This window comes from Cohnella sp. 56 (assembly GCF_037963805.1).
In the GTDB taxonomy this organism is placed as follows: domain Bacteria; phylum Bacillota; class Bacilli; order Paenibacillales; family Paenibacillaceae; genus Cohnella.
Genome location: NZ_JAZDQE010000020.1, coordinates 1 through 57,671, shown reverse-complemented (window position 1 = coordinate 57,671; position 57,671 = coordinate 1). Strand labels below are relative to the sequence as shown.

45 protein-coding genes, 2 tRNA genes, 1 rRNA gene and 1 pseudogene (1 of these 49 running past the window's edge) are annotated in these 57,671 nt (G+C 59.7%); 19 read left to right on the top strand and 30 right to left on the bottom strand.

All coding sequences use genetic code 11. From position 1 onward, the window contains the following. Positions 1-89 carry the end of a DUF5412 family protein gene (locus VQ071_RS25670; RefSeq protein ID WP_340517197.1) on the top strand. 289 nt of this gene lie to the left of the window's left edge, so the window shows 89 of its 378 coding nt (coding positions 290-378); its start codon lies off the left edge, out of view; the stop codon is at positions 87-89. Between the two features lie 103 nt (positions 90-192). Next, on the top strand, positions 193-531 hold the full coding sequence (locus tag VQ071_RS25665; RefSeq protein WP_340517196.1) for a pentapeptide repeat-containing protein: 339 nt from the start codon (positions 193-195) through the stop codon (positions 529-531). A gap of 104 nt (positions 532-635) precedes the next feature. Here the strand turns inward: VQ071_RS25665 and VQ071_RS25660 are convergent, their stop codons facing one another. Together VQ071_RS25660 and VQ071_RS25655 are read right to left on the bottom strand one after the other, a co-directional pair. After that, the gene (locus VQ071_RS25660; RefSeq protein WP_340517194.1) at positions 636-926 is read right to left on the bottom strand and encodes a hypothetical protein; all 291 of its coding nucleotides are present in this window, start codon (positions 924-926) and stop codon (positions 636-638) included. A 21-nt stretch (positions 927-947) separates the two neighbouring features. Beyond that, positions 948-2,228 (bottom strand): ArsB/NhaD family transporter, encoded by a 1,281-nt coding sequence (locus tag VQ071_RS25655; protein ID WP_340517192.1) that lies wholly within the window; start codon positions 2,226-2,228, stop codon positions 948-950. A gap of 314 nt (positions 2,229-2,542) precedes the next feature. Here VQ071_RS25655 and VQ071_RS25650 point away from each other — a divergent pair, with 314 nt between their 5' ends. The 10 genes from VQ071_RS25650 to VQ071_RS25605 all read left to right on the top strand — a co-directional run bounded on the left by VQ071_RS25650 (position 2,543) and on the right by VQ071_RS25605 (position 17,301). Further along, the gene (locus VQ071_RS25650) at positions 2,543-3,577 is read left to right on the top strand and encodes a peptidylprolyl isomerase (protein WP_340517190.1); all 1,035 of its coding nucleotides are present in this window, start codon (positions 2,543-2,545) and stop codon (positions 3,575-3,577) included. An 86-nt stretch (positions 3,578-3,663) separates the two neighbouring features. Continuing rightward, positions 3,664-6,162, top strand: a complete 2,499-nt coding sequence (locus VQ071_RS25645; RefSeq protein WP_340517188.1) for a hypothetical protein — start codon at positions 3,664-3,666, stop codon at positions 6,160-6,162. Positions 6,163-6,326: 164 nt separating this feature from the next. Further along, entirely contained in the window at positions 6,327-8,072 is a 1,746-nt protein-coding gene (locus VQ071_RS25640) for a sensor histidine kinase (protein ID WP_340517186.1), read from the top strand. Positions 8,073-8,074: 2 nt separating this feature from the next. Further along, positions 8,075-9,439 (top strand): response regulator transcription factor, encoded by a 1,365-nt coding sequence (locus VQ071_RS25635; RefSeq protein WP_340517184.1) that lies wholly within the window; start codon positions 8,075-8,077, stop codon positions 9,437-9,439. Between the two features lie 96 nt (positions 9,440-9,535). Then, positions 9,536-11,287: an extracellular solute-binding protein gene (locus VQ071_RS25630; RefSeq protein ID WP_340517182.1), complete on the top strand. Its 1,752-nt coding sequence runs from the start codon at positions 9,536-9,538 to the stop codon at positions 11,285-11,287. Positions 11,288-11,380: 93 nt separating this feature from the next. Next, the gene (locus VQ071_RS25625) at positions 11,381-12,271 is read left to right on the top strand and encodes an ABC transporter permease (RefSeq protein WP_340517180.1); all 891 of its coding nucleotides are present in this window, start codon (positions 11,381-11,383) and stop codon (positions 12,269-12,271) included. Between the two features lie 15 nt (positions 12,272-12,286). Next, entirely contained in the window at positions 12,287-13,177 is an 891-nt protein-coding gene (locus VQ071_RS25620) for a carbohydrate ABC transporter permease (protein WP_445293340.1), read from the top strand. Positions 13,178-13,331: 154 nt separating this feature from the next. After that, positions 13,332-14,588: a Gfo/Idh/MocA family protein gene (locus VQ071_RS25615; RefSeq protein ID WP_340517177.1), complete on the top strand. Its 1,257-nt coding sequence runs from the start codon at positions 13,332-13,334 to the stop codon at positions 14,586-14,588. A gap of 86 nt (positions 14,589-14,674) precedes the next feature. Next, positions 14,675-15,493, top strand: a complete 819-nt coding sequence (locus VQ071_RS25610) for an MBL fold metallo-hydrolase (RefSeq protein WP_340517176.1) — start codon at positions 14,675-14,677, stop codon at positions 15,491-15,493. Between the two features lie 44 nt (positions 15,494-15,537). Beyond that, positions 15,538-17,301 (top strand): glycoside hydrolase family 35 protein, encoded by a 1,764-nt coding sequence (locus VQ071_RS25605; RefSeq protein ID WP_340517174.1) that lies wholly within the window; start codon positions 15,538-15,540, stop codon positions 17,299-17,301. A 218-nt stretch (positions 17,302-17,519) separates the two neighbouring features. Here the strand turns inward: VQ071_RS25605 and VQ071_RS25600 are convergent, their stop codons facing one another. Beyond that, on the bottom strand, positions 17,520-20,192 hold the full coding sequence (locus VQ071_RS25600) for an NPCBM/NEW2 domain-containing protein (protein WP_340517173.1): 2,673 nt from the start codon (positions 20,190-20,192) through the stop codon (positions 17,520-17,522). 261 nt (positions 20,193-20,453) lie between these two features. Between VQ071_RS25600 and VQ071_RS25595 the strand changes: the two genes are divergently transcribed. The 4 genes from VQ071_RS25595 (at position 20,454) to VQ071_RS25580 (ending at position 24,572) form a co-directional block, all read left to right on the top strand. Then, positions 20,454-21,137 (top strand): hypothetical protein, encoded by a 684-nt coding sequence (locus VQ071_RS25595; RefSeq protein ID WP_340517171.1) that lies wholly within the window; start codon positions 20,454-20,456, stop codon positions 21,135-21,137. 228 nt (positions 21,138-21,365) lie between these two features. Beyond that, entirely contained in the window at positions 21,366-22,190 is an 825-nt protein-coding gene (locus tag VQ071_RS25590) for an inositol monophosphatase family protein (RefSeq protein ID WP_340517170.1), read from the top strand. 138 nt (positions 22,191-22,328) lie between these two features. Next, the gene (locus VQ071_RS25585) at positions 22,329-23,057 is read left to right on the top strand and encodes a cupin domain-containing protein (protein WP_340517168.1); all 729 of its coding nucleotides are present in this window, start codon (positions 22,329-22,331) and stop codon (positions 23,055-23,057) included. A 675-nt stretch (positions 23,058-23,732) separates the two neighbouring features. Further along, entirely contained in the window at positions 23,733-24,572 is an 840-nt protein-coding gene (locus tag VQ071_RS25580) for a L,D-transpeptidase family protein (RefSeq protein WP_340517166.1), read from the top strand. Between the two features lie 42 nt (positions 24,573-24,614). On the opposite strand, the gene VQ071_RS25575 is transcribed toward VQ071_RS25580, so the two are convergent. Both VQ071_RS25575 and VQ071_RS25570 read right to left on the bottom strand, forming a co-directional pair. Then, complete coding sequence (locus tag VQ071_RS25575; RefSeq protein WP_340517164.1) at positions 24,615-25,727, bottom strand: DUF1648 domain-containing protein; 1,113 nt, start codon at positions 25,725-25,727, stop codon at positions 24,615-24,617. Continuing rightward, on the bottom strand, positions 25,724-26,122 hold the full coding sequence (locus VQ071_RS25570) for a GntR family transcriptional regulator (RefSeq protein ID WP_340517162.1): 399 nt from the start codon (positions 26,120-26,122) through the stop codon (positions 25,724-25,726). The genes VQ071_RS25575 and VQ071_RS25570 overlap by 4 nt, the downstream gene beginning before the upstream one ends. A 153-nt stretch (positions 26,123-26,275) precedes the next feature. Here VQ071_RS25570 and VQ071_RS25565 point away from each other — a divergent pair. Further along, positions 26,276-26,352 (top strand) — tRNA-Pro (locus tag VQ071_RS25565). Between the two features lie 166 nt (positions 26,353-26,518). Here the strand turns inward: VQ071_RS25565 and VQ071_RS25560 are convergent. From VQ071_RS25560 to VQ071_RS25460, 22 genes and pseudogenes are all read right to left on the bottom strand, one after another. Then, positions 26,519-27,220 carry a response regulator gene (locus tag VQ071_RS25560; RefSeq protein ID WP_340517160.1) on the bottom strand — a complete coding sequence of 234 codons (702 nt, stop codon included), beginning with the start codon at positions 27,218-27,220 and terminating at the stop codon, positions 26,519-26,521. Beyond that, positions 27,210-28,880 carry an ATP-binding protein gene (locus tag VQ071_RS25555; protein WP_340517159.1) on the bottom strand — a complete coding sequence of 557 codons (1,671 nt, stop codon included), beginning with the start codon at positions 28,878-28,880 and terminating at the stop codon, positions 27,210-27,212. Before VQ071_RS25555 ends, VQ071_RS25560 begins: the two co-directional genes overlap by 11 nt. Before the next feature lie 8 nt (positions 28,881-28,888). Then, positions 28,889-31,216 (bottom strand): universal stress protein, encoded by a 2,328-nt coding sequence (locus VQ071_RS25550; protein ID WP_340517157.1) that lies wholly within the window; start codon positions 31,214-31,216, stop codon positions 28,889-28,891. A gap of 62 nt (positions 31,217-31,278) precedes the next feature. Continuing rightward, on the bottom strand, positions 31,279-31,854 hold the full coding sequence (gene kdpC / locus VQ071_RS25545; RefSeq protein WP_340517155.1) for a potassium-transporting ATPase subunit KdpC: 576 nt from the start codon (positions 31,852-31,854) through the stop codon (positions 31,279-31,281). Between the two features lie 31 nt (positions 31,855-31,885). Then, positions 31,886-33,928 (bottom strand): potassium-transporting ATPase subunit KdpB, encoded by a 2,043-nt coding sequence (kdpB, locus tag VQ071_RS25540; RefSeq protein ID WP_340517153.1) that lies wholly within the window; start codon positions 33,926-33,928, stop codon positions 31,886-31,888. A 48-nt stretch (positions 33,929-33,976) separates the two neighbouring features. Beyond that, on the bottom strand, positions 33,977-35,650 hold the full coding sequence (kdpA, locus tag VQ071_RS25535; RefSeq protein ID WP_340517283.1) for a potassium-transporting ATPase subunit KdpA: 1,674 nt from the start codon (positions 35,648-35,650) through the stop codon (positions 33,977-33,979). A gap of 45 nt (positions 35,651-35,695) precedes the next feature. After that, positions 35,696-35,773, bottom strand: a complete 78-nt coding sequence (kdpF, locus tag VQ071_RS29360; RefSeq protein ID WP_445293339.1) for a K(+)-transporting ATPase subunit F — start codon at positions 35,771-35,773, stop codon at positions 35,696-35,698. A 229-nt stretch (positions 35,774-36,002) separates the two neighbouring features. Next, positions 36,003-36,428 carry a hypothetical protein gene (locus VQ071_RS25530; protein WP_340517151.1) on the bottom strand — a complete coding sequence of 142 codons (426 nt, stop codon included), beginning with the start codon at positions 36,426-36,428 and terminating at the stop codon, positions 36,003-36,005. 207 nt (positions 36,429-36,635) lie between these two features. Further along, entirely contained in the window at positions 36,636-37,712 is a 1,077-nt protein-coding gene (locus VQ071_RS25525) for a hypothetical protein (protein ID WP_340517149.1), read from the bottom strand. A 136-nt stretch (positions 37,713-37,848) separates the two neighbouring features. After that, entirely contained in the window at positions 37,849-38,787 is a 939-nt protein-coding gene (locus tag VQ071_RS25520) for a YitT family protein (RefSeq protein ID WP_340517147.1), read from the bottom strand. Between the two features lie 242 nt (positions 38,788-39,029). Beyond that, positions 39,030-39,185, bottom strand: a complete 156-nt coding sequence (locus tag VQ071_RS25515; protein ID WP_340517145.1) for a small acid-soluble spore protein P — start codon at positions 39,183-39,185, stop codon at positions 39,030-39,032. A gap of 27 nt (positions 39,186-39,212) precedes the next feature. Further along, positions 39,213-39,395, bottom strand: a complete 183-nt coding sequence (locus VQ071_RS25510; protein WP_340517289.1) for a hypothetical protein — start codon at positions 39,393-39,395, stop codon at positions 39,213-39,215. 11 nt (positions 39,396-39,406) lie between these two features. After that, positions 39,407-39,754, bottom strand: a complete 348-nt coding sequence (locus tag VQ071_RS25505) for a hypothetical protein (protein WP_340517143.1) — start codon at positions 39,752-39,754, stop codon at positions 39,407-39,409. Between the two features lie 505 nt (positions 39,755-40,259). Next, positions 40,260-41,663, bottom strand: coding sequence for a Kelch repeat-containing protein (locus tag VQ071_RS25500; RefSeq protein ID WP_340517142.1), 1,404 nt, complete (start codon positions 41,661-41,663; stop codon positions 40,260-40,262). A gap of 639 nt (positions 41,664-42,302) precedes the next feature. Beyond that, positions 42,303-43,066 (bottom strand): annotated as a pseudogene (locus tag VQ071_RS25495) (IS5 family transposase). Between the two features lie 644 nt (positions 43,067-43,710). Next, positions 43,711-43,799: transfer RNA gene (locus tag VQ071_RS25490), tRNA-Ser, on the bottom strand. A gap of 79 nt (positions 43,800-43,878) precedes the next feature. Further along, positions 43,879-45,168: a serine--tRNA ligase gene (gene serS / locus VQ071_RS25485; protein ID WP_340517138.1), complete on the bottom strand. Its 1,290-nt coding sequence runs from the start codon at positions 45,166-45,168 to the stop codon at positions 43,879-43,881. Between the two features lie 52 nt (positions 45,169-45,220). Continuing rightward, positions 45,221-45,799, bottom strand: a complete 579-nt coding sequence (gene pdxT / locus VQ071_RS25480; RefSeq protein WP_340517136.1) for a pyridoxal 5'-phosphate synthase glutaminase subunit PdxT — start codon at positions 45,797-45,799, stop codon at positions 45,221-45,223. A gap of 116 nt (positions 45,800-45,915) precedes the next feature. Beyond that, positions 45,916-46,797, bottom strand: coding sequence for a pyridoxal 5'-phosphate synthase lyase subunit PdxS (gene pdxS, locus VQ071_RS25475; RefSeq protein ID WP_340517134.1), 882 nt, complete (start codon positions 46,795-46,797; stop codon positions 45,916-45,918). A gap of 87 nt (positions 46,798-46,884) precedes the next feature. Beyond that, the gene (locus VQ071_RS25470) at positions 46,885-48,225 is read right to left on the bottom strand and encodes a D-alanyl-D-alanine carboxypeptidase family protein (protein WP_445293337.1); all 1,341 of its coding nucleotides are present in this window, start codon (positions 48,223-48,225) and stop codon (positions 46,885-46,887) included. A 144-nt stretch (positions 48,226-48,369) separates the two neighbouring features. Beyond that, positions 48,370-49,827, bottom strand: a complete 1,458-nt coding sequence (gene guaB, locus VQ071_RS25465) for an IMP dehydrogenase (RefSeq protein WP_340517130.1) — start codon at positions 49,825-49,827, stop codon at positions 48,370-48,372. Positions 49,828-49,963: 136 nt separating this feature from the next. Further along, positions 49,964-50,704: a TetR/AcrR family transcriptional regulator C-terminal domain-containing protein gene (locus tag VQ071_RS25460; RefSeq protein WP_340517128.1), complete on the bottom strand. Its 741-nt coding sequence runs from the start codon at positions 50,702-50,704 to the stop codon at positions 49,964-49,966. Between the two features lie 101 nt (positions 50,705-50,805). Between VQ071_RS25460 and VQ071_RS25455 the strand changes: the two genes are divergently transcribed. Next, positions 50,806-51,486 (top strand): DUF6022 family protein, encoded by a 681-nt coding sequence (locus VQ071_RS25455; protein ID WP_340517126.1) that lies wholly within the window; start codon positions 50,806-50,808, stop codon positions 51,484-51,486. A gap of 33 nt (positions 51,487-51,519) precedes the next feature. On the opposite strand, the gene VQ071_RS25450 is transcribed toward VQ071_RS25455, so the two are convergent. Together VQ071_RS25450 and VQ071_RS25445 are read right to left on the bottom strand one after the other, a co-directional pair. Next, entirely contained in the window at positions 51,520-51,753 is a 234-nt protein-coding gene (locus VQ071_RS25450; protein WP_340517124.1) for a hypothetical protein, read from the bottom strand. A 275-nt stretch (positions 51,754-52,028) separates the two neighbouring features. Then, positions 52,029-56,270: an Ig-like domain-containing protein gene (locus VQ071_RS25445; RefSeq protein WP_340517122.1), complete on the bottom strand. Its 4,242-nt coding sequence runs from the start codon at positions 56,268-56,270 to the stop codon at positions 52,029-52,031. A gap of 20 nt (positions 56,271-56,290) precedes the next feature. On the opposite strand from VQ071_RS25445, the gene VQ071_RS25440 reads away from it, so the two are divergent. Beyond that, positions 56,291-56,809 carry a hypothetical protein gene (locus tag VQ071_RS25440; RefSeq protein WP_340517120.1) on the top strand — a complete coding sequence of 173 codons (519 nt, stop codon included), beginning with the start codon at positions 56,291-56,293 and terminating at the stop codon, positions 56,807-56,809. A 735-nt stretch (positions 56,810-57,544) separates the two neighbouring features. Here VQ071_RS25440 and rrf read toward each other — a convergent pair. Further along, a 5S ribosomal RNA gene (rrf, locus tag VQ071_RS25435) occupies positions 57,545-57,661 on the bottom strand. Between the last annotated feature and the right edge of the window lie 10 nt (positions 57,662-57,671).

Below are 57,671 nucleotides of genomic sequence, written 5' to 3'. Positions count from 1 at the left end.
TTCATTGGGAATCTAATAATATTGTAAATATAAATGGCGTTAAATTGAAGATTCCTGATGAAGTATACGATTATAGATTAGAAAAATAGTCTCTATTCTCCGGCCGTATCTGAAAAAAAGTGAATAATAAAAATAGAATACTTGTAGACGGTTATCATCGCTACGTGGCGGGGATAAATGAGGTGATCTAACTTGATTGTAATTCAAACCTTAGCGAGCGAGGCACCCATTATTATTAATGCGACCTCACTTGTTAATCTTTCTCTTGAAGGAATTGATTTTCATCGAGCAATTTTGAGCAATAGAGAAATGATGAATTGTATTTTAAGGAAGGCTAATTTAAGAAACGCAGACTTAATGGCGCTCAATTGCATGATGCTAATTTTGAAGGCGCATTGTTATTGGAAGCAACATTTGATAATACGACAGTATGGCCTAAAAATTTTCAGCCCTTGCAGCGCGGTGCGATTTGGGCAACTAACAATTAAATTTACGTGCGGCGTTACCGAACAGCTCGGCATGGTCGCTTGATACGGCATATGTATCATGACTCTTTCCTTGACCAGCAAGCCATCCCTTAATAATAAAAACGGATTCCCACAGCAGCCAAGCTGCGACAGGAATCCGCTCTTTGTTTATTGATCGCCCGCCCACGCTACGCTCTGCAGCAGCCGCTGCTTCATCAGCTCGAGGATGAAGTCCGTGTAGTAATCTTTGCGGACGATTACCTTGTATTCGCGATCGGGATATTGATAGAACAGCACGTCCGTGTAGACTTCGTTCTCGTCGAAAAACTGCCGGACCCGCTTCATGCCCTCTGCCAGAGCGGGGTCGCCGCTTAAGAGAACGATGCGGAACTCCACGTCTTGGTCGTTCGCAGTATCGCCTATTCGCAGTGCGGCTTCGTCGAAGCGATACTTCAGCATGTCGATTCCCCTCCCCCAACCTCACATCAAATAACGGACATACACATACACGCTCGACAGCGCGATGGACAGCAGCATGAGCGGGAAGCCGATCTTAAGATATTGGACAAACCGGATCGGGTATCCTTCCTTGGCGGCCATGCCGGCGACGATCAGGTTCGCGCTCGCGCCGATGAGCGAGCCGTTGCCGCCGAGGCAGGCGCCGAGCGCCAGGCTCCACCAGAGCGGCTCGAGGTTGCTGACGCCCATCGTGCCCATCTCCTGAATCATCGGGATCATCGTCGCGACGAACGGGATGTTGTCGAGGAAGGCGGAGGCGATCGCGCTCAGCCACAGGATGAGCAGTGAGGTCGCGACGAGGTCGCCGCCCGTCAGATCGATGGCTCGCTTCGCCAGCTCTGCGATGACGCCCGTCTCGATCAGGCCCGATACGAGTACGAACAGGCCGACGAAGAAGAAAATTGTCATCCACTCGACCTTCGTGAACGCCTGCTCCATCATATGCTCGCCGGTGAGCAGCAGCAGGATGAAGGCGCCGGCCAGCGCGACCGTGGCCGATTCGAGATGGAGCAACTGATGTGTGAAGAAACCCGCCAGCGTCAGCCCCAGCACGGCCAGACATTTGCGCAGCAGCTTCGGATCGGCGATGAGCGCCTTCTCGTCCATCTGCATGATGCTCTGCTTCAGTTCGTCCGTCGTCCGAATTTGTTTGCGGAACAGCCGCACGAACAACGGTACGTACACGGCCATGACGATGACGGCGATCGGGGTTAGATTGTTGATAAAGGCCATGAACGTCAGCTCCGGCACCGCGCTGCCGATCATAATATTGGGCGGGTCCCCGATCAGGGTCGCCGTCCCTCCGACGTTGGATGCAATGATCTGGGTCAACAAGTACGGTATCGGATTGACGCGAAGCTGACGCGTAATGCTGAAGGTAACCGGGACCATGAGGAGCACCGTCGTCACATTGTCCAGAAACGCCGAGCCGACCGCCGTTATGAGCGACAGCACGATCAGGATGCGGACGGGCTCTCCCTTGGCCTTCTTCGCAGCCAGCACGGCGATATACTTGAACACCCCCGTCTCCGCCGTCGTGCTCACGATAATCATCATCCCGATGAGCAGTCCCAGCGTATTGAAGTCGATATGGTGGACTGCAGTCTCCTGATCGACGATGCCGAGGACGACCATGAGCAGTCCCCCGATCATGGCGACGATCGTCCGGTGAATCTTCTCCGAGATAATAAGCGCATAGATGACGAGGAAAATGCCGATTGCCCAAATTGCCTGCTGTTCCATAACAACCTCCCTGATGGAATTGGAAATAGGATCGCCGGAAATGGCCGAAGTATCCCGCACCTCCATTCGGACAGGCAAAAAAGACAAAAGGAGCCCACCGAATGGCAGGCTCCTCCGTTATTCCCGATATGCATATTTGCTTCAGTATAGATTGTGCATGCGGGGTTGTAAAGCCAAGCGGAGAGCGCAACTCGTAAATAAATGAAAAGCGATGTAAAAAAGCAGAAATAGTAAGCGCTTTCCTGCCTACCGTACAATAGGTTCATGCAGGTCCGAACCAAGCAGCAACGTTGCAAAGGGGGAAATTGATATTCGTGAAATCGGTCCAAACGGTCGGGAAACGGAGCGCGCTGCGACGGCGGACGATCGGTGTCGTCATGATCCTGATTGTCCTGTCGGGCGCGCTGCTGGTCAGACGCTTCGTGCTCGGCAGCGGCGAGACGGACGACGCGATCGCACGAGTGGACGGCGTACCCATCCACACCGCCGAATTCGCCAGAGCCGCGAGTCTCTATCGGGACCGGGTCGCCTCAGGCGACATCACGGCGGAGACTGCCATGCGGGATGCGCTCGATGACAGCGTGAAGATCAAGCTTCGCCAACTGATCGCCCATGAACAGGGCGTATATCCGGACATCAGCTACACAGGCTTTTTGCAGCAGCTCGGACAGGAGAATCGGAAGCGGCAGCAAGCGATCGAGAGCGGCCAGGTCGTATTCGGGCCCGCCCGGTACAGCGAGGACGCCTACTTCGAATATGTGCTGGGCCAGGCTACGCTGTCTGCCAAGCGTCGGCTGCTGGAGCAGACGTGGCAGCCGGACGAGCAAGCTTTGCAGCAATTCTATGAAGCGAACAAAAGCCGACTGTACATGGTGCAAGGCTCGGTCAAGATCAACCAGCTGTCGATGTCGTTCCTGAATGCGAATCAGGAGGTCGACGAAGCGCTGAAAAAGCAGGCAAAGCTGAGGATGGACGAAGCGCTCTCCCAAGCGGCCGCCGGTGTTCCATTCGAGAAAATAGCGGGAGCTGGCGATTCGAACATGCTGCTGGAAGAGCGATCCGTCAGCCTCGGCAACGTCAGGATGAATCTCCGCAGCCCCGTCGCGCAAGCGGCCGAGAAGCTGGCGGTCGGCGAGATCAGCGGCGTGATCGAGGAGAACGGCCGCTTCTACTTGCTCGCATGCACCGACAATCAGGCGTACGGTTCAGCCGATCTGAAGTTCGAAGCGATCCGCGATCAAGTGCTGAGAGACTACACCGACTCCAGATATGAACAATATGTCCGAACACGCGTCGCAGAAGCGAAGATTGAGACGAACGAGACGAAGTACCGCGCGTATCGCTGGTAGGGAGAGGCTGCTGCACCTGGCGATGTAATGGCTTCAATTGGGCCCGATTGAGGCTTTACATAAATACGAGGAAAAGGATGATATATGTGGTCATACGGACAGTCAGGAGACTGGGCGCGATCGTGACGCTCACTTCCTTGCTCTGCGGCGTCGCCGCCGTAGCGCCGCCGGTCGCAGATGCGGCCGGAACCGTCTATTACATCGACGACACGGGGGGCAATGACGGCAACAGCGGCACAAGCTCGGGTTCGGCATGGAAGTCTCTCGACAAAGTCAATGCGACGACCTTCGCTCCGGGCGACAAGATTCTGTTCAAATCCGGCGGAAGCTGGAACGGCAGATTGTGGCCCAAGGGCTCGGGGGCGGACGGCAGTCCGATCGTCGTCGACCGCTACGGCACGGGCAGCAAGCCGCTGATCGCCGGCGTCACATCCGAGCTGGAAGCCGTGTACCTGAGAAATCAGCAGTATTGGGAGATCAATAACCTGGAAGTGACCAACCGCTCCTCCCTGCCGTTCGACCGCGATTGGCAGAACGCGCGCGGTCAGCGCCGCGGCGTCTATATTCTGAACGAAGAAGCCGGCATCCTGCATCATATCCAAGTTAAAAACTTGACGATCCACGACGTGGATGGCGCCTACACGACGCGTTCGGGCGGCATCATCTTCGACTCGGTCGGCTCCAACACGCCGAGCGCCTTCGACGGCATCCTGATCGACGGCAATACGCTGACGGATGTGGACGCCTACGGCATCTACATCAGCTCCAACTGCATCCTGCGCTACGGCATGGGCGATCTGTGGCCCTGGGTGCCGAAGCCGTACGGGCCATGGACGCCGTCCACCAACGTCAAGATATCCAACAACGCCGTCATCCGCGCGGCGACGGGCGGGATCGCCTGGAACGTCACCGACGGCGCCGTCGTCGAGCGCAACACCGTGCAGCAGGCGACCTATCTGGCGACCAACGCCGCGATCTGGTGGGCGTACGCCGACAACAATCTCGTGCAGTTCAACGAATCGTTCGAGAGCGTCAACGGCGCGGAGGACGGGCATGGCTTCGACGTCGACGCGGGCAACATCGGCTCCCTCGTCCAGTACAACTACAGCCACGACAATGCCGGCGGCTTCATGCTGTACGTGAACGACACGTACTATACCGACGATACGGTCGTCCGGTACAACATCAGCCAGAACGACCGCAAGAGCATCTTCCGGTACAGCGGCTCGATCCGAGGCGTGACGAATCACAACAACACCGTGTACGTCGGCGCCGCGTCCGGCAACCCGGTCATGAGCGATTATTTTACGAAGACTTCAGGCTCTCCGACGAATATTCAAAATTACAACAATGCCTACTACAGCGTCGGGGATAAAGGGTGGACACTGACCGGCCAGATGTTCGACTACAACGCATACTTCGGGGGCAAGACGCTGGTCAGCTCGGACCCGCACAAAGTCACGGCCAACCCGCAGTTCGCAAGTCCCGGCAGCGCGGGCACCGGCATGAACACGGTAGGCGGATATCAATTGCAGGCAAGCTCTCCCTTGATCGGCGCGGGCGTGCCCATCACGGACCGCGGCAGCCGCGACTACTTCGGCAACCCGCTGTACAACGGCGATCCCGACATCGGCGCATACGAGTACCCGGGCACGGTGCCTGCCGCATCGAACAAGGCATCCGTCCCGTATACGAAGCTCGGCAAGTCCCCCGCCGCCAACCTGGCGAAGGCTGCGAAGGCCAGCACGACCTTCACGACGCTCAACGCCACGACCGCCGCCGTCTCCAACATCAACGACGGCTATTACGACTACGCCTGGTCGAGCAACGGGTCGCCCACGTTCCCCAGCGACATCACGCTCGACTTCGGCGCCGTGCCGGTCACCGCGGATACGTTGAAGGTGGTGACGAGGTTCGGTCAGGGTCAAGGCATTACGAGCTTCGATCTCGAGTATTACAACGGCTCGTCCTGGCAGCCGCTTCAGAACAATGTCGCGCTGAGCTGGAATTCCAACACGGCTGAGGAGGAGATTCGGACGGTGAGCTTCGCGGCCACGACGATGTCCAAGCTGCGGCTCAAGGTAAAAAACGGCAACCGGCAATGGGGCAACATCGCGGTGAACGAGCTGGAGCTGTACCGTACGCCGATCGCCGCACCCGCCAACGTCGCCCCGGCCGCGACAGCCAGCACGACATTCCCTGCGGGCAGCGCCGGCGCGATCTCCACGGTCAACGACGATCGCAGCGCGACATCCTGGGCGAGCGCGACCTCCATTACGTTCCCGCAATACATCACGCTGGACTTCGGCAGCCAGCCGGTCACCACGGGCAAGCTCAGCCTCTACACCCACTTCGGGATCGGCCAGGGCATCACGAATGTCGATGTCGAATACTACAACGGCGCGAGCTGGGTGACGGCGCTGTCGAACGTGTCGCTGACCTGGTCGCTGAACAACAGCACGGTCGAGACGCGGGACATCCTGTTCAGTCCGGTCACTGCGGGCAAGCTCAGATTAAAGGTCAACAACGGCAACCGCCAATGGGGCAATATCGCGCTGAACGAACTGCGCGTATGGACGTCGTAGCAGCCGCTTAAGCAGCGCGGACAGGGAGCATTCCACCGGGAATGCTCCTTATCCGATTCGTCGGCTTTGACAATTTCTTTCTTGATTTTGAAAGTTGAATGCCCCATATTAGCGATAATACAAGGACGATCCGGAAATTACGGCACGGGCAACGGGGGAACGGCATGAAGCTGCATGCGCAGGGCAAGGCGTCTACATGGTTCGTCTATCAGAAAATGATCATCGTCTTCCTGGCGTTCCTCGTGCCCCTCGTGGCGACGAGCATCTGGCTGAACTTCAGGGGACTGTCCTTGACGAAGAACACGATTCTGGATTCCTCGTCGGCTGGCGCGTCGTTCTATTCCAAGCAGCTGGACAAGGAAATGTACTTCATCCGCAATCTGCAATTGCAGCTGCTCAGCGATACCGACCTGCAGAAGCTCGGCTTCCGGGGCAGCAAGCTGCTGGGGAGCTACGAGGAAGTCGAATTGATCGAGCAGGTGCGCAACCGTCTCGCCACCTTGACCGCCTCGAGCGACTATGTCGTCGCCGCCGGGGTGTACGTCGGGGCGGTGGGCAAGACGATCTCCACCGGGTCGGGCGTGACGAGCACCCCGAACGAAGAATACCTGCTGATCGCTTCCCTCGCCGCAGCCCAGCCCAAGCCTTCGTTCTATCGCGAAGGGAATCGCATCTTTTTTATCGAGACTGAAAATATCGCCGGCATCTGGTCCTATATCGAGATCTCCGAACCGAAGCTGCTGGAGGCGCTGGGCCAGATCGCCAGCTTGTACAACCAATCCGAAGTGCTGCTCAGCAACCGCGAGCGGGGCATCGTCCTCTCGACGGACGCGGACGCTCGGCGGGCGGCGGATGTCACCCGTCAATTCGGCGAAGGGGACGAGCGCGAGCCCGGCCTCTCCTACTCGCTCAAGGTCGGCGGCAAGAGCTATGTCGCCATCCGCCACGAGGTCAGTTCCCTGGGTCTGTCCTTGATCACTTATGTGAACCAATCCGAGCTCACGAGATCGCTCAGCCGGTTCAATACTTGGATCTATCTGCTGTTCGGGATCGCCGTCGCGTTCATCGCGATTTATTCGTTCTCGCTCCACTTCATGATCCATCGTCCGTTGTCCAAGCTGGTCAAAGCCTTCCATATGATCGAGACGGACAACCTGAATCTGTCGATCGTATCCAAGACCAAGGATGAATTCCATTATCTGTTCAACAGCTTCAACCGGATGGCCTACCGGCTCAAGCGCTCGATCGAGGACAACTACGAGCAGCGGATCGCGCTCCAGCATTCGCAGCTCAAGCAGCTGCAATCCCAGATCAACCCGCATTTTCTGTACAACAGCTTCTTCAACATTTACATGATGTGCAAGGTCGGCGATCCGGAAAATGCGGCGGAGCTGTCGCAGAAGCTGGGGAGCTACTACCAGTACATCACGAGAAGCGGGTCGGACGAGGTGCCGATCTTCAAGGAGTACCAGCACGCGCTCGATTATTGCGAGATCCAGTGCATCCGCTTCTCCAACCGCATCCGCTACGAGCATGAGGAGCTGCCCGCCGAAGCGAGCGCTGTATCCGTCCCGAGGCTGATCATCCAGCCGCTCGTCGAGAACGCATTCGAGCACGCTTTCGAGGACGAGCAGGCGTCAGGGACGGTCTATATCGGCGCCGACATTCAGGACGGGTCGGTCCGCATCACCGTCGAGGATACCGGCACGCGGCTGACGGACGAGCGGATCGAGCGGCTGCGGGAGACGCTGGCCAGAGATTCCAAGCAGATCGAGAAAACGGGCTTGATCAACGTCAACAACCGGCTCCAGCTCAAGTACGGGCCGGGCAGCGGCTTGTTCGTCTCCCGCAGCGCGCACGGGGGCTTGAAGGTGGAACTCATCATACGGCACGGGACCAAGGAGGCATGAGCATGTATCGTTTGCTGATCGTGGACGACGAGCCGGTCATCGTCAACGGCTTGTATCAATTGTTCCAGGAAAATCCGGCATTCGAGCTGGACATCCGCAAGGCATATTCTTCCGGCGAAGCGCTTGAGATCGCCAAAAAAACGAAATTGGATATTCTGGTCAGCGACATCCGCATGCCCCAGAAAAACGGCTTGCAGCTGGTGGACGAGATTGTCCATTACTGGCCGTCCTGCCGGGTCATCTTCCTGACGGGGTACAGCGAATTCGACTACGTATACGAAGCGATCAAGAAAAACGTCGAAAATTATATTCTGAAAACGGAAGGCATCCAGCCGGTGTTCGAAGCGGTGCAGAAGGCCGTCGGCAAGCTGGAGGAGGAAAACCAGAGCAAAATGCAGCAGGAAGCCGCGCGAAGGCATCTGGAAATGGCGGAGCCGTTCCTGAAAACCGAGCTGATCGAAGCGATGCTGAACGGGGAACCGCTCCCGGCGCTGCTGAACGGCGAGCGCTATGCGGAGGTGGATTTCCGGATCGCGGCAGACCGTCCCTGCTTCGTGCTGGCGGGCCTCGCGGACCGGCCGGAAGCCCGCCCGCTGTCGGCGCTGCAGTCCGTACAGCGGATCGCGGACGGACATCTGCCCGGCTCGTTCGCGGTCGAACGCGCGATCTGCGGCGGCGACACGCTCGTCTGGCTGCTGCAGCCGGACGAGCCGTGGCTCGCGAGATTCGAAGGCGGCGGGGCGGGCGCGCCGCGCGACGGGCACGCCGTCGCCTCCTACATGAAGGGCATACTGGAGCAGATTCAGAACGAGTGCGAACGCATGCTGGATATGTCCGTCTCGTTCGGGATTACCGGCGATCTGGCCGGGCATTGGGATACCGTCCGCGATCGGGTCGAGACTGTGCGCGCCTTGATCCGGGAGCGGATCCTGCTCGGCCAGAACATGGTCGTCGTGGATCTGGCACAGACGTCCGGCTATCATGCCGCGCTGTACGTCGGCGGGGGCATGAAGCAGGAGGAGTTCAAGGCGCTGCTCGTCGAGCAGATTCACCGCTACGTGCGCGACAACCTGACCGGAGATTTGTCCCTGACGGCGATTGCGGAAGCGATGCACTTCAATCCTTCCTATCTGTCCCGCTACTACAAGCAGCTCACGGGCCGCAATCTGATCGAGCATATCCAGTCGGAGAAGCTGAGCGCCGCCCTGGAATTGATGACGAGCACATCGCTCAAGCTAAGCGATATCGCCGTGCGGGCGGGCTTCGATTCCTACTCGTACTTCACGACTTTTTTCAAAAAAGTGACAGGGCAAACGCCGCAGGAATATCGGAATACGCAGGAAGTAAAAAAAGCAAAACCGATGTAAAAATTGCGAAATTGCAAGCGTTTTCCCCGCGCACTTACAATGAATACATGGAGCTCCTAATCCGAACACAGCATCTCAAGGGGGAAAACGTTCCGTATGAATATCGCAAAAATAGGCAAGTGGGCGCTGCCCCTCTCGCTCGCCGTCACGGCTGTCACGGCATGCGCAGGCAAAGACAACGACAGCGCGTCTTCATCGCCGGCCGCGTCTTCTCCGGCCGCTTCGTCCTCCTCGTCCTCTCCGGCAGCGAGCCCGAGCGCCGAGGCGCAGGACCCGTTCGGCAAATACCCCGAGACGGTCACCGTCTCGGAAGTCATCGGCTACAATCCGCCGGAAGATCCGCGGACGCCGAAGGGCTTGACCCCCGACAAGAACGCGTACTTGAAAGACCTCAAAGACATGATGAACATCGACGTGAAGTTCAAATGGATGGTGCCCTCCAGCCAATACGAGCAGAAGTTCTCGCTGGCACTGGCGTCCGGCGATCTGCCCGACATTCTGGAGCTGGACCAGAAAAACTACGAGAAGCTTAAAAACCAGAACATGCTGGCGGATCTGACCGAAGCGTATGCGCAGTATGCGTCGCCGGATCTGAAGAAGTACATGGAATCCGACGGCGGCTTCGCGATGAAGACATTCAGCTCGGACGGCAAGCAGCTCGCCATTCCCGCCTTCGAGGACCCGTTCCTCTCCACGCAAATCCTGTGGATTCGCAAGGATTGGCTCGACACCTTGCAGCTGCAGCCGCCGACCACGATGGAGGAGCTCGACAAGGTCGCGGATGCGTTCGTGAACCAGGATCCCGATCAGAACGGCCAGAAGGACACCTACGGTGTCGCGCTGCAAAAAACGCTGTTTTTCTGGGGCTTCGATCTGCGGGGCTTCTTCAACGGATTCGGCGCCTACCCTTCTGTCGGCGACGCGCAATCCGCCTGGATCAAGGGCGCCGACGGCAAGCTCGTCCCCGGCCTCATTCAGCCGGAGATGAAGGAAGGCCTGACGATGCTGCAATCCTGGTACAAGCGGGGCATCCTCAACAAGGAGTTCGCGCTGAAGGACGAGAACAAGGTCGTCGAGGATCTCGTAGCCGGCAAAGTCGGCATCTCCTACGGAGAATGGTGGTACCCGAACTGGCCGCTCAATTCGAGCGTAGACAAAGACCCCAAGGCCAACTGGATTGCCATCCAGATTCCGGGGCTGGACGGACCGGGCAAGTCGCTCGTGCCGAAGATTCGCAGCGGCAAGGTGTTCGCGGTGAGCAAAAACATGAAGCATCCCGAGGCTGCCATCAAGATGCTCAACTTCTACATCGAAAAAGGCTACAAGAAATACTACGACCCGAAATCTGCGGAAAAAGGTTATGTGTACAACTGGTTCAATCCGCGCATCTACAACCCGGCCGAGATCGAGACGATCTATACCGAGGTCAACAAGGCGCTTGAAGCCAATCAGACCGAGATCACGCTCGAAGACCAGAACTACTCGACCGTGCAGGGCCGCTTCGAGGCCACGAAGGATTACTTCGCGAAGGATACGTCCAAGGCGTCCAACGGCGTGAACTGGGGCCAATACTTCAGCCGTGTTGCCAAGGACGGCGGCTGGGGCGTGACCCGGCAGATCAAAGAAAAGCAGGCATTCGTCAACAATGAGTTCTACGGCCTGCCTACGGCAACCGTGGTCAGCAAGGGCAGCCAGCTCGACAAGCTGATGCAGGAATCCTTCACCAAGATCATCATGGGGGCACCGGTCGACGAATTCGATAAGTTCGTGGCCAGCTGGAAGTCGCTCGGCGGCGATCAGATCATCCAGGAAGTCAATGACTGGTACAGCAAAGAGGCCGTGAAGTAAGCTGCATGACGAGGAGGCGGGGGGTTGCGTCGAGGAGTCGACAACACCCCCCGCCTATTAAGTATCCGGGTTTTGGAGCGGGGAGGAACATCCTTGAGAACGTTAAAAAAAGATTGGCCGCTGCATGTGATGGTATGGCCGGGTGTCATTTTTACGCTGATCTACGCCTACGGCCCCATGGCGGGGCTCGTGATGGCTTTCCAGGAATTCGAGCCGCTGGCCGGCTTCTTCAAGTCCAAGTTCATCGGATGGGATAACTTCTCGTATGTGTTCCATCTGCCCGACTTCGGTCAGGTGCTGTGGAACACGATTATTATCGCCGTATTCAAGATGGTGCTGTTCCTGCTTGTCCCTCTCATTCTCGCGCTGATGCTGAACGAAGTGACGCGGAGATGGTTCTCGCGATTCGTGCAATCGGCGATCTTCCTGCCGTTCTTCCTGTCGTGGACGGTGCTGGGCGGCATCATTATCGAGATTTTCTCGCTCAACGGGCCCGTGAACGGGATTCTTTCTTCCCTGGGGCTGGAGCCGATCATGTTCATGCTGAACAACGGCTGGTTCCGGAGCATCATCATCGGGACGGACGTGTGGAAAGGGATGGGGTACAACATGATCATCATGCTGGCCGCCATCACCGGCATCCATGCCACGCTGTACGAGGCCGCCGAGGTGGACGGCGCAGGCAGGTGGAAGCAAATGCTGCACATCACGCTGCCGGGCATCGCACCGATCGTGATCCTGCTTAGCGTATTGGGCCTCGGAGGCATCCTCAACGCCGGGTTCGAGCAAATTCTGATCATGTATAATCCGACCGTCTATGAAGGGGCGGACGTCATCGATACTTTTGTCTACCGGCTGGGGATATTCAGCCAGCAATTCGGCCCTGCCGCCGCGATCGGCCTGTTCAAATCCGGGATCTCGCTGGCGCTCGTGTCGGTTACCTATTACGCGGCCTACAAGTACAACAACTATCGAATTTTCTAGACTGGAGGTGGACTGATCGTGCGTAAACTTACCCTGGGCAGAGGGCTGTTCGTCGGCATCAACACGATTGTGCTGACCGCCGTCACCTTGCTGTGCATCGTGCCGTTCATCCATTTGCTCTCCATTTCCCTCAGCTCCAATACGGCCGCCATGGCCGGGGAAGTGAAGCTGTGGCCGGTCGGATTCTCCCTGGACTCCTATCAATTTCTATCGGAGAAGGTCGAGTTCTTCCGTTCGCTGCGCGTCTCCGTCGAGCGGGTGCTGCTCGGCACCGCCGTGAATATGTTCCTGGTGTTCATCACCGCCTACCCGTTGTCCAAGGCGAACGATCAATTCAAGCACAGAACGATATACGTATGGTTTTTTGCCGTCACGATGTTTTTCTCGGGCGGGCTCATCCCGACGTACATCATCGTCAAGTCGACCGGGCTGATCGATTCGATCTGGTCGCTGATCCTGCCGGGGGCGCTGAGCGTATGGAACGTGATCCTGATGCTGAACTTCTTCCGGTCCATCCCGAGGGAGCTGGAGGAGGCCGCGAAGATCGACGGCGCAGGGCACTGGAAGATTCTATGGAGAATCTATCTGCCCGTCTCGCTGCCGTCCATCGCCACCATCGGCTTGTTCACGATCGTCGGCCACTGGAACGCGTGGTTCGACGGCATCCTGTACTTGAACTCGCCGGACAAGTACCCGCTGCAGACCTACTTGTCCACGCTCATTATGTCCATGAACTCCATGATGACGTCCGTCTCGAGCGAGCAGCTCGAGATGCTGGAGAATCTGAGCGAGAAGACGCTGCGCAACGCGCAGATCTTCATGGGCGCACTGCCGATCATGGTGGTGTACCCGTTCTTGCAGAAGTACTTTGTCAAAGGCATGACCGTAGGCAGCGTCAAGGAATAGAGAGTGTGCAGAGAGTGTCCAGAGAACGTGCAGAGAACGTGCAGAGAACGTGCAGAGAACGTGCAGAGAACGTGCAGAGAACGTGCAGAGAGCATGCAGAGAGCGTGCTGAGAGATCATAGAGAGATCGGATACACAAAGGAGAGCGGATCATCATGAAACCGGTAAAAGTCGCCTTGATCGGTGCAGGGCTGCGGGGCATCAACTATTTGGAGTACGCGATCCATCAACCGCATGAATTGCAGGTGGTCGCCGTCGCCGAGCCCGTCGCCGAGCGGCGGCGCGCCTTCCAAGTGCGGCACGGCATACCGGAGGATATGTGCTTCGAGAGCGCGGATGCGCTGCTGGCCTCCCCGAAGCTCGCGGATGCCGTGCTGATCTGCACGCAGGACAGGCAGCACTACGAACCGACGATGCAGGCGCTGGCAGCAGGCTACCATGTGCTCCTGGAGAAGCCGATGTCCCCCGATCCCGGAGAATGCATCCGGATGGCCGAGCAGGCGGAGCGTGCGAACCGGGTCCTGTCGATCTGCCATGTGCTGCGGTATACGCCCTTCTTCTCGACGATCAAGGAGCTGCTCGACCGGGGCGCGATCGGCCGCCTGATGTCCATCCAGCACAACGAGAACGTCGGCTACTGGCATCAGGCCCACAGCTTCGTCCGGGGCAACTGGCGACGCAAGGACGAGTCCAGTCCGATGATTCTGGCGAAGTCCTGCCACGATCTCGACATTCTGGCGTGGCTGGCCGATTCGGAGTGCGTGCGCGTCTCCTCCTTCGGATCGCTGACCCACTTCACGGCGGCGGAGGCGCCCGCAGGAGCGCCGCTGCGCTGCCTGGACGGCTGCCCCGTGGCGGACGGTTGCCTGTACTACGCGCCGCGGCAGTACCTGACGGACAACACGGACTGGCCGACCTCGGCCATCAGCGACGATCCAAGCTACGAAGCCCGCTACCGGGCCTTGCAGGACGGGCCGTACGGCAGATGCGTCTATCATTGCGACAACGACGTCGTCGACCACCAGGTCGTCAACATGGAATTCGCCAATGCCGTCACCGTGGCATTCACGATGAGCGCCTTCACGCGGGACGTGAGCCGCACGCTCAAGCTGATGGGCACGAAGGGGGAAATCCGGGGCGCGATGGAGAAAAATGAGATTGAGATCGTACATTTCGGCAGCGGCAAGGTCGAGACGATCTCGTTCGGCGGCGTGGACGGCCATGTCGGACACGGCGGCGGCGACATGCGGCTCGTCAAGGACTTCCTGCGGCTCGTGCGGGCGGACGGCAAGGGCGACAGCCTGACGTCGGCGCAGCGATCCGTCCAGAGCCATCTGATTGCGTTCGCTTCCGAGCAGTCGAGAGTCGACGGCCAGGTCGTCTCGCTCGAACAGTTCGCGCGGCAGCAGTGAGCGCCGAGCGCGAGCGGCGACACTGACGGCGAGTATGGCGGCCGAAGCGGCGGATTCAAGTTTTGTTTTAGGGAGGCGTTGGCATTTTGAAAATCCACTTTTTAGGCACGGCGGCCGCCGAGGGGTTCCCCAACCCCTTCTGCAGATGCGACGCCTGCCGCGAGGCCTGGCGCTTGGGCGGCAAAAACATCCGGACGAGAAGCTCCGTCATCATCGACGATGTCATCAAGATCGACTACTCGGCGGACTCGCATATGCAGGCGCTCCGCGATCGGATCGATCTGGGCGCGCTTGAGCATCTGCTGTTCACGCACACGCATTACGATCACTTCATTCCGCAGGACCTGTACAACCGGGTCGAGGGCATGGCCAACGGCATCGAGCATCCGCTGCATGTGTACGGGCATGACGCCGCGATCCAGCAGTGCAGAGCCGCCCTCGGTCCGGACGCCGGCGACCGGTTCGCCGCCCATCTGCTGCAGCCATTCAAGACCGTCGACGTCGGCGGTGCGCGGGTAACGCCGCTGCCGGCGAATCATGACCCGATGGAGACCTGCCTGCTGTTCTATATCGAGCAGGACGGCAAGCGGCTGTTCTACGGCCACGACACGGGATGGCTGCCCGACGACACCTGGGCTTGGTTGAAGGACAAGACGATCGATATGGCGATTCTGGACTGCACGCACGCGTACACGGGCAACAACCGCAATCCCAACCATATGGGGATCGAGACGGTTCTGGAGGTCCAGCGCGTCTGGCGGGAGGACGGCATCCTCGGGGACGGCGGGCAGATCTATACGACCCATTTCACCCATAACGCCCTGCTGCTGCACGAACAATTCGAACAGATCTTCGAACCGCACGGGATCAAGGTGGCCTACGACGGATTGATCGTCGAGTTCTAATAATATCGGTCGTCATTATCATCGCGAAAAGAGGTTGCTGGCGCATGGCGAGTTTCACAGCGCAAGATTATCAATTTTGGTACAACGGGGAACCGATCCGCATTCTCTCCGGCGCCATCCATTACTTCCGCGTCGTCCCCGAATATTGGCGCGATCGGCTGATCAAGCTCAAGGCTTGCGGCCTGAATACTGTGGAGACGTATGTCCCCTGGAACATGCACGAGCCGCAGGAGGGGCAGTTCGACTTTGACGGCATCGCGGACCTGACGGGCTTCGTCTCTCTGGCCGGCGAGCTAGGGCTGCATGTCATCGTGCGTCCAAGCCCGTACATCTGCGCAGAGTGGGAATTCGGCGGCCTGCCGGCCTGGCTGCTCGCCGATCCGGGAATGCGGCTGAGATGCGCGCATCAGCCGTACCTGGACAAGGTGGACGCCTATTATGACGTGCTGCTGCCCAAGCTCGTCCCCCTGCTCTGTACGAACGGCGGCCCGATCATCGCGATGCAGATCGAGAACGAGTACGGCAGCTACGGCAACGATACGGCGTACCTGACGCATCTGCGGGACGGCATGATCCGCCGCGGCATCGACGTGCTGCTGTTCACCTCGGACGGGCCCGAAGACTTCATGCTGCAGGGCGGCATGGTGCCGGGCGTGCTGGAGACGGTCAACTTCGGCTCCCGGCCGGACGAGGCGTTCGCGCAGCTGCGCCGCTACCAGCCGGACAAGCCGTGCATGGTCATGGAATTCTGGAACGGCTGGTTCGATCATTGGGGCGAGGAGCATCATACGCGGGATGCGGCGAATATGGCGGGCGTGCTGGATGAGATTATGAAGGCGGACGCCTCGGTGAACTTTTATATGTTCCACGGCGGCACGAACTTCGGCTTCTGGAACGGCGCCAACCATCACGAGGCGTACGAGCCGACGATCACCAGCTACGACTACGACGCGCTGCTCTCGGAATCGGGAGAGCCGACGGACAAGTATTATGCCGCGCGGGAAGTCATCGGCCGGTATGTGCGGCTGCCGGCGCTGGAGCTGCCGGCGCCGATCCCGCGCCGGGCATACGGGACCGTGGCGCTGGCGGAGCGGGCCAGGTTGTTCGACTCGCTGGACGCGCTCTCCGCTCCCTTGCAGCGCGCGTGCCCCGAGCCGATGGAGGCGGTCGGCCAGGCGACGGGATTCATTTTGTACAGCACATTCGTGAAGGGCCCCCGCCCGTCCGAGCAGCTGATTGTTCAGGATGTGAGGGATCGCGCCATCGTGTTCGCGGACGGCCGGTACGCAGGGACAATCGAGAGGCAGAGCGGCGGAGCAGGCAATGCCCCCGTCCTGATCGGGATTCCTGCGGATGGCGTACGGCTGGACATTCTGGTCGAAAATATGGGCCGCATCAACTACGGACCGCGGATGCTGGACCGCAAGGGCATCACGGAAGGCGTCCGGCTGGGCAACCAGTTCCTGTACGACTGGACGATCCGCCCGCTGCCGCTGGACGAGCTGTCCGCGCTTCGCTACGAACTGTCCCGCGACTCCGTCTCCGACGACGGACCGGCGTTCTACCGGGGTACGCTATGCGTGGAAGGCCAGCCCTGCGATACGTTCCTGGAGCTGGAGGGCTGGACGAAGGGCGTGGCGTGGGTCAACGGCTTCAACCTCGGCCGCTACTGGAGCCGGGGCCCTCAGCGTCGCCTGTATGTGCCGGGACCGCTGCTCCGGGCAGGCGACAACGAGCTGGTCGTGTTCGAGCTGCACGGTACTGCCTCCGCGGAGGTCCGTCTGTGCGACGGCCCGGATCTGGGCTGATCCCTTCCTATTATTCGTGTTAGCAGAGCTTGGGCTTCATAGCCCGGGCTCTTTTTCCCGTTCGGATGAATCAACTTATATTCCGGTCATGCGGAGGGACAAAAATGCTAAGAGAAGCCCGCCGACGGCAGGCCCCTCCGTTTATTTTCGATATGCTGTAGTTGTTTATATATGCATTGGGGAGGCGATTGTGGACCCGAGCGGCCAGAATAGCCGGTCTATGCCTCCGGGTACACGATCCGCGCGTCGCCCCAATCCGCGTGATCCCAGTCGCCGCCTGCGATGCCGTTCGTGACGACGAGCTTCAGCTCGCTCGCACCCGCGATATCGAGGTCGATGAGCTGCGTCTCGGAGGTCGCCGTCATGACGCCGCTGTCGAACGCCTTCACCCCGTCCAGCCATACCTCGAAGCTGACGTCGCCGTTGCCGTAGGTCTCGTCGTCGACGCCGACCGCCGCCTGGAACCGGGCGTATGCGCCGCCGAGCGTGTATACGATCTCGGAGGCGGCGTGCGTGCCGAGCCCCTTGGCGTAGACGACGTCGTTCAGCGTGATCGGCTTGCCGTCGGACGACTTGTCGCGCTGGATGTTGCCCCAGCCCGCCGTGCCGGAATCCCAGGCGTAGTCGCTGAGATACACCGTCGCGGAGGCCGGCGGCGTCAGCGTGGCGACGGTCGGTTCGCTGGCGGCAGAGCGGTTGCCCGCAGCGTCCTTCGCCTTGACGGCGAACGTCTGCGACGTGCCCGGGAGGAGACCTTCCGCGGTGTACGCGGTAGCTGCCGCGCCGGTCGTCGTGCCGATTAATGCGCTGCCGCGGTAAATCTCATAGCCCGTGACCGCCTTGTTGTCCGTGGACGCGGTCCAGGACAAGCTCGCGCTTGTGCCGGTGACCGCCGTCACCGAGAGCCCGGTCGGCGCCGTCGGCGCTTCGGCGTCCGGCAGCTCCGTCGTCACGGCGAGCGGCGCGCTCGCATCGGAGACGTTGCCCGCGGCGTCCCGCGCGCGGACCGTGAAGCTGTAGGCCGTGGCTGGCGCGAGGCCGGACACGGTGTAGGCAAGCTCGCCGGGCGCCGTCGAGCCGGCCAGCGTGCCGTCGCGATAGACGTCGTAGGCGACGACGCCGACATTGTCCGAAGCCGCGCTCCACGTCAGGCCGACGGCTTCGTCGGTTTTGGACGCGACGGCCAGATTGGCGGGCACGTTCGGCTTCTTGGTATCGGGCAAGCCCGGACGGACCAAGATGATGCGCTCCTTCAGGTCGGCGCGGCCTTCGTTGTCCCAGACGACGAGCGTCACCCGGTACGCGCCGGGCTGATCGTAGACGAAGGTCGGGCGGGACGAGGCGCTCGGCAATCCCGCTCCGAAGTCCCACAAATACGTTGCGATCGCCCCGTTGTCCTTCGACTTGCTGACGAACGTCGCCGGTTCGCCCACCCGCACCAGCAGCGGGCTGTCGAAGTCGGCGGCCGGCTTGGCGTTGGCGAATCCGCGCGATGCCGGCTGCGCGTTGCTCTTGTTGCCGTATACGACATTGCTCGCCCACTCCAGATGCCGGGCGGCCGCCGGATACGGATCGATCGCCACATCCTTGTTGCCGTAAATGATGTTCTTCGTGAAGCTGAGCCGGTCGACGCCCGGCGCATCCGTAATCTCGATCGCCTTGCGGCCGTTATTCGCGATCAGGTTGCTGTCGAACGTCAGGTTTTGCGCGTTGCCGTGAATACGCACGCCGTTGCCCTCGTAGCCGGGATAAGCGGCCTTCGGATTGCCGAGCTGCGTATCGATGAAGCTGTTGCGGTAAAAGTATTGGAACTGCTCGGTCTCGCCCGATCCCGCGCCCTGCAGCTGCATGCCCCACATGACCATGTTTTTGACGACGTTGTAGCCCCACAGCTGATGCCCCGTACCCGGAGACTGCTGGATGCCGACCTGCTGGCCGCCGTCGACCACGTTGTCCGTCGTCACCGCATTGTCGGCCATGATCTCCAGACCGATGGAGCCGACGCGGCCGTCGGCCGGGTGCACGATGTTACGGCGGACAGCGATCGTCCTGGAGCGGACGGCGCTGATCCAGAAGTCCACCTGGTTGTCCTCGATAATCGAATTGTCCACGTCCGTGTGCAGTTCGATGGACAGGCCGTGCTCCTTGAGCCCCGATCCCGTGATCTTGTTGCCTCGGACGACCGCGCGCGGGCTGCCGTCGTTCACGAAGATACCGCCGCGGCCGGTATTGGAGATGATATTCCGCTCGATGAGGGCGTCCGAAGAGCCCCAGCCTGCGCGTACGGCGGCGCCCCAGATGGAGCCGGTGCCGATATTCGATATTTTGTTGTCCGCGATGCGGACCTTCGGCGAGCCGACCGCATAGAGCGCGTGCGGCCCGAAGCCGTCGGTCGCCGCGAAGTCCTTGACGACCAGTCCGCTCAGCTCGTTGCCGCTGCCCCCCTCGGACACCGCCGCCGACATCGCGACCGTGCTGCTATTGCCGTCGAGCGTCATATTTTTCACAGAAGCGCCCGTCACGTTGTTCAGATAAAACATGTAAGTATCCGCGCTGTCCACGTACTTCACGACCGTCCCGCCCTGGGACTGACCGCGAATCGTCACGCCCGACTTGCCCCGCACCGTGCCGCCGAGATAGTACGTCCCGTTCGGGATCAGCACCGTATCCCCGGCCGAAGCCGCGTCGACCGCCGCCTGAATGCCGGCACGGTCGTCGAGCGTATCCGCGCCGCTGGCCCCGTAGTCCGCGACCGACAATGTCGCCGGACCTGCGGCGCCCGCGGCAGGCGGGACCGCCGTCCACGCCAGTACCAACGACAAGCCGAGTCCGATCGCCGTTCTTTTGACCGCTTTTGTTGACGCATTGCTGGTGGAAGGATGAAGCTTCATTTCTTAATTCCTCTCCTTCGCGCGATATGTACGGCTCCGAGGGAGCCGTCGTCTCTATCATGCGGGAAGGGCGTACGAGCCGTTACTGCAAAATGTTCGAACACCCGCTTAGGCGACTGTTTCTTTTGGGAATTGTTGTGATTTCATTGAATCCGATCCTTTCCCACGCGCAGAGATATGCGATATGTTAGTTTTACATTTGTATAAAACAGGTAAAATGTGCTGAAATGCTCCTATTCGACGAAGAGAGGAAGCGAGACCATGAAGAAAAAAATTATCGTTCCGATCGTTGCAGGTGTGTTTCTGCTGGGCAACGCAGCCGGCATCTTGGCCGCCTCGCAGTACCAGACCGTTAAAGCCTATCTTTTCCCCGCGTTAAAGGTGGAACTGAACGGTCAGGCGGCGGAGCCGGTCAAAGCGCTGAACTACGAGGGCACGCTGTACCTGCCCGCCAAGTCGCTCCTGGCTTATTTCGGACTGAACAGCGCCTTTGAGTACGACAAGAAAAACAACTCGCTCAAGATGGGCGGCCCCCGCTATCTGAACCTCCACCAACGCTTCGCGCCGCAAATGTATCAAGTGATCATCAACGGAAACTGGCATCCGTCCGTAGTCACGGAGACGCGGCAGGTGTACAGCAACTACTACATGGGGATCGAATTCGCGCTTGAGACTTCGAAGGATACGACACTGGAGACGTATGCCAAGCAGGCGCTGAAGGATCAGTTCAAGTATCTGAATACGGGCAAGGCGCGTGCCGCCCGGCTCGACGGGGCCGATGCGCTGTTCTACGACTATAGCACGAGCGATTCCGTCGGCAGGCTGGCGATCGTCCGGAACGGGGACGACTTCATCACCCTCAACTTCTTCGTGGACAAGACCAGATATACCGCGGCGGATATGAAGGCGTTCGATAGCATCCTGGATAGCTTCAATATCCAGTAGTCTTGGGGAGGCGCGTCACGAAGATCATGCCGAAGAAGTAATCGCGGGCCGCATGCTGCCGGAGCTGGAGCATATCGCTTCGCGCGGCTCCGCGTACATAACGCGATGTTCGCTAGCCGGACGGCTCGATCGGTCCCTTGCGGATCAGATTGGCCGATACAATAAAAAAGGTATATAACTTGTACGCAAAGCGATACAATTCCATCATACACGATTCGGAGGTGCAGGATGGACTACGATACGGTTAAGCGTGCCAGAGCCTTGGCGGAGGAGGTGATTCGTCAGGCCGGCGCGGCGGCGCTGGAGCGGTTCGACAAGATCGCCGAGCTGACGGACAAGGACGACTACGGAGATGTCGTGACGGAGGTCGATCATCTGGCGGAGGGCATCATCCTGCCGCGCATTCAAGCTGAATTCCCATCGCATGCCATCCATAGCGAGGAGGCCGGCAACCTCGGCGGAGAGAGCGACTGGCTGTGGCTGATCGATCCGCTCGACGGCACGAACAACTTCGCGATCGGCCTGCCCGTCTTCACGACATCGATCACGCTGATGTACCGGAGGGAGCCCGTGCTCGGCGTCATCTATGAGCCGCTGACGGACAGAATGTTCGTCTCGGCGGCCGGCGAAGGCGCCGCATGCAACGGTCTGCCGATGCGGACACGGCCCGCCGCCAGCCTCGCCAAGGCCAACATCGGCTGGATACAGGGTCATGCCGTCCGCAACGATCCGCATGCCGTCCGGCTGCGTCATCATCTCGACGTCAGCTTCAAGCGCATGATGCGGCTGTGGGCGCCCTCTCTGCAGTGGTGCATGCTCGCCAAGGGCGATATCGACGGCATCGTCCTGTACAATTCCGAGGGCGACGACCTGTACTCGGGCATCCTGATGGTGAAGGAAGCCGGGGGTATCGTCGTCGACTTCGAGGGACGGCCGTTCACGGGCATGCGCGCGGAGCCGTATCTCATCGCCTGCCATCCGGACGATGCGGACGCGCTGCTGCAGACGGTCCGGGCCGGACTGCCGCCGAGCGGGAGCGAAGCGTCGGCTTGACGCGCGCCCGATCGGACGAGGTCGAATTTTATCCGTTGCCGGACGAGTTTTTAGAACATAATGTCGTACTAATGTGAGCTGCCCGCATCATATACTTCTGCGACCCGGAACGACACGTCTACGCAGGAGGAATGATTCATGACATCGCCTCAATCTACGGTGCTGCAGACATCGGCGCCCCAGACGCCGCTGCTGCAATCGCCGTCCCTGAACCTGTCGGCGGATTCGACGCAGAAGGTGGCATACGCCAAAAACGCGCAAAACGTCATCACGCAGCTGTTCGCCGAGCAGTTCCCGGCCGTCAGGACGGGCTTCTTCAACATTCATATGAGTCAAGGCGTCGTCGTCTCGCCGCACTGGCATACGAACGCTACTGAGCTTGTCTTCGTCATCAGCGGCGAGCTGCAGACATCCGTCTTCAACCCGTTCACGCGGCAGCTGATGACGTACCGGCTGAAGCCGGGGCAGGTGTCGGAGTTCCCGCTGGGCTGGTTCCACTGGCTGGTCGCGCTGACCGACCAGACGCATCTGCTCACGATCTTCGACGTCCCGACACCCGACATCGTGTACGGCGGCGACTTCCTGCGGATGCTGCCGCCCGAGATCGCGGCACGCGCCTTCTGCGTGAACCCGACGGCTTATGCGCAGACGATCTCGCCGATCCAGCCGCCCGTCATCCTCGGCCCGCCCCCGGGCTGCTCGCCCGCTCCGGGCGCAGTGCAGGGCGCTGCGGCTGCGGCGCAGCAGGCGCCGTACGCCGGCTACGCCGGGCCCCAGAGCGCCGCGGGACCGGGCGCCGTCGGCCCGGGGACGTATCCGGGCGCATACCCGGGAGCGGCGCCCGGCGGCTACGCCCCCCGGCTCTAGCCCCCCATGTTGTCAGGTTAAGAACCCTGCCGCTCCCCGGCGCGTGGTCTTCATGAATGTATTGTGCTTGGTCTGTTTGTTGCGTTTGAACGAGCGATCCTGGACGACAGGGATGCGGCTACGTTGAAGTTCTTCCCCAAACCGTTCGTGCAACAAAGCCTTGAAAGGGGAGATAACTGCCAAACCGCAGTTATTTTCTCCTGCGCCAGGACATCTGGCGGCGATAACTGCATTTATACAGTTATTTTCGAGTCTGAGCCGGAGGACGGTCGATTTTCGCGAGATTAACTGTATATTCGCAGCTATCGCTCCGATAAATGCCGCCACCACGGAGATTAACTGTATATTTGCAGTTAACCTGACAACATTGCTCTAGCCCCCTCTGGGGGCGTTAGTGCCAGCACGAGAGCCAGTCTGCGGGCAGCTGCCCGGCAGGCTGGCTCTCGCCATTCGGCGGCGGCATAGACCTGCCCCGCCGGACTCCGCACCCTCTCCCCGCCATGTGCTTTCCATTGACTGCACTTCGCCAAGCCCCGTGCCAGCACACTCTATCTACCTTCAGCAATATTGAGACAGCACAGTGTATACAAAAAGTAGCTGAACAACTGGCGGCGGCCGATTCAAGCGCGCCCCCGGGAGGTATGATAATTAGAAAAATCGGGGAGGCGCGTTCACATGAGCGGACATCGGCACCGGTTCGGGAACGTCGGAAAAGTGGAGCGGCGCGGGACGCAGATGGCGCAGGGTGACACGCGGAGGATGGCGGAAGGCGGCACGCGGACGGTGCAGAGCGGCGCGCGGCGTGCCCTGCGCTTCACCTTGCTCGGTTCGCTCGGGTTGGCTTTAGTGCTCGGCCTGTTCGGCACGTTCCCGCCCGCCTCGTCTTCCCGCGTCTTCGCCGCCCCGACGTTCAACATTTCCTGGCCATACAAAGCGGACCTGCTCGGCGCCGAGCAGGTCGTTGTCGTGGAGACGAAGTCCGAGCGTGCGCAGACGGGGCTGCTGTCGCTGCGCGAGAAAAGGACGGACGGCTCCTGGGCCGCCGTCCTGTCCGGCATTCCCGTGACGCTCGGCAAGAACGGCATCGGCAAGACCAGGGAAGGCGACGGCCGCACGCCGTCGGGAGTGTACCCGCTGGGCGGCGCCTTCGGTACGGCGGGCGAGCCGGCCGGGCTGAAGCTCGCCTACGCGCGGACGACGAAGCAGGATTACTGGATCGACGATCCGGCGTCGGACGACTACAACCGGCGCGTGACCTACGCGGGCGATCCCGATCGGCGATGGCGGTCCTACGAGCGCCTCTACCAGCCGCTCTACAAATATGCGATCGTCGTCCGCTACAATGACGAACCGGTCGTCTCCGGCAAGGGAAGCGCGATCTTCCTGCATCTGTGGCGCGGCCCGGACAAGCCGACGGCCGGCTGCATCGCGATGTCGGAGCCGAATCTGCTCAAGCTGCTCGCGGCTCTCGATCCCGCACGGTCGCCCGCCATCGCGATCGGCGTCGCGGGCTGATCGCCGCATACGGCTGCCCGCTGCGACCGCCGGCCTCGTTGCTCAGGTCAGGAAGCTCAGGATGAGAATAATCGCTACCGGCACGATGAGTATCCCCGCCAAGATAGCGATGCCGAGCGGGTGGGCGAAGTTGATCGTCCAGCCGACGCCGTATCTTTTCTCCACCATAAGCGCCGGATCGGCCTTGTTGTAGTAGAACAACCCGCCGCCGCGCCACACCTCGTCCGATTGAATCCGCGAGCCGCCTGCGGACTCGTCCAGACCTTGGCGCGTCACGTACCAGACGAACCCGAACACCGCCACGATCGGCAGCGCGACCAGACTCAGATACCCCACGTTGAGATGCTTGATCGGCCAGCCATAGAGCGTGATTGACTGACCCAGGCCCAGGAACACGACCACGAACAGCGACAGCGCGTGGACAAAAATCGAATTGGCTCTCCTGAAGCGCAGCTGCTGCTCGCGGGATGCCTCCGGACGTGCCGGATTGATCTGCTGCCGCGCCTGGCGGATGGTCATATTGACCATAAGGAGTACCCCGATCAGCACGAGCTGCACGATATTGAGCGTGAAGACGGCGCCGAAGCCTTTGGACGAATATGCGTCCGCTTCGCCATTGAGGCCAAAGTGCGTCGGCACCGGATCCGGGATGACATCCCAATGCAGCCAGGCGGATATCGCGCAGGCCGCCACGATCGCGAGGTCGAGCAGGAACCAGCCGTTGCCGACGAGCCGCTGGCGCTGGCGGAAGAGCAGATCCACGACGATCTTGGACGGCTGTTCGACGCTCCAGTTCCTGTCCTGCTTGAGCCGCAGCGCCTGTCTCCGCCCCGAGCGCCAGATCGGGATCAGACCGCCGATCTGGATGACGAGCACCGCTCCGAGCGCCGTCTCCGGGCTGCCGCCCGTGAACCCGTCTCCTCCCCAAGCGCCGATGACCGCGCCGACAGCGATACCCGCCAGCCATAGTGCGGCTATCGCGCCGTAATGCCGGCTTCGAATCCGTCCGACCTCCGGACGATCGCAATCCGCCTGTGGCACGTACACGCCGAACAGCAAATACTTCGGCGCCAGAAACACCGCTGCGATCAGCGATGCCGAGATCACGATGTTTATAATACCGATTACAAGCCACTCCGTCTGCATCGTCGTCATTTCGCATCTTCCCCTTTCGTCAGCAGCTGTCTGTAGACGGCCGCGCTCTGCTCCGCAAACTCCGCTTCCGTCATGCCGCGCACCGCCGCCTCGGCCGCGAGCGTCCTGAGCCCCCGCGCCAGCTTGGCACGGAACGCCGCATCCACCCCCGGCATGCCGTCCGGCTGCACGACCACCCCCTGCTTGCGGTGGACCTGCAAGAAGCCGTCCTGCTTGAGAATCTGATAGGCCTTATTCACGGTATGAAGGTTGATGCCCAGATCGGCGGCGAGGCTGCGAACCGAAGGCAGTGGATCACCCGGCCTCAGCTGCGCCGAGGCGATCCCCTCGATCAATTGATCGACCAGCTGCTCGTAAATGGGCACCTCCGACTGGAGATCGATCTCCATCCACATTACGCATCAACTCCCGACTTTTGTTATACTTATTATATAACAGATATTAATCAAATAACAACCTCTATCACGATACTCCGGCGCCTAAATTACTCCTTTGCATTTGGACCGGGCTATGATATAATTTCTCTTGCCGCTTAAATTCGGCATCTTCGAGACGTGGCTCAGCTTGGTAGAGCGCTTGCTTCGGGAGCAAGAGGTCGCAGGTTCAAATCCTGTCGTCTCGACCATCCAATACAATCAACAGCTGCGGGGATTCCCAACCGCAGATTTTTTTATGCCCAAAAATAAAAAGCATGCGAACGGCCTGCGCCGGCCATCGTGTATATGACAAAACAAGAGGGTCCGAGCTATCCCGCTCGGCACCCTCTTGTTTAATTACCTCGCCGGGCATAATCAGTCTGCCGCGATGAACCGGTATCCGATGCCCGGCTCCGTCACGAGCATCGAAGGGCGGGTCGGATCTTCCTCCAGCTTTTTGCGCAGATGGCCGATATACACCCGCAGATAGTGGCTGTCCGCATCGTACGGCCCCGCGCCCCAGACCTCCTGCAGCAGCTGCCGGTGCGTGAGCACCTTGCCCGCATGCGAGGCGAGGACGCGCAGCAGGTCGTATTCCTTGGGCGTCAGCTTGACCTGCTGCCCGCTCAGCGTCACGACTCGCTGCGCGATGTCGATGGAGAGACTGCCGAACCGCAGGATCGGCTCGTCCGCCGACTTGGCCGCGTGGCGGAGCGATACCCGCAGCCGTGCGAGCAGCTCGCCCATGCCGAACGGCTTGGTCACGTAGTCGTCGGCGCCGGCGTCCAGCGCCGCGATCTTGTCTTCCTCGCGCTCGCGGGACGTCAGGACGATGACCGGTACCGATGACCATTCGCGAATGCGCTTCAGCACCTCCATCCCCGACATATCCGGGAGGCCCAGATCGAGCAGCACCAGGTCGGGATGCGTCGACGCGGCCAGATAGACGCCTTCGGCCCCCGTCGACGCCTCTCCGATCGTATATCGGTGCGCCTGAAGCGTCACCTTCAATAGCTTGCGTATCGCCGGCTCGTCGTCCACGATCAAGATCCGCGCTCCGCTTCCGTTAGTCGTCATGCCGTTTCCTGCTTTCTTCTGCCATGTTCGTCCGTTCCGGCGAACGGTCCGGTATTGCTGCCGCGACCGGCTCCGTCGCTTCGGCGGGCGGCTCCCGCCCGGCGCTTCCAGCCGCACGGCCGTCGTCGTCCGTGCCCTGCGGCTGCGCCGTCAGCGGCAGCGTCACGACCATTCGCGTGCCCCGCTCACCGTTCGGCTCCGCCGAGATGCTGCCGCCGTGGGCTTCGACGATGCCCTTGCAGATCGCCAGCCCCAGTCCCGTACCCGTCCGTCCGCGTGCAGATTCGCCGCGATAGAACTTGTCGAACACCTGCTCCCGCTCGTTCGCCGGAATGCCGATCCCCTCGTCCGCAACCGCAATCCGCATCGCGGCGGGCAGCACGCGCACCGAGATGTCGATGCCCGTCCCTTCCGGCGAATACTTGACGGCATTGCTCACGAGATTGCCGAGCACCTGGCCGAGCAGGATATCGTCGCCCCGGAGCAGCGGCAGCGGCGGCGCCACCGGCACCTCCACGCGAACCGGGCGGTCGCCACGGAGTTCCCGCGTGTCCGCGAGCACGACGCCGATCAAGTCCTCGACGTCGCACCACTTGCGCCGCAGCTGCAGCATGCCGCTCTCGAGCCGGACCATGCCGAGCAGATTCGCGACCAGCCGGTTCATGCGCATCGCCCCTTCCCGGATGGTCGCGAGCAGATCGCGCCGTTCCTCGGGGCCGAAGATCGCGTCATCCTCGGCCAGTGCGGACGCAGAGCCGACGATCGTCGCGAGCGGCGTCCGCAGCTCGTGGGAGACCGAGTCCAGAATCGCCGTCCGCAGCCGCTCCGACTCCGCCGTCAGCTGCGCCAGCTTCGCCTCCTCGCTCAGCTTGACCCGCTCGATCGCTCCCGCCGCGAGTCCGGCCAGCGCTTCGAGCAGCCGGACCGTCTCCACGGGCAGCCGCTCGCCGGGCCGCGCAGGATGGACAGCGAGCGCGCCGTACGTACGCGCGCCCGTCCGCAGCGGCATATAGAGGCCGGCCTGCTCGCTCAGATTGCACGAGCCTCTGCCGGCCGGCTCGCTGTAGCGGACAACCCAGCCCACGATCGCCAGCTCCGATTCGCCCGGCGCCGAGCTGCCTTCACCGAATGCAGAGCCGCCCTCGTCCGATGAGAATACGGCGTACCCGCTCTCCGTCTCTTCATTCCGCATATAAATATGGACCCGCTCGCCTACGAGGTCCGCGATCTGTCCGGCCAGACGGCCGAGCAGCTCATCCAGGCTCCCGACGGCCGTGAGCTGCCGGCTGATCGCATAGAGCGACGCCGTATGCGTCTCGCTCTGCCTGGCGACGGCCACCTGATGCTTGAGTCGCGCGGCCAGGCTCGACGTCAGCGCCGCGACCGCCAAGTAGACGGCGAACGACAGCAGGTACCGCAGATCCGCCACCGTGAAGCTGAGCAACGGCGGTACGAACAGGAAATCGAACGCGAGCATGCCGAGCAGCGCCGCGAATACCGAGGGCTTGAGCCCCCAATACACGGCGCTGAACAGGATCGGGAACAAATAGATGAGCGCGACGTTGACGAGATCCAAGCCCAGCCCCGGGGCATGCAGAACCAGGGTCAGCAGCCCCACCTGCAGCGCGATGAACGCATAGGGTATCCATGTCTTCTTCATAACGTTCATTATATAACGGGATGCGGGTCATAATCAGCAACGACGAGCACGTCACGGTGCCCGGACAGCGAGACGAGCGTCTCCGTGACGGAGCCCCGGCGCCATCTCTCCCAGCGCCCGCGCGCGGATTGGCCGACGACCAGCTGTGTCGCACCCGCAGCCTCCGCCTGATCGGCCAGCAGCCGGGGAATCTGCCTTGGGTGGTCCGCCTGGTGGACGGCGAACAGGCCGCCCAGCTGCACCGTCAGCCGCTCCAGCGCCTCCGCTCTCGCGAGCGTGTCGGGATGCGCCGTCCCGACGACCGCCATATTCACGTGCCAGACCGCCTTCAGGCGGTACGCGGTGCGGAATCCCCGCCGGATCAGCCGCTCGGCGCGGGGCGTATCGTCCACGCAGACGAAGACGACTTCCCGGCGTCTCCACGGTCCACGCAGAGACGGGTGACGCTCGAGCGATTCGAGCCGCTCGTCGACGTCGTCGGCCAGCTCGCGCAGGGCCAGCTCCCGCAGGGCGATCAGATTGCCGGTTCGGAAAAATCGGTCCAGCGCCTGGTCCACCTTGTCCAGCGCATACACCTTGCCCTCCCGCAGCCGCTGACGCAGTGCCGCTGGCGCGACGTCGATGAGCTGCACCTCGTCGGCCGTGCGAAGCATGCCGTCCGGTACCGTCTCTCTGACACGGATGCCCGCAATCTGCGACACGGCGTCGTTCAGGCTCTCCATATGCTGAACGTTCACGGTCGTGATGACGGAGATGCCCGCTTCCAGCAGATCGCGGACGTCCTCGTACCGTTTTTTGCGCCGGCTGCCAGGAACGTTCGTATGCGCGAGTTCGTCGACGAGCACCACCTCCGGATGCTGCGCGAGGATCGCTTCGACGTCCATCTCCTCCAGCCGCTTGCCCTGATAAGCCACGCTGCGGCGGGGAATCTCGGGCAGCTTCCCGATCTGCTCCAGCGTCTCCCGGCGTCCGTGCGTCTCCAGCAGTCCGATCCTTACGTCGATGCCTTTTTTCAGCAGGTCGTTGCCCTCCCTCAGCATCGTATACGTCTTGCCGACGCCCGGCGCGGCGCCGATATACACCTTCAGCCGGCCGCGCTTCATGCGGCCGATCTCCTCGGCGACCTCGCGCTCGCTCAGCCTGCGGAAGCGCCGGGGCTGCTCGCCGCCAGCGCGGCCGATGCCGGCGGGCAGGATGCGCCCGCCCTGCGTCCGGGCGGTGTCCGCGACCAGATACAGGTCCAGGTTGCGTGCGATCCGCAGCAGCGTGTTCACGATCGAACCCTGGAGGCGGTCCTGCAGCGCCGTCCGCCGCGTATGCCCCATGACGATGCGCGTCGCGCCGAGCCGGATCGCATGCGCCGCGAGATTGCGCGCCAGCAGCCGCCGGCCCGGGATGCGCAGCTCCGTCAGCTCGCAGCCCATCTTGCGGGCGAGCTTGTGCATATTTGCGCGGAAGGCTGCTGCCTCCGCGGAGAGCCGGCGCCGGCCGATCCGAAAGGAAACGATCGACAGCTCGCCGCTCAGGCGCTTGGCAATCTGTTGGCCGCGCCGCATATAGATCGAGCCGTTCCAGTGATACTGGACGCACACGAGGATACGCTCCGCCGTCCCGGACGGGCCGATCAGGCCCTGAGCCTCGCGGTGGGCGGCGAGCGAGGCGCTGACCTCCTCGGCCATCATGCGCAGCGCCAGCTCGCGGAGCACGCCGAGATTGCCGTGATCGCGCATCGGCACGGGCGTCCGGTCTCCCAGATGCCCGTCGGCCAAGCGGCTCAGCACCGTCTCCGGCGTCACATCGATGAGCTTCACCTCGTCGGCCAGCTCCAGCGTATGGGCGGGCAGCGTCTCCTCCGCTTCGATGCCCGTCAGGCGCCGCGCGGTCTCGGTGTAGCCCTCGAGCTCATAGACGTTGACGGTCGCGATGACGCTGATCTCGCTGGCGAGCAGCTGCTTGATGTCCGCGAGGCGCGTCGGATGTTCGGCCCCAGGCCGATTGCGGTGCGCCAGTCCGTCCACGAGCACGACTTCGGGGTTGCGTGCCAGGATGGCGGCCATATTCAGGTCCTTCTTCTCCTCGCCGTCCTTGAACCAGTGAATGCTGGGCACCCGCTCCAGATCGCCCAGCTGCTCTACCGTCTCCGGACGCCGGAGCGTGGACACCGCGCAGATCACGACGTCGACGCCGTCCCGCTTCAGCTGCCGGCCCTCGCGGAGCATGTGATAGGTTTTGCCGGAGCCGCTTACCGGACCGACGTACACCTTCAGCTTGCCCCGCTGCAGCCTGGCGATCGAGGACAGGAGCTCCTCGGGCGTCTTGCGAACGAAGCCGTCCATGTCAGCCACCTCCGATGAGGGAAATCGTCAATTGGGCGAACCGTCAATCGGACAGGCATCGCCTACTGCTCTCCTCCCGGCGCCAACTGCGCCAGCGCCATGTTCAGTGCCGTCACATTGACCCGCGGTTCCCCGAACAGGCCCAGCTGCCTCCCCTTCGTCTGCGCGTCCACGAGCTGCGCGAGCTGCGCCTCGGGTATTCCCGTCTCCCGGCTGATGCCGGGAATCTGCGCCTTGGCCGCCGCCGGGCTCAGATCCGGATCGAGTCCCGAGCCCGAACCGGTGACCAGGTCGGCCGGGATGTCCCTCAGTCCCGGATTGCCGGCGCGCAGCGCCTGGACCTTGGCGGCGATCTCTTCGGCGTACGCCTGCGAGGCGACTGCCCGGTTGGACCCGACCGAGGCGGTCGGGTCGTACTTCGCCGCGGACTCCCGCGGGTGGAAACGTCCGGGCGACTCGACGGCCTGCGCCAGCAGCGCGGAGCCGACGACCTGGCCGTCCTCCGACCGGATCAGACTGCCCGCCGCCTGCCCGGGCGCCAGCAGCTGCGCCAGTCCCGTCGCCGCCAGCGGATAGATCAGACCGCACAGCGCCATCAGCACCGCGGATATTCGGATCGCGACCGCTGCGTTTTTCATATCGTACATCTCCTCTTCTATTGTGAGCATGCTACACGAGCTGCAAACCGTGCAGGAGCATATCGATCAGCTTGATGCCTGCGAAGGGGACGACGATCCCCCCGAGTCCGTATACGAGCGCGTTGCGGGCGAGCAGCCGGTCGGCGGTCCCCGTGCGGTACTTGACGCCCTTCATGGCGATCGGGATCAGGAGCGGGATGATGACGGCGTTGAAGATCAGCGCCGACAGAATGGCCGACTCCGGCGAATAGAGGTCCATGATGTTCAGCGTCTTCAACTGCGGCAGCGCCAGGATGAACATGGCCGGGATGATGGCGAAGTACTTGGCGACATCGTTGGAGATGGAAAAGGTCGTCAGCGCGCCGCGCGTCATGAGCAGCTGCTTGCCGATCGCAACGACGGACAGCAGCTTGGTCGGGTCCGAGTCCAGATCGACCATATTGGCCGCTTCCTTGGCCGCCATCGTGCCCGAATTCATCGCCAGGCCGACGTCGGCCTGGGCGAGCGCCGGCGCGTCGTTGGTGCCGTCGCCGGTCATGGCGACGAGCTTGCCCGCCTGCTGCTCCCTGCGGATGGCCGCGATCTTGTCCTCCGGCTTCGCTTCGGCGATGAAGTCGTCCACGCCCGCCTCGAGCGCGATCGTCGCCGCCGTGAGCGGATTGTCGCCCGTGCACATGATCGTCTTGATGCCCATGCCGCGCAGCTCCGCGAACCGCTCCTTGAGCCCCGGCTTCACCGTGTCCTTGAGATAGACGACACCGAGGATCCGCCCGTCCCGCGCGACAGCCAGCGGCGTCCCGCCCGCCTTGGCGATGCGGGCCGCGACCTCCTCCAGATCGTCAGGCACGAATCCGCCTCTGTCGATCGCATAACGCCTGACGGCATCGACCGCGCCCTTGCGGATCTCGGTGCCGCCGGTCATGTCGAGCCCCGACATCCGCGTCTCCGCCGTGAATAAGACCGGCTCTCCGGCCTGACCTCCGCCAGGCGCCCATGACACGCCCGACTGTCCGGCCAGCTGGACGATCGAGCGTCCCTCCGGGGTCTCGTCGAACACCGACGCCTGCAGTGAAGTCGTCACCAGGTCATCTATCGCGACGCCGCGCACCGGTATGAACTCGGCGGCCATCCGATTGCCGTATGTGATCGTGCCTGTCTTGTCGAGAATCAGCGTGTCGATGTCGCCCGCAGCCTCGACGGCCTTGCCCGACATGGCCAGCACGTTGAACTGCGTCACCCGGTCCATGCCTGCGATGCCGATCGCGGACAACAGCCCCCCGATCGTCGTCGGGATCAGGCAGACGAGCAGGGCGATCAGCGTTGAGACGTCCAGCCGGATGCCCAGATAATCCGCCATCGGCACCATCGTCACGACGACCACGAGGAAGATAAGTGTCAGCACGGCTAGCAGCGTCGTCAGCGCGATCTCATTGGGCGTCTTCTGCCGTCTGGCCCCCTCGACGAGCGAGATCATCCGGTCGAGGAACGACTCGCCCGGATCGGTCGTCACCCGGACGACGATCCAGTCGGAGGCGACGCGCGTGCCCCCGGTGACCGAGGAGAAGTCGCCGCCCGCCTCCTTGATGACGGGCGCCGATTCCCCGGTGATCGCGGACTCGTCAATGGAGGCGAGACCCTCGATAATCTCGCCGTCCGTCGGGATGATATCTCCGGCTTCGATGCGCACGATATCCCCTTTGCGCAGGTCGACGGAGGACACTTCGCGGTAAGCACCGTCCGACTCCCGCCTGCGCGCCTTCGTCTCCGACTTGGTCTGGCGGAGCGTCGCGGCCTGTGCCCTGCCCCGCCCTTCGGCCAGCGCCTCCGCGAAGTTGGCGAACAGCAGGGTGAACAGCAGGATGGCGAACACGGCGAAGTTGTAGCCTCTGCCCGTGCCCGACGAGCCGAACAAGTCGGGCTCGATCGCGAGCAGCAGCGTCACGACCGTGCCGATCTCCACGACGAACATGACGGGATTGCGAATCATGGCGACGGGATTTAATTTGCGTATGGCGCCCGACAGCGCGTCGGCCACGATATGTTTATTCAGCGTGTGCTTGCGTTCTGCGCTCATGACAGACCCTCCTTCAATGCTCGGTTAAACGACAAGCGGCATGGCCGCTCACTTGGGCATCGCCAAGTGCTCGGCGATCGGTCCCAGCGCGACTGCGGGGAAAAACGTCAGCGCGCCGATCGCGAGTATGACCGCGACGAGAATGCCCGCGAACAGCGGCGTATCGGTGCGAAGCGTGCCCGAGGCAGCCGGCGTGCGGCGCTTGACCGCGAGCGAACCCGCGACCGCCAGCAGCGCGATGATCGAGATATAACGTCCCAGCAGCATGACGACGCCGATGCCGATATTATAGAAGTCCGTATTGGCGTTCAGCCCTGCGAACGCGGAGCCGTTGTTCGCGGCGCCGGACGTGAAGGCGTACAGCACCTCGGTCAGTCCGTGCATGCCCGGATTGGAGATCGAGGAGACGGCGCTTGGCGTCGCGAGCGCGAGAGCCGTCGGCGCCAGGATGATGAACGGGTGGATGAGCAGCGCGATCGAAGCCAGCTTGATCTCGCGGCCCTCGATTTTTTTGCCGAGAAACTCCGGCGTTCTGCCGACCATGAGACCGCAGATGAAGATGGCGAGAATGAGGTACAGCAGGCCGTTCAGCAGCCCGACCCCTTTGCCGCCGAACACGTTGTTCAGCATCATCTCGGCGAGCGGCACCATGCCGCCCAGCGGCGTCAGCGACTCGTGCATGTTGTTGACGCTGCCTGTCGTCGCCGCCGTCGTCACCGCCGTGAACAGCGCGGACTGCGCGATTCCCATTCGGACCTCCTTGCCCTCCATATTCTCGGCGATGCCCATGCCGCTCAGGGCGGGTACGCCTCTATATTCCGAGATGAATACGGTCGTCAGCATCGCGAGGAAGATGACGCCCATGGCGGCGAATATGGCCCAGCCCTGCCGCTTGTTCTTGATCATCAGGCCGAAGGCATAGACGAGGGAGGTCGGGAGCAGCATCATGCAGAGAATGTGGATCACGTTCGAGAGCGGCGTCGGATTCTCGAACGGGTGCGCAGCGTTGACGCCCATCCAGCCGCCGCCGTTGGTTCCCAGGTGCTTGATTGACTCGAGCGAAGCGACCAGGCCCCGCGCGATCGTCTGCTGCGCACCCTCCAGCGTCGTCGCATGCGCAGCCGCGGCGAGCGTCTGCGGCACGCCCTGGCCGACGAGGATCAGCGCGACGAGCAAGGCCAGCGGCAGGAAGATGCGCGTGACCGAGCGGACCAGGTCCACGTAGAAGTTGCCCAGGCTGTCCGAGCCGCCGGCCAAGCCGCGGATAAACGCGATGGCGACGGCGAAGCCGGTCGCGGCCGACGTGAACATCGGAAAGGTGACCGCGAGCATTTGGGATAAGTACGAGAGTCCGTTCTCCCCGCTGTACGATTGCCAGTTCGTATTGGTGATGAACGATGCGGCGGTGTTGAACGCCTGTGCCGCAGGCATGTTCCCGATGCCGTCGGGGTTCAGCGGGAGCGCGTGCTGGAGCCGCAAGACGACATACATCAGGATCAGCATGACGAAGTTCGTCAGCAGCATCGCGCCCGCGTACTGCTTCCAGCCCATCTTCGCTTTTTCGTCCGTCCCGGCGAGCCGGTAGACGCAGCGCTCGAAGCCCCCGAATAGCCGGTCGAGCCGCGTCGGCGCATAATCGAATACTTTTACCATATAGCTGCCCATCGGCTTCACGAGAAGCATGACGAGCAGCAGCGTGACCGCGATCTGCAGGACCCCCATGGCCATAACGACGATTCCCCCTATCGATTCGCGGCAGCCGCCGCGCTAGAATTTCTCGGGCCTGATCAGTACATAGACGAGATACAGCATGAGGATAAATGCGATGATTCCCAGGACCGCCATGCGGACGCCTCCTTACCCTTTCTCGCAAAACTTCAGAAATCCCCAGAACAGGCAGAACATCAACGTCATCAGCAGCACCATCCCGATATCTCCGAACAAATCGATTCCTCCCTCGGCAAGGCCCGCGGCCCGCTGCAATGAAGTGTACAACGGGATCGCATCAAAGCAGGGTAAAGATCGGAAGGCCCGGCATAAAAAAAGTGTAAAAATCGCAGTCTTAGGCCTTGGGCTAGCGCGTCGTGCGCGAATCAGGAATCCGAATGAGAAAAGATACGTCATCCCCGTTCGTCAGCACGATCCGGTCGGCGCCGAGCCCCCTGTAGATCATCCTCGGGTTGCAGCGGTGCGAGATGACGAACAACCGGCCCGCGGTCCAGGCTCTGCACGCCTGCACGTACCGGCAGCACTGCGGCAGGCTGCGCTCGAAAATATAGACGTCGCCGATCGGAAAATCCGGTATCGCCGTCCGTTCCTCCTCTTCGTGCAGCCACATAAGGCGCTCCACGCCGAGCCGCTCCATCGCCGCCGCCTGCCGCTCGTCGCTCACCAGCGCCGCATAAGGGATTTTCCGCGCCTGCAGCGCTTGGATGAACCGCTCTCCGCACGGCGTCGGGGCCGCAACCAGAATGATATCCTCCGTCTGCGTTTGAATCATGCTTGCTCTCCTCCTCGGGGTCAAGGCGCCTCGAATCGGCACGCCGATAGAGAGCATTCTAGTACGGATCGGTGTAAATGCAGGGTGAAAACTCGCGGCATACAGCTAAAAAAGGCGCAAAAAAAGACTGCCGAGACAATCTCGGCAGTCCGGGACGGCCCGCGGGCCGTCTTTTTGTGATTGCAGCCGTTCAGCGCTGCATTTACATTACATGCTGTTGCCGCTAAGCCCCGGGAGACCCAGCTGGTTCAGCTGATCTTCGGTCAGCACTTCCTCGGCCTTCGGCTCGCCCGACAGCTTCACGTCGCCGTTGATATCCGTCAGCTCCTGTACGACCTTGACGCTGCCGCTGGCGGATTGGCCCGCGTCCTGGCCCGCGAACGTGATCTTGGCATCCGAATAGCTCACATAGCCCTTGCCGTCGATGCCGATGTTCGAGAGAATGTCCAGCGTCTGCACGCCTTTCTTGAATTCCTCGAGATTTTTCGAGATCTCGCCGTCCTTGGACTCGGAGAGATTTTTCTTTGCTTGGTCCAGATCGGATTGCTCGATCTTCAGCAGCTTGCGGTACTCTTCATTCTTGGACAACAGGTCGATGACCTCGGGCGCGATATCGTTCACGACCGTCTTGATGAGCGGCTCGACTTGATCCTTGGTCACATGCGTCTGCACGACCTTTTGGACCCCATCCGACGCGATGCCCGCATCCTTCGCGGAGACGTCCTTCAGATAGGTGTCTTCGTCGATATGCTTGAATACGATGGCAGACACATCGTTCACGAGCTTCTGCGTCGTGCCGATGTCAAGCTTCGGCATCTGCTCGCCCTGCTGCTCGGCCAGCTTTTTCAGATCGACTTCGATATATTTGCCGACGATCTCCGCCGGCAGGCCCAGCATCGGGATATTCGGCACTTTGACCCACAGCTTCTGGTCGTTCATGATGATCGGGACCGTGATCGTCATCGCCAGGTCGCCCTTGGTGGCGATCTGCAGGTTCACCTCGGCGAGCATCGGGTCCTTGCGGTAGCCGCCCGTCCATGAGATCTCGGCGGTGCTCAGCATGCTGCTCACCATGCTCGTATTATCGCCATCCGCAGCGGATGCCGGCAGCTTCAGATCGGAGAGCTGCAGGCTTCCCTTCATACTGTACGAAGTCATTTGGGATGATTTTTTCAATGCGTCCTGAAGCGTCTCTTCGGGCGACTTGGAGCTGGAGCAGCCTGCCAGCAGGATCATGACCAACAGCGTCGCGAGCATCGCCCATACGCTTTTTTGTTTCAACACGATTTAAGCCCCTTTCAAATTCTGGATGCCGTCCTCTATAAATAGAAGCAGCCTCCATTTTAGTCGATTGCGGACCAAGATGGAAGCTTTTTAGACTAAAGACTCGATTAAAAGTGGCTTGCAGCACGCAATTGCTTCAGTGGATGTCTTTTTTGCGGAACCGTCCGCCCTTGACGTCGTGAATATTGCCGACCGCGAGGAAGGCGACAGGGTCCAGCTCGTTGACGATCGACTTCAGCTTGGCCTCCTCCAGACGCGTGATGACGCAGAAGATGACCTGCTTGGCGTTGCCGGAGTACCCGCCTTCACCGTTCAGATAGGTGACGCCGCGTCCGAGCCGGCTGACGATAGCATCGCCGATGTTGCGGTAGTTGTCGCTGATGATCCAGACCGACTTCGATTCGTCGAAGCCCTCGATCGTCAGGTCGATGACCTTGAACGCTATGTAATAGGCGATCAGAGAGAACATGGCATTGTCCCATCCGAATACGAGACCTGCGCTGCCGAGGATGAATACGTTGAGGAACATGACCATCTGGCCGACGGAAAAGGGACTGCGCTTGCTGAGCAGAATGGCGACGATCTCCGTGCCGTCGGTCGTGCCGCCGAAGCGAATGACGATGCCGACGCCGACGCCGAGGAAGATGCCTCCGAAAATGGCGGCCAGGAGCGTCTGGTCCGTGAAGGGTTCAACATGGTGGAGCGCCTGTGTCGTGACCGCCAGTGTGACGACGCCGAGCAGAGTGGACAGCGCGAAGGTCTTGCCGATCTGCTTGTAGCCGATAATGAGGAACGGCAGGTTGAACAGGAACAGGAAAATACCGAGAGGCGCATGCGTAAGGTAGGCGACCATAATGGAGATACCGGTGATGCCGCCGTCAATAATGGAATTCGGAACGAGGAATACCTCAAGCGCGGCGCCGACGAGTACAGCACCGATGACAATGGCGATGACACGCTTGGCAATCTCAAGGAACGGCAGACCCGTATGTTGTGCTTTTTTGACGGATGCACGGGCTGCCGCTTGGGCTTGGGAGTCGGGAGACTGGGACTTGAATTTCTTCGAGCTGGCCATAAGCACCTCCTGATAGGCAATTTCTATATTTATTATAACAGTATAAAGTATGCGGAGAAAAGCCACAGTAATAAAAATTCGGGTGTTTTTCAGCAAATTTGGCCGATTTAGACGCAAATAAGCGATTCGGGCCGCACAATGGCGTCTTAAATCGCTTAATGTTCGCAGGAGTAGCCCTTACGGCCGCGCATAGGGTGCGAATCTTCGCATTCGCACCCTCGCTCGGCCGCGACAAGGGTCCGTTAGCCCTGCGGATTATTGTGGCTGACATGATTGCGGTTTTTGACCTTTTTGGAGCCCGACAGCGGCTCTTGGCCGCCGTGACGGCCCGGGCTGCGTTCTTCGCGCTCCTCCTGAGGGTTCGCCTCGGGCACCGGCTGCGACTTCGGTTTGCTCATCTGCTGTGTCCCTCCGCTCGTTAATCGTTAGTCGTGATGCTTCAGCGTCTTGTCGTTCATCGGCTGGTCATGGTTCAGCTCGTCCTGGTGCCGCCGGTCGTTGTGCTGCTGATTGAGCTGCTGGGCGTGATGCGCGTTTACCTTTTGCTCCGCGAGATCCTCCGCCACATTGCTCAGGTTTTTATCCGCCATTCCGTTGTCATTGGCCACTTCGTTCACCCCTAGACATGCGTGTATGGCTGCAGCGTCTGCGCGCATTCGTGCAGATGTCTGCGATAGTCCACGATGAGCTCCTGCAGCACGTCGCTGCGCTCGTCGACGGCATGGCCGTCGCGCTCGACATCGGCGAGACCGATCTCGATCTCCCGGCTGTCCACGTAGCGAACGCTGAAGTCGAACTCAAGATCCTGCCTCCCGGCGCTGCGAATCTGAACGAGCAGTCCCGCAGGATTCGCTTCGTCCGCGCGTACCTCGGCTTGATCGCCGCCGTGCAGATGCTGCTGCAGCTCGCTCTGCCACCTTTGCACAAGCTCGGATTGTGGAATCGTCAATTTATCTTCGGTCGCCATGATTGAATGCACCTCCGCCCCGTTAGAGTGGCCCGGGACGGCGCTCTTCATACGCTGTAGCGTGGGTGACGCAGCGTTATTCGTTATAAGTAAAACGGCTCCTTCGTTCTCCGAACGATAGCCATACGTTTTTATCGGTGACGATCCAGAGAAGAGTAACGAATGAAGACAATCCTGCAAAAGTGCAGGATAGCGCCGCGTTTGGAAGGACTGCGAGCTGCTACCTCGCAAATATGCAGGTTTGAGCGCCTCATCAGCGGCATTTAGTCCATGCATCGGTGTCCATCATGCACTTTTGCGCGGTACACTCGGTCAAGCGTAAATCATGCAATGCCACGCAGTTACGGATGACGTAGGGTAAACTCTTGTCTTCGGCCCGCTCACCGTCATCGGCTCGCAACATCCGCGAAACGGCTTCATCGTTATTGATTAATAGCCGAGATAAAGCTCGCACCTTACATGAGAGTAAATAAAACCTCCCGGCCGAAGCCAGGCGGTCCATAAATTACTCTTCCGGGTCGTACTCATCTACATCAAAGTTTACAATCTTTCCGAACACGATGTACTCGGCACGCACTTTAAATGGTCCCTTGTTAAAAGTCTTCATGAATTTGAATTTGGAATTCAGTGTTGCTGACTCAGTCCAATCAAGGAAGTTGTCCAATTCAGCAGCGGCCAGATCGTATTCCTTTTCAGCGCCCCCGACGAGGTGGATGGTCAGCAACGCGCGTCCGGAGGATACAGGTGCAGTCGGGATTGCGTTCACTTCATTTGAATTACCGCTCTCGCCGCTTGTATTTACCGCTGTAACAACGTAGTAATACTTCGTACCACTCGTCAAGCCAGTGTCATTGTAAGTCGTGCCGGTTACTGCCGTCGCGATAGTTGTATATGGCCCGCCTGCCGTCGTGGAGCGCTTGATGTTATAGCTCGTAGCGCCGGTTACTGAATTCCAGTCTAAATCGACGAAGAAGTTACCAGCCGTAGCCATCAAATTTCCAGGCGCTTCAGGACTAATCTCATCGAGCTTATATTCCACTGTAGAAGTCGAAAATGGAGTGTGCGATCCAGCTAAATAAAGTGCGTTATTAATCACACCATAAAACGCCAATTTCTTTGTAGAAGGAATTGAAATGGTGCCGTCCCATGTATTACTAATAGGATTGTAAAGATTCAATAACCCATCATAAGAATAGATATATACTTTTCCTTGAAGCACCATGGCATACGTATATAAGGTTTGAGCGTATCCTGCACTGCGTTGGGTCCATTCATTTGTCGCGCTATTATACTCTTCTATCCTATTCCCTAAAAAGTATAGCTTGTTTTGAAAAACAAAGGCCGCACCAGAAAAGTTAGAATAGTTAAGACTTGCGGCAGATGACCATGTATTAGTGGAAGGATCATAGACTTCAACCACATTCGTATCTGTTGATGACGTTCGTCCGCCTATTACATATATCTTGTTATTAAATACAACTGCAGATGCTCCAAACCTTGCAGTTGGCATATCCAACTTTTTTGTCCATGTATCCGTGTTCGGATCATACTCGTATACGCTAGACACCGGCACAGGTGCCCCACGGTTAGTTGACCCACCAAACACATAAATCTTACCATTAAGTGCAGCTGCAGTATGTCCGCCGACTAAAATAGGATAATTGGCTTTAGTAGTCCACGTGTTTGTAGTTGGATCAAACATTTCAACAACATTCGTATAATTTTGATACACCTCACCGGATATTGCATATAGCTTACCGTTTACAACTGCGCTCGCACCATAACTGTGGGCAATCGACATGTTTGCCTTATTGCTCCAGCTCGGAGCAGCGCCCGCATGCCCAATAACCATGGATTGCACAATTATTAATAAAAGAACAATCCAGAGAGAGCCTTTAAAAAACTTCAACCCAATCACTCCCCAATATGTAATGCTCTAATCATACAAGGGAAATTCAGGAACAATAAGTCTGTTTTCCGACAAATTTTTACATTACTATTGAAGGTTATATGTATAATAAAACCGTCAGGCCGCAGCCGGACGGTAGATAAATTATTAGTCATTTGGGTCATACTCATCTACTTCAAAGTTTACCATCTTCCCGAACACGACATATTCGGCACGTGCTTTAAACGAAACCTTACTCCAATTCTTCACGAACTTATATTTGGAATTCTGCGTTGCCGAATCGGTCCAATCAAGGAAGTTATCCAATTCTGCAGCAGACAGGTCGTATTCCTTCTCATTCCCGCCAACCAAATGAATTGTCAGGAGAGCCCGGCCAGTAGGTAACGGTGCAGTCAATGTCGCACTCGCTTCGTTAGAGTTGTCACTTTCCCCACCCGAGTTTACCGCTGTGACAATGTAATAATACTTGGTGCCATTAGTCACCTCTACGTCGGTGAAAGTTGTGTCGGTTACTGCCGTTGCAATTGTCGCCTATGGGCCACCTGCTGCTGTCGAACGCTTAACGTTATAGCTTGTAGCGCCTGTTACTGCGGACCAATTTAAAGAGACTGATTCTTTACTAGGGCGTGTATGCAAACCTCATAACAACCAGATTATGGAAGAAGCTAACTTTAAAAAAGCCGTGAAAGTACAGGCTAATTTATCGTAGCGAGCTGCCAGGCGGCGATTGTGTTTGAGCTTATTAAAGAGGCATTCAACCAGGTGCCGTTCTTTAAACAACCACCAATCGGTTGTCCGTTGAGTTGTCCGATTCTTTTTACTTGGAATGACGGAATGAGCTTGTTTCTCTTGCAATAAGGCAATGATTTTGTCGGTATCATAACCGCGATCCGCCAAGACGTTTTTCCCTTGAATGTCTTGGGTTTGCAAGATTTCATAACCGGTCACACAATCGTTAATGTTGCCCGCAGTAATTTCAAAGCGTAAGGGATTGCCAAGACCATCTACAAGGGCATGGATCTTGCTGGTTAAGCCTCCACGGGATCGTCCAATTGCTTGAAATTGCTGCCCCCTTTTGCCCCAGCGCCGTGTTGATGAACACGTACGATAGAGGCATCTAACATCACGCTTTCTTCGTCTGGTTCGGCTGCCAATACTTCCAATATACGATCAAAAATGCCTGCTTCTCCCCACCGACGGAAACGGCTGTAGACGCTGCTCCATGAGCCATAGTACTCAGGCAGGTCTCGCCACGGCGCGCCGGAGCGAAGCACCCAAAGCATGGCGTTGAACATTTTTCGATTATCTGTGGCAGGACGTCCGCCTTGCGGTTTTCGTTCTGGCGGCAATAGGTCTTTGATTCGTTCCCATTGGTCATCTCGTATCTCGTATCGTCTCTTCATAGGATAAGTTTACCAGCATTATGGCTATTCTGATAGTTTGCATACACGCCCTAGTACTTGCGATCAGAAAGATGATCCCTCACTCATAGTCCAATCCCTCACTCATAGCCCAATTGAACTTAGCCTTGACCGTCCGTAATTTGATTGTAATCTGATGTTTATGGTGGAGGGCTTCAACTTCTGTATCGTCAACATAGATGAAATCCATGTACGAATAACATCGCGATTAGGCACCAAAGTTATCAAGACCGCTGTACTCAGATGCCATGAAACGGCGAACCAGTTCATGTGCTTCATGTAGCCCTCTAGCTGCCACCCCTGCCGCTTGTCTTGCGGCCTAAGCCTATCCAGTGTCAGCGTCTCAGGACGCGGTTTCTCGGCTTCATGAATGGTGGAGCGGGACGTTTCCAAAACCGAAGGAGTAAGGCGGTCTACTAACCGCTGTGGAATGTCCAATTGATTCTTTCTTTGCCCGCGTTTATGCGGTTTTTTACCCATGCTTACGCTCATATTTCGTTCCTCCCGCTTGTTCTTTATCCAACGGTCACGAACACAAAAAAACGCACCCGACCGCCGTTCAACGGTAAAGTGCGTTTCAGTCATAATCGCCGCAAATCCTTGCACGGCGGGGAATTATAAGGTAATGGCGGAGAGAGTGGGATTCGAACCCACGTGGGCTTGCACCCTAACGGTTTTCAAGACCGCCCCGTTATGACCGCTTCGGTATCTCTCCATGCATAGAGCGGCATTGGTCTCCTCGCGTGAGGTCGGCCAACCCGCTCCGTAATCATATCATACGCCGGATCGCGCGATCAAGCCCCGTGGCGCGGTGCGATAACTTCGAGCCCGGCCATATAAGGGCGCAGCGCCTCGGGTACGACGACCGTGCCGTCTTCCTGCTGATAGTTCTCGAGGATCGCGGCGACCGTGCGGCCGAGCGCGAGTCCCGAGCCGTTCAGCGTATGCACGTACTCCGGCTTCGCGCCCGTCTCGCGGCGGAAGCGGATGGCCGCGCGCCGCGCCTGGAAGTCCTCGAAGTTCGTGCACGACGAGATCTCGCGGTACGTCGCCATGCTCGGCAGCCACACCTCGAGATCGTACGTCTTGGCGGAGCCGAAGCCCATGTCGCCCGTGCAGAGCGCGAGCACGCGATACGGCAGCCCGAGCAGCTGCAGCACGCGCTCGGCTTCGTTCGTCAGCGACTCAAGCGCCGCGTACGATGTCTGCGGATCGACGAGCTGGACGAGCTCCACCTTGTTGAACTGGTGCTGGCGGATCAGTCCGCGCGTATCCCGTCCTGCCGCGCCCGCTTCCGAGCGGAAGCACGCGCTGAACGCCACGAGCTTGCGCGGCAGCTGGTCCTTGGACAGAATCTCGTCGCGGTGCAGATTCGTGACCGGCACCTCGGCCGTCGGGATCAGATAGTAGTCGGTATCTGCAAGCTTGAACAGATCCTCCTCGAACTTGGGCAGTTGGCCCGTACCGACAAGGCTGTCGCGATTGACGATGTAGGGCGGCAGAATCTCCTCGTAGCCGTGACGGTCCGCATGCAGGTCCATCATGAAGTTGATCAGCGCGCGCTCGAGGCGGGCGCCGAGGCCCTTGTAGAAGACGAAGCGCGAGCCCGTCACCTTGGCAGCCGCCTCGAAGTCGAGAATGCCCAGACCCTCGGCGATCTCCCAGTGCGCCTTCGGCTCGAAGCCGAGGCTCGTCTGCTCGCCGACGCGGCGGATCTCGACATTGTCGGCTTCGGAGGCGCCGACAGGCACGCTCTCGTGCGGGATGTTCGGCACGGCGAGCAGCAGCGCCTCGGATTCGCTCTCGAGGCCGCGGAGCTCCTCGTCGATCTGCTTGATGCGGTCGCCGACGTCCTTCATCTCGGCGATGAGGCTATCGGCGTCGCCGCCGCTTTTCTTCAGCTTGGCGACCTCCTGGGAGACGACGTTGCGGCGGTTCTTGAGGTTGTCGCTCTCGGTCTGCAGCTCGCGGCGTCTCGCGTCGATCGCGGGAAATGCGGCGATCAGCTCTTCCGAGGCGCCCCGCTTCGCGAGCGCATCCGCGACCTTGGCGTAGTCGGTGCGCAGCAGCTTGATATCGATCATGGGTGGTAGTACCTCCTGCCCCCGCTCTCGGGGTGATGTGCGGGCTCTATGCTTATCCTCGGGCGGCCTCGCGCGCCATATCGAGGAACAGGCCGTGCAGACGGTAATCGTCCGTCAGCTCCGGATGGTACGAGGCGGCGAGCAGATGTCCCTGCCTCGCGGTGACGATCTCGTCCTTGTAGACGGACAACACCTCGACGTCCGGACCAACCTCGGTGATGAGCGGCGCACGGATGAATACAGCGCGCAGCGGGGAATCGATGCCCTTGACGGGCAGATCGGTCTCGAAGCTCTCGCGCTGACGGCCGAACGCATTGCGCGCGACCGTCATATCCATCAGCCCCAGATGGGGCTCCTCGTCGCCGCTCAGACGCTCGGCCAGCACGATCAGGCCTGCGCAGGTGCCGAATACCGGCTTGCCTGCCGCGGCGAAGACGCGCACCGCTTCGATGAAGCCGTACTTGCGCATCAGCTTGCCGATCGTCGTGCTCTCGCCGCCGGGGATGATGAGCCCGCCGATCTCCTCCAGCTGCTCGGTCCGCTTGACCGCGACGCCCTCGCCGCCGGCGAGCTCGATGCTGCGGATGTGTTCCGCTACCGCGCCCTGCAGCGCCAGAACTCCGATTTTCATTCGAATCGACCTTCCTTTTTCACTGAGCCTTCGTAAAACCAATCGGGGCGGCCTCGCGGCCGGCAGAAGTGCCGGGGCGAGGCCGCCCGAATCTGTAGCTTAGCCGGCGTCGGCGATTAGATGCCGCGGTCCTGCATGCGCTGGGACAGCTCCAGCTTGGAGATCTCGATGCCCTTCATCGGCGTACCGAGGTTCTTGGAGACGCGGGCGATCAGCTCGTAGTCCTGGTAGTGCGTCGTCGCTTCGACGATCGCGCGGGCGAACTTCTCCGGGCTGTCGGACTTGAAGATGCCGGAGCCGACGAATACGCCGTCGGAGCCCAGGTGCATCATGAGCGCAGCGTCCGAAGGCGTCGCGATGCCGCCGGCGGCGAAGTTGACGACCGGCAGACGGCCCGTCTCATGAACGCCCAGCAGCAGGTCGTACGGTACGCCCAGCGTCTTGGCTTCGTGGTACAGCTCGTCCTTGGACAGGTTCTGAACCTTGCGGATCTGACCCGTGATGAGGCGCATATGACGGACGGCCTCGACGATGTTGCCCGTGCCCGGCTCGCCCTTCGTGCGCAGCATGGACGCGCCCTCCTGGATGCGGCGAAGCGCCTCGCCCAGGTCCTTGGCGCCGCAGACGAATGGCACCGTGAAGTCGGCCTTGCTGATATGGAAGACGTCGTCCGCAGGCGTGAGCACTTCGCTCTCGTCAATGTAGTCGACGCCGAGCGATTCCAGTACCTTGGCCTCTACATAATGGCCGATCCGTGCCTTCGCCATGACGGGAATGCTGACGACCTTCATGACCTCTTCGACGATCGTCGGGTCCGCCATGCGGGCTACGCCGCCGGCCGCCCGAATGTCGGACGGTACGCGCTCGAGCGCCATAACTGCCGTAGCGCCGGCCGCTTCGGCGACCTTTGCCTGCTCGGCGTTCATGACGTCCATGATGACGCCGCCCTTTTGCATCTCTGCCATGCCGCGCTTAACTCTCGATGTGCCTGTCTCCATTTTACCCACGCCTCCAATACATTCTAAGCATTTATTTTACAGGAATGGACTCCGATAGACAACCCGTCCGCTCGGGATTACCGGCGCTCAGAACAGGTTGACGATGCCCTTGAACAGTCCGCTGAAGAAGGCGCCGATCGCGCGCAGCATCAGCTTGAACCAGCCCGCCTTGTTCACGTCCTCCGTCGCGACCAGATCGACGGTGACCGTCTTGTCCTCCTGCGTGACGGGATCCTTGTATGTGTAGGTGGCCTTGCCGACCTTATCCCCTTGCTTCAACGGCGCGACCAGCGGGTCGCTCGTCGGCACGACTTCCTTGAGCTGCGCTTCTACCTTGCTCGTCTTCGGCAGCATGACCGTGACGTCCTGGCCGGTGACGATCTGCACCGACTTTTTGCCGCCCTTCTTGACCTTCAGCGTCTCGTGCTCCGCGATCGCGGTCTTGGGCTGTACAAGCGTCTTCTTCTCGAAGTTGTTGAAGCCGTAGTCGAACAGCTTGGCCGTCTCCAGGAACCGCTTGCCGTCGTTCATGCCGCCGGGGACGCCCATGACGACTGCGATCAGGCGCGTGCCCTTCTGCATCGACGTGCCCGTGAAGCAGTTGCCCGCTCTCGACGTATGGCCCGTCTTGAGGCCGTCGACGCCGGGATAGGCGAACTTCTTGAAGTTCGTCACGCTCTTGTTGGACTCCAGCATCCAGTCCCAGTTGTACATCGGTTCCTTGTCCCGCTCGCGGAACTTGAACGATTGAATCTTCGAGTACTCCAGGAACTCGGGGTAATCCTTCAATATATGATAAGCCAACAGCGCCGAGTCATGCGCGGACATCTCCGTCTCGCCTTCAATCGACTTCGGACGGTAGGCTTCCGGCATATCCGCGCGGTCCAGACCTGTCGAGTTGATGAAGTGGGAGTTGTTCATGCCCAGCTCCTTCGCCGCCTCGTTCATGAGCTTGGCGAATGCTTCCTCCGAGCCTGCGACCGTCTCGGCGAGCTGCGCGGTCGCGTCGTTGGCGGAGCCGACGGCCATCGCGATGTACAGCTCGCGCACCGTATGCTTGTCGCCGACGGCCAGCAAGACGCGGCTGCCGATCTGCTTGGCTGCGTTCTCCTGGATCGTGATCTGCTGCTCCCAGGAGATCTTGCCCTCCTGAATCGCCTTGAACACCAGATATTCCGTCATCATCTTGGTCATGCTGGCAGGCGGCAGCGGGGTGTCCGCATTGTTATCGTACAGCACCTGACCGGTGTCCGCGTCCATCAGGAATGCAGATTTCACATTTAATTGAAGGCCGCTGATATCGTTCCCGGCGGCCGAGGATCGCGGCAGCAGCATCGCTTGCAACAGAGCGGCCAGAAGCAGAACGACAAGTAGCTTGAACATGAGGGCAGTACGCTTCGTATACCGGTTATAAGCTTGATTCAACACGCGGTCTCTCCTTTTTCACAGCTGATTATGAGTCGGACGAGGCCGTGAACTCCGTCTGTTATTGTAACACACCGCATTCAAAGGCAAAAGCCGCAAGGCGGCGATAGACACCCTGCGGCTCTGCTAAAATAACGGTATTTAAGGTTACATCGAGTAATTCGGCGCTTCCTTCGTGATCTGCACGTCATGCGGATGGCTCTCGCGCAGGCCTGCGCCCGTGATCCGGACGAACGCGGTGTCGTTCTTCAGCTCATCGAGCGTCGCCGTGCCGCAGTAGCCCATACCGGAGCGCAGACCGCCCAGCAGCTGATGCAGCGTGTCGCGCAGCGGACCCTTGTACGGCAGGCGGCCTTCGATGCCCTCCGGCACGAGCTTGGAGTCGTCCTCTTGGAAGTAGCGGTCCTTGGAGCCTTCCTTCATCGCGCCGATCGAACCCATACCCCGGTACGACTTGTACCGGCGGCCCTGGTAGATCTCGGACTCGCCCGGGCTCTCCTCGGTGCCGGCGAACAAGCTGCCGAGCATGACCGCGCTCGCGCCCGCCGCGATCGCCTTGGTGATCTCGCCCGAATACTTGATGCCGCCGTCCGCGATGATCGGAATGTTGTACTCCCGCGCGACAGAGGCGCAGTCGTAGATCGCCGTGATCTGCGGCACGCCGATGCCTGCGATGACGCGCGTCGTGCAGATCGAGCCCGGCCCGATGCCGACCTTGACGACCGATGCGCCGGCTTCGATCAGATCGCGCGTCGCTTCGCCCGTCGCCACGTTGCCGGCTACGATCGTCAGCTCGGGGAACCGCTCGCGCAGCTTGCGGACCATCGTCACGATATCGATGTGGTGGCCGTGCGCCGAATCGACCACGAGCACATCCACGCCGGACTTCACGAGCGCATCCGCGCGCTCGAACGTGTCCTTGGATACGCCGACGGCAGCTCCTGCGAGCAGACGCCCATGCTTGTCCTTGGCCGCATTCGGGAACTGGATCGCCTTCTCGATGTCCTTGATGGTGATGAGACCCTTCAGCGTATTGGAATCGTCCACGAGCGGCAGCTTCTCGATCTTGTGCTTCTGCAGCAGCAGCTCGGCCTCCTGCAGCGTCGTGCCTACCGGCGCGGTAACCAGATTCTCGCTGGTCATCACTTCTTTGATCTTGATCGAGTAATCGTGCACGAAGCGCAGGTCGCGGTTCGTCAGAATGCCGACCAGCTTGCCCTCGCCGTCCGTGATCGGCACGCCGGAGATCCGGTACTTGCCCATCAACTCCTCGGCATCGTACACATGATGGTCGGGGGTCAGCGAGAATGGATTCGTGATGACGCCGCTCTCCGAGCGCTTGACGCGATCCACTTCCTCGGCCTGCTGGGCGACCGACATGTTCTTATGAATGATGCCGATGCCGCCCTCGCGAGCGATGGCGATCGCCAGAGCCGATTCCGTGACCGTGTCCATGCCGGCGCTGATCAACGGAATATTCAGCTTCACGGAAGGGCTGAGCGCCGTCTGCACGCTGACGTCCCTCGGCAGGATCGACGACTTGCGGGGGATGAGCAGGACATCGTCGAACGTCAAGCCTTCCTTGGCGAATTTATTTTGCCACACGAACAATTTCCTCCTTTGGAAATGCGATATTTTAACGTTGCCGAAATTGAATTATAGGCAATCTTAGCAGAGGCTCTAGGGGCTGTCAAGGCACAGCGAGGGCCCGTCAAGACCGACAGAGCCTGCAGGTACATATTCAATCCCCGTGCGGCTCCGGCGCCCTTCCTCCGTCGTCCAGACGAGCCTCCAAACCATCCAGCAGCACGCTCAGCCCGAAGTCGAATTCGGCATCCCAATCTACGGCGGTCGTATATGCCGCGAGCCTGACCATATTCGGGTATCGCGCCTCGGACAGCCCCTCGAACCGTTCGCGCTGACGGTGCCCATGCTCGCTTTGACTTAGCGAAGCCGACTGGGCCATCTCCGACAATCGGTTCTCTTCCTCAACATAGCCGTAGATGTAACTTTTAAGCATGGAAGCCAGCCACGGCACCTGCGTATCCCGGAATCCGGCCTCGATCAGCGTCCGAAACAAATATTCGATCTGTGCGAGACGCTCGGGACTCGCCGCCAGGGTGGCATTCATAATCGATACTGCATCCGGATAGCGGCGCAGCGCATGACGGAACTGACCGGCCCATTGCCGAAGCTGCTCGCGCCATGGCCCTCGATTGTCCGGATACCCTACATCGGCGCTGATGCGCTCCGCAAGCCAGTGAAGCAGCTGCTCCTTATCCTTCACGTGATAATAGAGCGCAGATGCCTTCACGCCCAGCGCGTCCGCAATCTTGCGCATGCTCAAGCTCTCCAGACCGCCGTCCCGCAGCAACTGCAGCACGATCGCCTCGATTCGGGACCGGTCGAGCGGCGTATGCAGCGGCTCATGTCCTTCTTGCCCTTCCTCCGTTGCAGCTTGTCGGATTCGCCTTCGTGCCATGATCGTCCTCCGATTTGTTTTGACAATTATATCACAATGTCATAATATAACACTGTTCAATTATAATTTATCACTGTTCAATTAAGCGGAGGTTGATTACTATGACAGCACAGCAGACAGACGCGCTCGTCCGGACACTTAACCGGATATTAGCCGACAGCTGGCAGGAAGTGTGGACACAGCAGCAACATGAGCTCGCGGAGATGTTCGAGAAGTTTGGAGATCGCGCCTACGGTGCCTGGATTCAGAAGTTCATGGCGCCCGTATTTGAGCGTATAGCTGAGGAGGGATATCAGATCAAGGCGGGCTTTAACCGCAGGGACTCGTTGGAAAATTGGGGACCGCCGGAGGAACGGGAGAGGTGCGCCTGGTACGTGATGAAGAATGCGGAGGGGCACCCGCTATGTACGCTGGTGCTGCAGGTGTATCACTCGCATGCCGCTTTTCACATTCCGCGTCCGCCCCGATTGATCGCGCTGGATGTTACGGACCGTCCGGACATCATCCGGGCGCTCTCCCGGGCATCCGTCCGCGTCCGCTGGGATCTCCCGCAGGAGCGCCTGCCGGATGCTCCCCGTCCGGGCAGACCGGCACAGCGCTGGGAATACGCCACCGACATCTCTATCGGAGACTGTACAACGCCCGATGAAGAGGGCCAGCTGTCCAGTTGGCTGCTGGACGAGTCGCTTGCCCATTGGGGACGCTATGGATGGGAGCTGATTCATGTCTCGACAGCAGGGGACAAGATGATCGCATTTTTCAAGCGGCCCACCCACAGTTAAAGCTGGCTGAATCGCCAGTATTCGTCCAATTCATTACTCCACGCCGTCGGTCACGGTGTCGGCAGGAGCGCCGCCGGTATCGTCTTCGTCCGGATTGCTCTCCTTATCCTTGGCGCCTCCGTGATCGGCCAGTGCACCGATATTCCACATCCACTGCTCCGTTTGCAGCTTCGCGCTGGATGTCGAGGCTTGGGCTCCGTTGCCCCAGAACGCCCCTCCCATGCTGATCGCCAGCGCCAGCGTACTTGCCACGATGATCTTAGCCATTTGTTATCCGCCTTCCGGTATTCAATGAGATATTGAGATATTGAGGTATGCTATTATCTTAACCCCGTTATTTGAACTCAATATTAAATCCGACTTAAAAATTCCTGAATATATGCCGCCATTCTCTCTTATACGGATCGTCGCAGACTTCGTTCCGCTGTCATCTATACACCGCATACGGACAAAAGGGGAGGCCGGTTGCCCAATCATTGAGCAGCCGACTTCCCCTATGGCAATTCATCTATTATGTCGTCCAATCCGTCCCGCGACGGGCGTTAAGCCTTCGCTACCACTACGATCGCCTTACCGTCCGCCCCGATGATCCAGGTCCAAAAGAGGCGGTCCACCGGCGCCCAAGTCGTCCCATTCAGCGTTGTCGGTCCGATGAACGTAGAATCGGCCGTACCGGCATACATCTTAAAGACGTTCTCCCCCGGAAAATACGCCGCGAGATCGATCGGCTGATTAATCGTCACGGTGAGCCTGCCGCCGGCCATCAGCGGGGCATTTCGGACGACCAACGAATACTGGCCTGTACCGCCTTTGCCGTCGTCCGCCGTGATCGTGATCGTCGAGACCCCTGCCGATGCGCCGGCGGAGAGCGATATCATGCCGTCGCTCACCGATACCGTCACTGCGCCAGGTACGGAGCCGACCGCGGAGAAGGTCATCGCATCTCCGTCCGGGTCCTCGAACAATTGGCTCAGATCGAATGATCTTGTATTCGTCACCCCGCCCGTCAGGACCTGCTCTGGAATGACGGCGACTACTTCCGGTCTATTGTTCTGCACCCCGGTCACCGTCACCGTGAAGCTCGCGGACTGCGAAGCGCCAGCACCATCCGTTGCCGTCAGCGTAACCTTGGTGGCGCCCGGACTGAGCGCGTGAACCGTCAATTGCGAGCCGCTGACTGCGGCTGTCGCGATAGTCGAATTTTGAGCGACCGCCGTGTATGTCAGCGTATCGCCGTCCGGATCGCTGAATACTGTCGCCAGATTAAGCTTGTAATCGCTCGATCCTATCGCAATTGACTGATCGGATGGTGCGGTATCGACTTTTGGCGGCTGATTCGGCGGCTTGGCCTGGATCGTCACTTCAAGTGCTGCGGTCGCCGTCGCTCCCATGCTGTCCTTCGCCCGGAGCGTGACGGTGCTGGCGCCCTGCGAGAGCGCATGGATCGTCAGCATGCTGCCGCTGACATGAGATACGGCGACCGTCTCATCCGAATCCGTCGCTTCGAAGGTCAGCGCTTGGCCATCGTCGTCTTCGAATACGCCGGACAGATCCAGGACAACGTCCGCGCCTCCGACGGTCAACGTACGGTTCGCCGGCGGATGCGCCGCATACGGCGCTCTGTTCGGCACATCGACGGTGAACGACGCTTGCTCCGAAGCGTTCAGCGGATCCGTCGCGGTCAATGTCACATTTGCCGTGCCAATGCCGACCACGTGGATGACGACTCTGCCGTTGCTCGTCGTCACGGCTGCTACGCCCGCATTGGACGATTGGGCCGTATAGACGAGCGACTGACCGTCGGGGTCGCTGAAGTAATCCGCCGGGTCAAGCTCTTGATCGCCGTCTCCGAGATGAAGTGTCATGTCCTGCGGCTGGCTCGATGCGACCGGCTTGCGATTGACGACTTTCACGTTGAACTTGGATGTATTCTCGGCACCCAGGCTATCCTTTGCCGTCAGCTCAACCTTGATATCTCCCGGCGCCAGGGCGATAATCTTAACCTGTCCGGCCTCGATAGTCGCAGAGGCGATCGCCGGGTCCGACACGGCCACGGTGTACGTGAGCGGCTGTCCTTCCGGATCCGCGAATACAGCCGCCGGGTCCACAATTTGCTCGTCGCCCTTCGTCATCGTCAGATCGGTCTGCGGTGCAATCTCGGACGGCTTCTGATTCGGCACCTCTACCACGAACTTCAGGCTCTCGGTGCCGCCCTGATCGTCCGTCGCCGTGACCGTCAGCTCTGTACTGCCTACGGCTAACGCATGAACGGACAATTGCGGACCTGCCAATGCCGCCGTCGCTATCGATGGGGAGCCGGATTCCACCTCATACGTTAACGGCTGACCGTCCGCGTCGGAGAATAGCTCGGATACGTCCAGCGTATAATCGGCTTTTCCCACATATGCCTGCGCGCCCGCCGGAGCGATGCCCGCCTGCGGCAGGCGATTCGGGACCGTGACCGTAAACGAAGCCGATACTGCGGCGTCATGGACGTCTATTGCCGTAACCTTCACGACGGTTGAGCCCACCTTGAGCGCTTGAACGGACAGCTGCGAGCCGTTCATTGCCACCTTGGCGACAGCCGGATCGGAGCTCTCGGCCGCATACGTCAACGGTTGCTGTTCCGGGTCCGCGAAGTACTCCCCCACATCGAGCGTATACGCGTTTGCTCCGATGAGCAGATTTTGATTCGTCATGACTGATTCAGTCAACGTCGGCGCTTGATTCGGCACCGGATCGACCGTCATCACGAACGTCCTGGTCGACTTGCCGCCTCTCCCGTCGTCGGCCGTTATCGTGATCGGCGTGCTGCCAACCTGAAGAGGCGTCACAGTCAGCTGGTCGCCGGTCAAGACAATTGCGGCTATCGCTTCGTTGTCCGACTCCGCTTGATAGCTGATCGGATCACGCTCCGCATCCGTGAACCATTGGCTTAGGTCCAGTACAAGATCACCCGTCGTCAGCGCCTTGCGTTGATCCGCCAGTTCTGAGGCCACAGGCGCGGTATTAACGGTCGCGGTGAACGTAGTCGTCACCTTTTTGCCCAGACCGTCGTCCACTGCGATCACGATTCTCGAGGTTCCGGATTTAAGAGGCGTGAGCGTCAGCAGACCGTTCGCGTCGACTGCCGCTTTTACAGTAGTGGCGGGGGTCGATGCCACCGTATAATGAAGCTTAGTTTGCTCGTCATCCCTGAAGTAAGGGACGAGATTGATTGTCGTGGACCCGTCCGCGAGCTGGAGCAGCGTGCCTGGCAGCTCCGTAACGATATAAGGAGCCGTATTCACGGGCGGAGATGTCGTGGCGCCTGTCACCGTAGAAGCAGGTACGCCCGAACCCAGTATGACCGAATTTACGTTCAATGACGGCGTTGCCGTGACTTGAGCCGACGATACATTCACTTCCAGCCGATTGACCGTACCCGAATTGTTTAAGAGGACAGGCGCCGACGTCTGCACCGCGAGCGTACCGATAACCGCATTGCCGACGATCGTCATCGGCTGCGAGCCCGACAGCGTCAAGTTGCCCAGGTTGCCCTGGACCTCGATCTGTGTCGCGTTGCCGGTGACGTATACTTGAGATACATCCGCCGTCATGCTTCCCACGATCGTAGCATTAGACATGACGTTCATCTGTTCAATCTTCGTCGTTCCTGTCGCTTCGACCCGGACATCCGACTTATTGATATCGACCGTCGGCAGCGTCGAGTTCTCGAAGACGACCGTGTTGCTGTCTCCCCCCAGCACGTTCGTCCGCCCGTCCACTTGAAGGTCCAGACCGTAGAAGTCGTTTTCAAGCTGCTTGCCGATCGTGAAGTTCTTTTTAACCTTGAGATCTCTAATGCTGATATAGTCAGCCTCGACCGCCACATCGCCTTCCACAGTGGCGCCTCCGCCGTCGAGCATCAGATTTCCGCTGAACTCTTTTTCATTCGAAGCGGCCGGTTGACCGCTTGCGCGCAGCGTCAACGAAGTCACCCGCGTGATCATATCGCCTTCGGTCTCAACAGTAATGGCCGCATTTTTCAAGACGGCGGCATTTTCCGGTTTAATAAGTGCCGCAGCATCTGCCGACAGCCTGTAGCGTATTCCGTTCACCCGGGCTTGTCCCTCGCCGACATCCGACAGCGTACTCGTACGGGCTACCGGATAAAAATTGTTCAGCAGCATCCCGGCGACTTCCTGCCGCTTGACCGTGGCAGACGGTTCGAACTTGCCGCCAGTCACCTTTATATTGTTGAGCCTCACCGACTCGCTGACATAGGGCTTCGCCCAATTGCTCACCGCTGCCCAATCCGACAGGCCCGGATTTTCCACAGCATTGCCCTCCGGCTGGACGCCGGCCGCGCGAAGCAGCAGGGCAGCCATTTCCTGCCGCGTCAATAACCCTTTAGGCATAAACCGGCCTTTGCCATCTCCCTGCATGATGCCTGCCGAGCTTACGGCAGTGATGGCTTTGGCCGCCCAGCCATCCGGATCCACATCTTTATAGCGTTTAGTCGATTCGTCCAACGGCAGATCCAATGCACGCTGAATGATCACTGCAAGCTCTTGACGCGTCAGACTCGCATTCGGACGGAAGTTGCCCAGCATATCCCCCTGCAGCAGGCCCTTGTCTACCGCCTCATCTATAGCCTCTTTCACAGGCTCCGACAAGCCTGTCAGATCTTTAAAGCTTGCGTTTGCTTTTGGACCATTCGCAGTCGCTGCATAGCCATGCGTCGGGGCCGTTGCCATCAGCAGCGCCGCCCCAGCCACATACAGCGCCCATTGCTTTTTCATGTTCATGAACTCCTTCTAAGATGCAAGAGAATAAAATCGATGTTCGCAAAGGGTTTGTTGCCTCCTTCTCATTTTCGACAATTTTCTTTACATTCCTTTGGTATCGGACAGTATTTAGAGATTTTCAACTCATTATTGATACTGCTATTCTTTTTGAAACTTACAGGGTGTATAAACAAAAAAACCACCCTCCGAAGAAGGTGTCACCTCCCAATGCTTCACCTCCAGGCGCCGGAGCTGACCGGCCGAGTTCTAGACAAACAACCGGAAAAACCTGCAAATATGCAGGCTTTAGAAGCGCCGGTGGACATCGCACCCCAAAACCTGCAACAGTGCAGGCTTTAACTGGACGCAATGAACCCCCACCCTCAGGCGCCGGAGCTGAGCGGCATAGTTCTAGACAAACAACCGGAAAAACCCGCAAATATGCAGGCTTTAGACACGCCGGTGGACATCGCATCCCAAAACCTGCAAATCTGCAGGCTTTAGACACGCCGCCGGTCCATACACCCCAAAACCTGCAAATATGCAGGCTTTAGACACGCCGCCGACCCATACACCCCAAAACCTGCAAATATGCAGGCTTTAGGGCCGGCAGGCTACTGTTATTCGCGCTGCGCGCCTAAAAGGATGCACAATTGCAGGCTTTTGCTCCAAAACTGTGCATCTCGGTCGAAAAAGATGTATGGATGCAGGCTTTAGGTGGACGGGCGCAATGAACCCGATCTCTAAGCGCCGGAGCTGACCGGCCTAGCCCCAGACAAATAACCGTAAAGCCTGCAACAGTGCAGGCTTTAACTGGACGCAATGAACCCCCACCCTCAGGCGCCGGAGCTGAGCGGCCTAGTTCTAGACAAACAACCGTAAAACCTGCAAAAGTGCAGGCTTTAGAAGCGCCGGTGGACATCGCATCCCAAAACCTGCAAATATACAGGCTTTAGCCACGCCGCCGGTCCATACACCCCAAAGCCTGCATATTTGCAGGTTTTGGGGCCGAAAGGCTACTGCTATTCGCGCCGCGCGCCTAAAAGGATGCATAATTGCAGGCATTTGCTCCAAAACCGTGCATTTCGGCCGAAAAAGATGTATGGATGCAGGCTTTAGGTTAATGGGCGCAATGAACCCGATCTCCAGGCGCCGGAGCTGACCGGCCTAGCCCCAGACAACAACCAGAAAACCTGCAAAGAATGCAGGCTTTAACTGGACGCACTGAACCCCGAATTGCACAAAAAAACCACCCTCCGAAGAAGGTGGTTCTCTTTGTGCTGCTATTGGCCTGGCGACGTCCTACTCTCCCAGGACCCTGCGGTCCAAGTACCATCGGCGCTGGAGGGCTTAACGGTCGTGTTCGAGATGGGTACGCGTGGGACCCCTCCGCCATTACCACCAGACCTACTGTTT

Coding starts and splice junctions, on each gene's coding strand:
- VQ071_RS25585 (WP_340517168.1), top strand. CDS start 22,329: ATGACATCGCCTCAATCTACGGTGCTGCAGACATCGGCGCCCCAGACG.
- VQ071_RS25590 (WP_340517170.1), top strand. CDS start 21,366: ATGGACTACGATACGGTTAAGCGTGCCAGAGCCTTGGCGGAGGAGGTG.
- VQ071_RS25570 (WP_340517162.1), bottom strand. CDS start 26,122: ATGTGGATGGAGATCGATCTCCAGTCGGAGGTGCCCATTTACGAGCAG.
- kdpF (WP_445293339.1), bottom strand. CDS start 35,773: ATGGCGGTCCTGGGAATCATCGCATTTATCCTCATGCTGTATCTCGTC.
- VQ071_RS25655 (WP_340517192.1), bottom strand. CDS start 2,228: ATGGAACAGCAGGCAATTTGGGCAATCGGCATTTTCCTCGTCATCTAT.
- kdpB (WP_340517153.1), bottom strand. CDS start 33,928: ATGAGCGCAGAACGCAAGCACACGCTGAATAAACATATCGTGGCCGAC.
- VQ071_RS25555 (WP_340517159.1), bottom strand. CDS start 28,880: ATGAAGAAGACATGGATACCCTATGCGTTCATCGCGCTGCAGGTGGGG.
- VQ071_RS25605 (WP_340517174.1), top strand. CDS start 15,538: ATGGCGAGTTTCACAGCGCAAGATTATCAATTTTGGTACAACGGGGAA.
- VQ071_RS25530 (WP_340517151.1), bottom strand. CDS start 36,428: ATGATTCAAACGCAGACGGAGGATATCATTCTGGTTGCGGCCCCGACG.
- VQ071_RS25440 (WP_340517120.1), top strand. CDS start 56,291: ATGCAAGAGAATAAAATCGATGTTCGCAAAGGGTTTGTTGCCTCCTTC.
- VQ071_RS25450 (WP_340517124.1), bottom strand. CDS start 51,753: ATGGCTAAGATCATCGTGGCAAGTACGCTGGCGCTGGCGATCAGCATG.
- VQ071_RS25615 (WP_340517177.1), top strand. CDS start 13,332: ATGAAACCGGTAAAAGTCGCCTTGATCGGTGCAGGGCTGCGGGGCATC.
- VQ071_RS25580 (WP_340517166.1), top strand. CDS start 23,733: ATGAGCGGACATCGGCACCGGTTCGGGAACGTCGGAAAAGTGGAGCGG.
- VQ071_RS25460 (WP_340517128.1), bottom strand. CDS start 50,704: ATGGCACGAAGGCGAATCCGACAAGCTGCAACGGAGGAAGGGCAAGAA.
- serS (WP_340517138.1), bottom strand. CDS start 45,168: ATGATCGATATCAAGCTGCTGCGCACCGACTACGCCAAGGTCGCGGAT.
- VQ071_RS25455 (WP_340517126.1), top strand. CDS start 50,806: ATGACAGCACAGCAGACAGACGCGCTCGTCCGGACACTTAACCGGATA.
- VQ071_RS25505 (WP_340517143.1), bottom strand. CDS start 39,754: ATGGCGACCGAAGATAAATTGACGATTCCACAATCCGAGCTTGTGCAA.
- VQ071_RS25640 (WP_340517186.1), top strand. CDS start 6,327: ATGAAGCTGCATGCGCAGGGCAAGGCGTCTACATGGTTCGTCTATCAG.
- kdpC (WP_340517155.1), bottom strand. CDS start 31,854: ATGAAAAACGCAGCGGTCGCGATCCGAATATCCGCGGTGCTGATGGCG.
- VQ071_RS25635 (WP_340517184.1), top strand. CDS start 8,075: ATGTATCGTTTGCTGATCGTGGACGACGAGCCGGTCATCGTCAACGGC.
- VQ071_RS25630 (WP_340517182.1), top strand. CDS start 9,536: ATGAATATCGCAAAAATAGGCAAGTGGGCGCTGCCCCTCTCGCTCGCC.
- VQ071_RS25575 (WP_340517164.1), bottom strand. CDS start 25,727: ATGACGACGATGCAGACGGAGTGGCTTGTAATCGGTATTATAAACATC.
- VQ071_RS25515 (WP_340517145.1), bottom strand. CDS start 39,185: ATGAGCAAACCGAAGTCGCAGCCGGTGCCCGAGGCGAACCCTCAGGAG.
- VQ071_RS25550 (WP_340517157.1), bottom strand. CDS start 31,216: ATGGACGGCTTCGTTCGCAAGACGCCCGAGGAGCTCCTGTCCTCGATC.
- VQ071_RS25660 (WP_340517194.1), bottom strand. CDS start 926: ATGCTGAAGTATCGCTTCGACGAAGCCGCACTGCGAATAGGCGATACT.
- pdxT (WP_340517136.1), bottom strand. CDS start 45,799: ATGAAAATCGGAGTTCTGGCGCTGCAGGGCGCGGTAGCGGAACACATC.
- VQ071_RS25600 (WP_340517173.1), bottom strand. CDS start 20,192: ATGAAGCTTCATCCTTCCACCAGCAATGCGTCAACAAAAGCGGTCAAA.
- pdxS (WP_340517134.1), bottom strand. CDS start 46,797: ATGGAGACAGGCACATCGAGAGTTAAGCGCGGCATGGCAGAGATGCAA.
- VQ071_RS25595 (WP_340517171.1), top strand. CDS start 20,454: ATGAAGAAAAAAATTATCGTTCCGATCGTTGCAGGTGTGTTTCTGCTG.
- VQ071_RS25560 (WP_340517160.1), bottom strand. CDS start 27,220: ATGACGACTAACGGAAGCGGAGCGCGGATCTTGATCGTGGACGACGAG.
- VQ071_RS25445 (WP_340517122.1), bottom strand. CDS start 56,270: ATGAAAAAGCAATGGGCGCTGTATGTGGCTGGGGCGGCGCTGCTGATG.
- VQ071_RS25520 (WP_340517147.1), bottom strand. CDS start 38,787: ATGGCCAGCTCGAAGAAATTCAAGTCCCAGTCTCCCGACTCCCAAGCC.
- kdpA (WP_340517283.1), bottom strand. CDS start 35,650: ATGGGGGTCCTGCAGATCGCGGTCACGCTGCTGCTCGTCATGCTTCTC.